The sequence below is a fragment of the Cellulosimicrobium sp. SL-1 genome (assembly GCF_011033075.1).
GTDB lineage: Bacteria > Actinomycetota > Actinomycetes > Actinomycetales > Cellulomonadaceae > Cellulosimicrobium > Cellulosimicrobium funkei.
In genome coordinates, this window is the sequence record NZ_JAACJC010000009.1 from 1 (window position 1) to 57237 (window position 57237).

At 73.4% G+C, this 57237-nt stretch carries 54 protein-coding genes and 1 tRNA gene (1 of these 55 only partly in view); 8 read left to right on the forward strand and 47 right to left on the reverse strand.

The features are described from left to right. Positions 1–94: 94 nt before the first annotated feature. From GWJ10_RS14350 to GWJ10_RS14360, 3 genes are read right to left on the reverse strand one after another with little or no spacing between them, the layout of a single operon-like run. Positions 95–1045 carry a tetratricopeptide repeat protein gene (locus GWJ10_RS14350; protein ID WP_034653561.1) on the reverse strand — a complete coding sequence of 317 codons (951 nt, stop codon included), beginning with the start codon at positions 1043–1045 and terminating at the stop codon, positions 95–97. A gap of 20 nt (positions 1046–1065) precedes the next feature. Beyond that, positions 1066–2103, reverse strand: a complete 1038-nt coding sequence (locus GWJ10_RS14355) for a hypothetical protein (protein ID WP_061268791.1) — start codon at positions 2101–2103, stop codon at positions 1066–1068. Continuing rightward, positions 2100–3248: a hypothetical protein gene (locus GWJ10_RS14360; RefSeq protein ID WP_163188232.1), complete on the reverse strand. Its 1149-nt coding sequence runs from the start codon at positions 3246–3248 to the stop codon at positions 2100–2102. Before GWJ10_RS14360 ends, GWJ10_RS14355 begins: the two co-directional genes overlap by 4 nt. 364 nt (positions 3249–3612) lie before the next feature. Here GWJ10_RS14360 and GWJ10_RS14365 point away from each other — a divergent pair, with 364 nt between their 5' ends. Both GWJ10_RS14365 and GWJ10_RS14370 read left to right on the forward strand, forming a co-directional pair. Beyond that, positions 3613–5106, forward strand: a complete 1494-nt coding sequence (locus GWJ10_RS14365; protein ID WP_241005829.1) for a hypothetical protein — start codon at positions 3613–3615, stop codon at positions 5104–5106. 4 nt (positions 5107–5110) lie between these two features. Next, complete coding sequence (locus GWJ10_RS14370) at positions 5111–5560, forward strand: hypothetical protein (protein ID WP_061268789.1); 450 nt, start codon at positions 5111–5113, stop codon at positions 5558–5560. Positions 5561–5575: 15 nt separating this feature from the next. Here GWJ10_RS14370 and GWJ10_RS14375 read toward each other — a convergent pair whose 3' ends face one another. From GWJ10_RS14375 to GWJ10_RS14385, 3 genes are read right to left on the reverse strand one after another with little or no spacing between them, the layout of a single operon-like run. After that, on the reverse strand, positions 5576–6364 hold the full coding sequence (locus GWJ10_RS14375; RefSeq protein ID WP_163188234.1) for an alpha/beta fold hydrolase: 789 nt from the start codon (positions 6362–6364) through the stop codon (positions 5576–5578). Between the two features lie 52 nt (positions 6365–6416). Then, positions 6417–7268 carry an alpha/beta hydrolase gene (locus GWJ10_RS14380; protein ID WP_061268787.1) on the reverse strand — a complete coding sequence of 284 codons (852 nt, stop codon included), beginning with the start codon at positions 7266–7268 and terminating at the stop codon, positions 6417–6419. 19 nt (positions 7269–7287) lie between these two features. After that, positions 7288–7593 carry a hypothetical protein gene (locus GWJ10_RS14385; protein ID WP_061268786.1) on the reverse strand — a complete coding sequence of 102 codons (306 nt, stop codon included), beginning with the start codon at positions 7591–7593 and terminating at the stop codon, positions 7288–7290. A gap of 195 nt (positions 7594–7788) precedes the next feature. Here GWJ10_RS14385 and GWJ10_RS14390 point away from each other — a divergent pair, with 195 nt between their 5' ends. After that, the gene (locus GWJ10_RS14390; protein WP_163188236.1) at positions 7789–8766 is read left to right on the forward strand and encodes an FKBP-type peptidyl-prolyl cis-trans isomerase; all 978 of its coding nucleotides are present in this window, start codon (positions 7789–7791) and stop codon (positions 8764–8766) included. A 101-nt stretch (positions 8767–8867) separates the two neighbouring features. After that, positions 8868–9428, forward strand: coding sequence for a phosphoribosyltransferase (locus GWJ10_RS14395; RefSeq protein WP_163188238.1), 561 nt, complete (start codon positions 8868–8870; stop codon positions 9426–9428). Positions 9429–9446: 18 nt separating this feature from the next. On the opposite strand, the gene GWJ10_RS14400 is transcribed toward GWJ10_RS14395, so the two are convergent. The 37 genes from GWJ10_RS14400 to argS all read right to left on the reverse strand — a co-directional run bounded on the left by GWJ10_RS14400 (position 9447) and on the right by argS (position 50305). Next, on the reverse strand, positions 9447–10316 hold the full coding sequence (locus GWJ10_RS14400) for a fructosamine kinase family protein (protein WP_076406011.1): 870 nt from the start codon (positions 10314–10316) through the stop codon (positions 9447–9449). A gap of 81 nt (positions 10317–10397) precedes the next feature. Beyond that, positions 10398–11378, reverse strand: a complete 981-nt coding sequence (gene nrdF, locus GWJ10_RS14405) for a class 1b ribonucleoside-diphosphate reductase subunit beta (protein WP_021480852.1) — start codon at positions 11376–11378, stop codon at positions 10398–10400. Positions 11379–11516: 138 nt separating this feature from the next. After that, the gene (gene nrdE, locus GWJ10_RS14410; RefSeq protein WP_198163219.1) at positions 11517–13670 is read right to left on the reverse strand and encodes a class 1b ribonucleoside-diphosphate reductase subunit alpha; all 2154 of its coding nucleotides are present in this window, start codon (positions 13668–13670) and stop codon (positions 11517–11519) included. A 2-nt stretch (positions 13671–13672) separates the two neighbouring features. Next, on the reverse strand, positions 13673–14104 hold the full coding sequence (gene nrdI, locus GWJ10_RS14415; protein ID WP_163188240.1) for a class Ib ribonucleoside-diphosphate reductase assembly flavoprotein NrdI: 432 nt from the start codon (positions 14102–14104) through the stop codon (positions 13673–13675). An 81-nt stretch (positions 14105–14185) separates the two neighbouring features. Further along, positions 14186–14431, reverse strand: a complete 246-nt coding sequence (gene nrdH, locus GWJ10_RS14420) for a glutaredoxin-like protein NrdH (protein ID WP_021480849.1) — start codon at positions 14429–14431, stop codon at positions 14186–14188. Positions 14432–15073: 642 nt separating this feature from the next. Beyond that, on the reverse strand, positions 15074–16564 hold the full coding sequence (locus GWJ10_RS14425) for a GH1 family beta-glucosidase (RefSeq protein ID WP_277394957.1): 1491 nt from the start codon (positions 16562–16564) through the stop codon (positions 15074–15076). Positions 16565–16693: 129 nt separating this feature from the next. Further along, on the reverse strand, positions 16694–18991 hold the full coding sequence (yicI, locus tag GWJ10_RS14430; RefSeq protein WP_163188244.1) for an alpha-xylosidase: 2298 nt from the start codon (positions 18989–18991) through the stop codon (positions 16694–16696). A gap of 57 nt (positions 18992–19048) precedes the next feature. Next, positions 19049–19972, reverse strand: a complete 924-nt coding sequence (locus GWJ10_RS14435) for a carbohydrate ABC transporter permease (protein ID WP_082774709.1) — start codon at positions 19970–19972, stop codon at positions 19049–19051. Further along, complete coding sequence (locus GWJ10_RS14440; protein WP_081599874.1) at positions 19972–20961, reverse strand: sugar ABC transporter permease; 990 nt, start codon at positions 20959–20961, stop codon at positions 19972–19974. The genes GWJ10_RS14435 and GWJ10_RS14440 overlap by 1 nt, the downstream gene beginning before the upstream one ends. Before the next feature lie 97 nt (positions 20962–21058). Next, positions 21059–22360, reverse strand: coding sequence for an extracellular solute-binding protein (locus GWJ10_RS14445; RefSeq protein WP_076406003.1), 1302 nt, complete (start codon positions 22358–22360; stop codon positions 21059–21061). 71 nt (positions 22361–22431) lie between these two features. Next, positions 22432–23475: a LacI family DNA-binding transcriptional regulator gene (locus tag GWJ10_RS14450; protein ID WP_198285596.1), complete on the reverse strand. Its 1044-nt coding sequence runs from the start codon at positions 23473–23475 to the stop codon at positions 22432–22434. 254 nt (positions 23476–23729) lie between these two features. Further along, entirely contained in the window at positions 23730–25010 is a 1281-nt protein-coding gene (locus GWJ10_RS14455; RefSeq protein WP_163188246.1) for an amidohydrolase family protein, read from the reverse strand. Positions 25011–25058: 48 nt separating this feature from the next. Beyond that, positions 25059–25580, reverse strand: coding sequence for a DUF1990 domain-containing protein (locus tag GWJ10_RS14460; RefSeq protein ID WP_163188248.1), 522 nt, complete (start codon positions 25578–25580; stop codon positions 25059–25061). After that, complete coding sequence (locus tag GWJ10_RS14465; protein WP_163188250.1) at positions 25577–26563, reverse strand: YndJ family transporter; 987 nt, start codon at positions 26561–26563, stop codon at positions 25577–25579. Before GWJ10_RS14465 ends, GWJ10_RS14460 begins: the two co-directional genes overlap by 4 nt. Then, positions 26560–27249: a TetR family transcriptional regulator gene (locus GWJ10_RS14470; RefSeq protein WP_163188252.1), complete on the reverse strand. Its 690-nt coding sequence runs from the start codon at positions 27247–27249 to the stop codon at positions 26560–26562. Before GWJ10_RS14470 ends, GWJ10_RS14465 begins: the two co-directional genes overlap by 4 nt. 218 nt (positions 27250–27467) lie before the next feature. Beyond that, complete coding sequence (gene nucS, locus GWJ10_RS14475) at positions 27468–28163, reverse strand: endonuclease NucS (protein WP_021480889.1); 696 nt, start codon at positions 28161–28163, stop codon at positions 27468–27470. Between the two features lie 63 nt (positions 28164–28226). Then, a complete protein-coding gene (locus GWJ10_RS14480) occupies positions 28227–28643 on the reverse strand; it encodes a DUF2550 domain-containing protein (protein WP_034653511.1) in 417 nt (138 codons plus the stop codon). A 13-nt stretch (positions 28644–28656) separates the two neighbouring features. Next, positions 28657–28923: a F0F1 ATP synthase subunit epsilon gene (locus GWJ10_RS14485; protein WP_021480887.1), complete on the reverse strand. Its 267-nt coding sequence runs from the start codon at positions 28921–28923 to the stop codon at positions 28657–28659. A 133-nt stretch (positions 28924–29056) separates the two neighbouring features. Beyond that, positions 29057–30538 carry a F0F1 ATP synthase subunit beta gene (atpD, locus tag GWJ10_RS14490; RefSeq protein ID WP_021480886.1) on the reverse strand — a complete coding sequence of 494 codons (1482 nt, stop codon included), beginning with the start codon at positions 30536–30538 and terminating at the stop codon, positions 29057–29059. A gap of 91 nt (positions 30539–30629) precedes the next feature. Further along, entirely contained in the window at positions 30630–31526 is an 897-nt protein-coding gene (locus GWJ10_RS14495; protein ID WP_021480884.1) for a F0F1 ATP synthase subunit gamma, read from the reverse strand. Positions 31527–31528: 2 nt separating this feature from the next. Next, complete coding sequence (atpA, locus tag GWJ10_RS14500) at positions 31529–33160, reverse strand: F0F1 ATP synthase subunit alpha (protein WP_034653508.1); 1632 nt, start codon at positions 33158–33160, stop codon at positions 31529–31531. Positions 33161–33269: 109 nt separating this feature from the next. Next, the gene (locus GWJ10_RS14505) at positions 33270–34085 is read right to left on the reverse strand and encodes a F0F1 ATP synthase subunit delta (RefSeq protein WP_043655661.1); all 816 of its coding nucleotides are present in this window, start codon (positions 34083–34085) and stop codon (positions 33270–33272) included. Continuing rightward, the gene (locus GWJ10_RS14510) at positions 34085–34693 is read right to left on the reverse strand and encodes a F0F1 ATP synthase subunit B (protein WP_061268775.1); all 609 of its coding nucleotides are present in this window, start codon (positions 34691–34693) and stop codon (positions 34085–34087) included. Before GWJ10_RS14510 ends, GWJ10_RS14505 begins: the two co-directional genes overlap by 1 nt. Next, entirely contained in the window at positions 34693–34923 is a 231-nt protein-coding gene (locus GWJ10_RS14515; RefSeq protein WP_021482769.1) for an ATP synthase F0 subunit C, read from the reverse strand. The genes GWJ10_RS14510 and GWJ10_RS14515 overlap by 1 nt, the downstream gene beginning before the upstream one ends. 104 nt (positions 34924–35027) lie before the next feature. Continuing rightward, the gene (gene atpB / locus GWJ10_RS14520; RefSeq protein ID WP_021482770.1) at positions 35028–35822 is read right to left on the reverse strand and encodes a F0F1 ATP synthase subunit A; all 795 of its coding nucleotides are present in this window, start codon (positions 35820–35822) and stop codon (positions 35028–35030) included. A 238-nt stretch (positions 35823–36060) separates the two neighbouring features. Next, positions 36061–36600, reverse strand: coding sequence for a hypothetical protein (locus GWJ10_RS14525; RefSeq protein ID WP_241005830.1), 540 nt, complete (start codon positions 36598–36600; stop codon positions 36061–36063). Next, a complete protein-coding gene (locus tag GWJ10_RS14530) occupies positions 36597–37853 on the reverse strand; it encodes an MraY family glycosyltransferase (RefSeq protein WP_082774708.1) in 1257 nt (418 codons plus the stop codon). Before GWJ10_RS14530 ends, GWJ10_RS14525 begins: the two co-directional genes overlap by 4 nt. Further along, entirely contained in the window at positions 37850–38620 is a 771-nt protein-coding gene (locus GWJ10_RS14535) for an L-threonylcarbamoyladenylate synthase (RefSeq protein WP_163188253.1), read from the reverse strand. The genes GWJ10_RS14530 and GWJ10_RS14535 overlap by 4 nt, the downstream gene beginning before the upstream one ends. Next, positions 38617–39645, reverse strand: a complete 1029-nt coding sequence (gene prmC / locus GWJ10_RS14540; RefSeq protein ID WP_163188255.1) for a peptide chain release factor N(5)-glutamine methyltransferase — start codon at positions 39643–39645, stop codon at positions 38617–38619. The genes GWJ10_RS14535 and prmC overlap by 4 nt, the downstream gene beginning before the upstream one ends. Position 39646: 1 nt before the next feature. Beyond that, positions 39647–40750: a peptide chain release factor 1 gene (gene prfA / locus GWJ10_RS14545; RefSeq protein WP_061268773.1), complete on the reverse strand. Its 1104-nt coding sequence runs from the start codon at positions 40748–40750 to the stop codon at positions 39647–39649. Between the two features lie 202 nt (positions 40751–40952). Then, positions 40953–41171 (reverse strand): 50S ribosomal protein L31, encoded by a 219-nt coding sequence (gene rpmE, locus GWJ10_RS14550; RefSeq protein WP_021483241.1) that lies wholly within the window; start codon positions 41169–41171, stop codon positions 40953–40955. A 164-nt stretch (positions 41172–41335) separates the two neighbouring features. Beyond that, entirely contained in the window at positions 41336–43456 is a 2121-nt protein-coding gene (gene rho / locus GWJ10_RS14555) for a transcription termination factor Rho (RefSeq protein WP_061268772.1), read from the reverse strand. Positions 43457–43705: 249 nt separating this feature from the next. Then, the gene (thrB, locus tag GWJ10_RS14560; RefSeq protein WP_163188257.1) at positions 43706–44635 is read right to left on the reverse strand and encodes a homoserine kinase; all 930 of its coding nucleotides are present in this window, start codon (positions 44633–44635) and stop codon (positions 43706–43708) included. Continuing rightward, positions 44635–45738, reverse strand: coding sequence for a threonine synthase (gene thrC / locus GWJ10_RS14565; protein WP_076405984.1), 1104 nt, complete (start codon positions 45736–45738; stop codon positions 44635–44637). Before thrC ends, thrB begins: the two co-directional genes overlap by 1 nt. Next, positions 45738–47075, reverse strand: a complete 1338-nt coding sequence (locus GWJ10_RS14570; protein WP_076405982.1) for a homoserine dehydrogenase — start codon at positions 47073–47075, stop codon at positions 45738–45740. The genes thrC and GWJ10_RS14570 overlap by 1 nt, the downstream gene beginning before the upstream one ends. A gap of 159 nt (positions 47076–47234) precedes the next feature. Next, positions 47235–48623 carry a diaminopimelate decarboxylase gene (gene lysA / locus GWJ10_RS14575; protein ID WP_163188259.1) on the reverse strand — a complete coding sequence of 463 codons (1389 nt, stop codon included), beginning with the start codon at positions 48621–48623 and terminating at the stop codon, positions 47235–47237. Then, the gene (argS, locus tag GWJ10_RS14580) at positions 48620–50305 is read right to left on the reverse strand and encodes an arginine--tRNA ligase (RefSeq protein ID WP_163188261.1); all 1686 of its coding nucleotides are present in this window, start codon (positions 50303–50305) and stop codon (positions 48620–48622) included. Before argS ends, lysA begins: the two co-directional genes overlap by 4 nt. 227 nt (positions 50306–50532) lie before the next feature. Here argS and GWJ10_RS14585 point away from each other — a divergent pair. Continuing rightward, positions 50533–50605 (forward strand) — tRNA-Arg (locus tag GWJ10_RS14585). A 111-nt stretch (positions 50606–50716) separates the two neighbouring features. Further along, on the forward strand, positions 50717–51349 hold the full coding sequence (locus tag GWJ10_RS14590; RefSeq protein ID WP_034655122.1) for a CYTH domain-containing protein: 633 nt from the start codon (positions 50717–50719) through the stop codon (positions 51347–51349). Positions 51350–51387: 38 nt separating this feature from the next. Here GWJ10_RS14590 and GWJ10_RS14595 read toward each other — a convergent pair whose 3' ends face one another. The 4 genes from GWJ10_RS14595 to GWJ10_RS14610 form a co-directional block, all read right to left on the reverse strand. Next, positions 51388–51951 (reverse strand): hypothetical protein, encoded by a 564-nt coding sequence (locus tag GWJ10_RS14595; protein ID WP_076405976.1) that lies wholly within the window; start codon positions 51949–51951, stop codon positions 51388–51390. Positions 51952–52006: 55 nt separating this feature from the next. Beyond that, the gene (locus GWJ10_RS14600; RefSeq protein WP_034655110.1) at positions 52007–52813 is read right to left on the reverse strand and encodes a M15 family metallopeptidase; all 807 of its coding nucleotides are present in this window, start codon (positions 52811–52813) and stop codon (positions 52007–52009) included. A 154-nt stretch (positions 52814–52967) separates the two neighbouring features. Then, complete coding sequence (locus GWJ10_RS14605) at positions 52968–54011, reverse strand: hemolysin family protein (protein WP_034655108.1); 1044 nt, start codon at positions 54009–54011, stop codon at positions 52968–52970. After that, entirely contained in the window at positions 54008–55384 is a 1377-nt protein-coding gene (locus GWJ10_RS14610; RefSeq protein ID WP_076406106.1) for a hemolysin family protein, read from the reverse strand. The genes GWJ10_RS14605 and GWJ10_RS14610 overlap by 4 nt, the downstream gene beginning before the upstream one ends. Positions 55385–55570: 186 nt before the next feature. Here GWJ10_RS14610 and GWJ10_RS14615 point away from each other — a divergent pair, with 186 nt between their 5' ends. Further along, on the forward strand, positions 55571–56377 hold the full coding sequence (locus tag GWJ10_RS14615; RefSeq protein WP_228075110.1) for a response regulator transcription factor: 807 nt from the start codon (positions 55571–55573) through the stop codon (positions 56375–56377). After that, positions 56374–57237 carry the 5' portion of a HAMP domain-containing sensor histidine kinase gene (locus tag GWJ10_RS14620; protein ID WP_163188263.1) on the forward strand. Its footprint extends 333 nt past the window's final position, so the window shows 864 of its 1197 coding nt (coding positions 1–864); it begins with the start codon at positions 56374–56376; its stop codon lies beyond the right edge, outside the window. The genes GWJ10_RS14615 and GWJ10_RS14620 overlap by 4 nt, the downstream gene beginning before the upstream one ends.

Consider the following 57237-nt stretch of genomic DNA (forward strand, 5'->3'; position numbering starts at 1 on the left):
TCAGGCGGGGGTCATGAACGACGGCGGCCGGTCACCTCACGGTGACCGGCCGCCGTCGTTCGTGGCGCGGGTGCGTCGGTAGAGCGCGGGTGCGTCAGTACAGGCTGATCGCGAGGCGCTGGCGGGCCTTGCCGACGCGGGGGTCGGTGGGGCCCACGACCTCGAAGTAGTCGAGGAGGCGCACGCGGAGCTTCTCCTTGCCGTCCGCGTCGGCGCCGGGCAGCAGGTCGAGGAGCCGGTCGAGGGCGTCGTCCACGTGCCCGCCGAGCAGGTCGAGGTCGGCGATGGCGAGCTGGGCGTCGACGTCCTGCGGTGCGGCGGCCGCCGCGGCGCGGACCGTCGCGAGGTCGGCGTCGCGGGTGCGCTGGAGGAGGCGGACCTGCGCGAGCCCCGCGACGGCGAGCGCGTCGCGCGGATCCTGCTTGATCGCCTTCTCGTAGGCCGCGACCGCGGCGTCGAGGTCGTCGCGCTCGATCGCGTCGTACGCCTCCTGGTGCAGCGGCGGGAGCTCCGGCTCCGGCTCCGCGGCGGGCTCCGCGGGGCGCTCGGGCTCGCCGTCGGCGCCCTGCGCGGGCGCACGACCGGTCACGCCGTTCGCCTCGGCCGCCTGGAGCACCTGGTCGAGCACGGCGCGCACCTGCTCGACGGGCGCGGCACCCTGGAACAGCGGCACGGGCTGACCCTGCAGGATCGCGACGACGGTCGGCACGCCCTGGACCTGGAACGCGGCCGTGATCTGCGGGTACGCCTGGGCGTCGACGCGGGCCAGGAGGAAGCGGCCGGCGTACTCGTCGGCCAGCGCGCCGAGGTCGGTGCCGAGCTGCGCGTTCGCCTGGTCCGTCGGGATCCACAGGAGCACGACGACGGGGTACTGCGCCGAGTCCTGGACGAGCTGGCCGAACGTCTCGTCCGTGACGTCGACGACGTACCCGCCCGCGGCGGGCGCGCCGCCCTCCTCGCCGGGCGGGGGTGACTGCGGCCTGGTCAGCGCGGACAGGTCGACCGCGCCGCGCACGTCGAACGTGGGCTGGGTGGGTTCGCTCATGGTCGCAATCCTACGGAGCGTCAGGAGTTCGCGACCGACGTCGCGACGTGCTCGTTGCCCACCACGCGGATCTTCTCCTCCGAGCCCGCGGGCGGCACGTAGAGCGCGACGACGTCGACGTAGCCGACCTTGAGCACGTTCGTCGGGGCCGCGCCCCCGTACAGCGCCTTGATCGACTCCGTGTCCGGCGGCACCTGCGCGCCCTCCTCGGCCGTCATCGACTCCTGCGAGGTCATCGCACCGACCACGAGCGCGCCGCCGTCCGCGGTGCGGACCGCGCGCACGGGCTCGTCCGGGTTGGGCGTGAAGGTCAGCGAGTAGGCGCCCGCGGCGGGCTGGAGCGCCGTCGTCCAGTCCTGCGCGCGCTTCGCGAGCAGGGTGCGGAACGAGTCCTCCTCGAAGGACCCCGCGAACCCGGAGCCCGTGCCGAGGTTGAGCACGTCGGCGTACTGCGCGACGGCGTCCGTCGGCGTGACGAGCAGGCTCGAGTCGTCGGGCGCGACGTCCTCGCTGCCGATGCTCGGGTCCGCGAAGCTCGGCATGGTGACGCCCGGGAGGAGGCGGACCCAGGCCCACAGCTGGTAGTCGCCGCGCGCGGTGTCCTGCTCCAGCACGGAGAGGCGCGGCGTCTGCAGGTTCTCGGGCTGCACGCTCACGGCGAACGACGTGCGCGGCCAGGTCTGCGTCGTCGGGATGACGACCTGCTGCGCCTCCGTCGGGAGCTCGGTCACGAGGTCGGCGCTGCCGCGCGCGGCGGCGACGGCGAGCTGGCTCGTGCGGATCGCGAGCGCCGGGCCCGTGACACGGCCCTCGAGCTGGGCCGCGTCGTTGGTCTCGCTCGCCGCCGCGAGCGCGGCGGCGACCGCGTCGAGCACGGCGGTCTCCTGCGCCTCGGTGAGGACGGGCGCGGGCGGGTCCTGCGTGGGGTCGGGCTCGGGCGTCGGGAGGGGTGCGGAGCAGGCGGCGAGCAGGAGCGCGCCGACCAGTCCCCCGGCCACCCCGCCGAGGTGACGACGGGCGCGGCGGGCGCGGGCCGTGTCGCGGGCGGTGCTGGTCATCGGGTGCTGTCCTTCGTCTCGTCCGGGTCGCTCTCGGGTGCGGGCGCCGGGGCGCTCTCGTCGCTGCCGGGCGTGAAGCCCCACGCCCGGCGCCAGGCGTCGGCGCGCGTGCTCGCGCTGTCCTCCGTGGTCGGGTGCGCGCTCGCGTCGACGGTCGGCTGGGCCGCGGTCCGCGGGCGGCGCTCGCCGCGCGCGACGATCGGGATCTGGCCGGTGAGCCACGCGCGGCGCGGCTTCTGGGCGCGAGCCTGCTGCTGCGCGAGGCGGTCGGCCTCCTCGCGCTCGCGCAGCTCACGTCGCGTGAGCATGCGCACCTGGGCCGTGTCGGTCGGCACCTCGCCGTCGCGCGCGTCGCCGTCGTCGTCCGACGACGTGCCCCCCGTCGTGCCGGCCGGCGCGACCGCCGGGGTCGCGGAGGTCGCGGTGCCGCCCGAGGGCCCGCGGCGGCGCGGGCGCAGGCTCGCCGCCCCGATGCCGAGACCGAGGAGGATGAGCACGCCACCGCCGATGACGCCGGGCCACAGGAACGGCGTCTCGACCTGGCGCGGCCACGAGAGCTCGACGGTCGGGGCGACGGCGTCCTCGCCCACGCCGGCGGCGAGGAGCTGCCAGCGGCCGGGCTGGTCGGACCAGCGCAGGCTCGCCGAGCCAGCGCCCGTCGCCTCCTCCAGCCACATGTCGGAGCCCGCGGGGTCGACGCCGGCCACGGGCGTCTCCGCGGTCGCGTCGCCCTCGGCGGGCGTCTCTCCCTCGGCCGGGCTCTCGCCGTCGGCGGGCGCGTCGCCCTCCGCGGGCTCGTCCTCCGCGGCCGGCGCGTCGACGGCGCGCGTCGCGAGCGCGTCCCAGTCGGACAGGCCGGTGACCACGCCGTGCGGGTCCTCGCCGACCCACCCGGTCACGTCGGCCTCGCGGCCGATCGCGAGGGTGACCTGCTGCTCACCGGGTGCTGTCGCGCGGATCGTCACGTCCTCGGCGACGAGGTCGAGGACCCCGGGCGCGGTGACGAGCACCGTGCCGTCGCCGGTGTACGCCGTGGTCGCCACGACCGTGTCGCTGTCCCGCCAGACCGTGGCGGTCGCGACACCGAGGCCGGCGGCGACCAGCCCTCCCACGAGCAGGAGGGCGGCGATGATTCGTTGCAGCACCGAGGTTCCCTTCGTCGATCGACGTTCAAGGATAGGTGCGAAACCCCTCGTGGATCGACCGAGACGCCTCGCCTGTGGATCCTCACGAACCGTTCACGTGCCCCTCCCGGGACGGTCTCACCGCTCCCAGGGAACGTCGTGCCCGGCGGCCGAGAGGGCCGCCGTTCCCACGAGGGACGACCGCGCGCGCAGCACTGCGACCATCGTCTCACCCCCACCAATCCGGGTATTCAGGACAGCGTGATCCCCGTATCCTGGTCGGAGCACGGCGGGGCCGTGGCACGACCGCCGCGCCCTCCCTCCCCGGGAGGGGACGCCGACCGGCGGCGGAAGCCGCGACGACTCAGCACCGGAGGTCATCGACGTGTCCGACGAGCGCACGCTCTTCCCCATCACGATGCGCGGGTACGACCGCGTCCAGGTCGAGGCCCAGCTCGCGAGGCTGGAGAAGGCCGTGGAGGACGCGCGGGCGCGCGTCGAGGCGGCGGACGCCCGCGCCATGCAGCTCACGAGCGAGCTCAACGACGCGCAGCGCCAGCTCCGCGAGGCGGACCGGCCGTCGTACGCGGGGCTCGGGTCCCGCATCGAGCAGCTCCTGCGCTCGGCGGAGGAGCAGTCGGCGGACATCCTGTCGCAGGCCAACGCCCAGGCGGCCGACATCATGGCCCGCGCGAAGCTCTCGGCGGGCCAGGTCCGGTCCCGCGCCGAGAACGAGGTCGCCGAGCTGCTCAACAGCGCACGCCTGGAGTCGGAGGAGATCCGCTCCACGAGCGCGTCCGAGGCCGAGGGCACCCTGCTCAGCGCCCAGCGCCGCGCGGAGGAGCTGGTCGGCTCCGCGGAGCGCGAGGCCGCGCGCATCCACAGCGCGCTCGCCACGGAGGAGAGCGAGCGCCGCGCGTCGCTCGAGCGCGAGCTCGGCACGCTGCGCGCGACGGCGGAGCGTGAGACCACGGAGCTGCGCGTCACGACGGAGCGCGAGGCCGCGGAGCTCCGCGCGCGCGTCGCGGCGGAGACGGCGGCGCAGCGCGAGGCCGCCGAGCGCGAGTCGGCCGAGCTGCTGGAGAACGCGCGTCGCGAGGCGCAGCGCCAGGTGGACGAGGCGCAGCGCAAGGCGACCGAGGCGGCGAACGCCGTCACGTCCGAGATGGAGACGCTGCGCGACCAGGCCCGCACCGCCCTCGCGGACGCCGAGCTCGAGGTCGTGCGCCGCCGCGAGGAGGCGGAGCGCGAGAACGCCGAGCGTCACGCCGCCGCCAAGGCGGAGACGGAGAAGCTCGTCACGACGGCCGAGGAGCACGCCGCGGAGGCGGAGAAGCGTGTCGCCCACGCGCTCCAGCAGGCGGAGAAGGTCCGCAGCGAGTCCGACGCGTACGTGAAGGACCTCCTGTCGACGGCGCGCCGGAACGCCGACCAGGTCGTCGCCGAGGCCCGGGCGTTCGCCGACCAGACGGTGAGCGACGCGAAGGCCGAGGCCGAGCAGCAGCGCAACGTCGCCCAGCGCCAGCTCGAGGACCTCACGCGTCAGCACGACTCGATCAACACCTACCTCGACGAGCTGCGCGGGCTGCTCGGCAGCGAGAACGACGCCGCGAAGGCTCCCGCGAAGAAGGCCGTGCCCTCCGGGACCCCCGCCCAGCAGGCGCGCGCCGCGACGCTCATGACGGCCGAGTTCCCGGTCGTCCCGGACGAGTCCGGGCAGCGGGTCGGGACGGTCGAGGCGCCGGCGAAGGGTGGCTCCGCGGCGTCCGCCGACGCGCGGCCGAGCGACACGAAGACGGCCGACACCAAGCAGGCCGGCCCGAAGTCGAGCGGCACGAAGACGGCCGACGCGAAGCCCGACGCCCCCGCCTCGGCCTGACGCCGTGCCGGCCACCGCGGGCCCGTCGGGTCCCTCGGGGTCCGCTGCCGACGACTGGCGTCGGCAGCGGACCGAGGCCGCCGCGCACCAGCAGCGCGAGCTCGACCGGCAGCGCGCCCGTGAGAGCGACGCGGCCCGGGTCCTGCTCGCCGACTTCGTCGCGCGGGCACGCGACCGGGGCCTCGCTCCCGAGCCGCTCCGCGCCCGCGCGTTCGACGGCACCGCGACGTTCCGCACCCCGCTCCGCGGGTGGTACCTGCGCCGCAACCACAGCGTCGCCGTCGGCGAGGACGGCGAGTTCTACGTGCTCTCGGTGCCCGGCGGCGTGCGCGCGCGCCTGCGGGGCGTCGCGGTCGAACCGTCCGACCCGCCGCTCGTGCTGGGCAAGGGCGGCCGGGACGGCGAGTCCATCGACCTCGCCGACGCGCTCGCGCTCGTGCTCGACGGGCGCTGACGCGCGGTCGTCGGCTCAGACGGTCGCCCGCGCCAGGAGGTCCGCGAGCGCGTCGGCCACCGCGGCGGGGTCCTCGACCGCGCTCATGTGGCCCGCGCCCGTCACCTGCACCAGCTGCGCGGTCGGCGCCGCGGCGACCATGTGCTCCGCCTCCGCCACCGGCGTGACCTGGTCCTCCTCGCCCACGACCACCGCGACCGGCCCGGCGAAGCCTACGAGGACGGACGTGCGGTCGGGGCGGGCCGCCATCGCCCGCTGCGACCACGCGACGCCGTCGGGCCGCTGCGCGCGGATCCACTCCTCGAGCCGCGCGGTCAGGTGCGGGCGGGCAGCCTTGCTCGTCTCGCCGAGGAGCACCCCCGGCATGCCGAGGACCGGCTCGACGGTCTGCGTGCTCTCCGCCTCGTCGGCGATGCGCAGGCGGTTCGCGCGCGCGTCGTCGGAGTCCGCGGTGGACTTGGTGTCGACCAGTCCGAGCCCCGCGACCAGCTCCGGCCGGCGCTCCGCGAGCGCGAGGGCCACGTAGCCGCCCATCGACAGGCCCGCGACGACCGCGCGCGTGATCCCCGCCGCGGCGAGCGCGTCCGCGGTCGCGTCGGCCGCCGCCTCGATCGACGGCGGCTCGTCCCCGAGCGGGCTCGCGCCCAGGCCGGGGAGGTCGACCGCGACGACGGTGGGCTCGCCCGGCAGGGCCTCCGCGACGTCCGCCCACATCCGGTGGTCGAGCGGGAAGCCGTGCAGCAGCACGAGCGGTGTCCCGTACCCCTCGCGCAGCGTGAAGGTCTCGAGCGGTGCCGTCGTCACGTGGTCCTCCTGGGGTCGGTCGGGTGCATGGGCGCCTCGCAGCGCAACGGGGTCAGTCGACGACGCCGTCGGACCGGCTCGCGTCGTAGCTCGCCTGGTCCGAGTCGGCCGTGTCGCGGTCGGCCGTGCCGCTCGCGTCGCCGTCCCACGTGGTCGGCAGCGGGAGCGGGAAGCCGGGACGCACGTGCCCCACGATCTCGTCGAGCACGCGCCGCACCGACGACTCCCCCACCCACAGGTGCTTCGCGCCCTCGACGCCGATCACCTCGGCGTTCCGCACGCGCGCGAAGCGTCGTCGCGCCTCGTCGGGGCGCAGGTAGTCGTCGAGCTCGGGCACGAGGACCACGAGCGGCTTGCCGAACGCGTCCCAGCGGTCGAGGTCGGCGTCCGTCGCGCGGTGCAGCGGGGGCGAGAGGAGGATCGCGCCCTCCACCGCCGGGTCCGTGCCGTGCTTGAGCGCGAGCTCCGTGCCGAACGACCACCCCACGAGCCACCGGTTCGGCAGGTCGTGGAACTCGGCGAACTCGATCGCCGCCGCGACGTCGAAGCGCTCGGCCTCGCCGCCGTCGAACGCGCCCTCGCTCGTCCCGCGCGGGGACGACGTGCCGCGCGTGTTGAACCGCAGCACGGCGAGGTCCGCGAGCGCCGGCAGACGCCACGCCGCCTTCCGGTAGACGTGCGAGTCCATGTACCCGCCGTGCGTCGGCAGGGGGTGCAGCGTGACGAGGGTCGCGACGGGGTCGCGGTCCGCGGGGAGCGCCAGCTCGCCGACGAGCGTGAGGCCGTCCGCGGTGTGCAGCTCGACGTCCTCGCGCCGCGCGGGCAGGACGCTGAGCGACCGGATGGGGGTCGGCTCCGTCGAGGCTCGGGCGGGATCGGGCGCGGTCTCGGGTGCGGTGCTCATCGTCCCGAGCCTAGTGCGTCTACCGCGGCCGACGGCGGTCGCGCGCCTCCCAGCACGACCTGTGCCAGTGGCGACGGTGGTCGAGCGCCGTCTCGGCCCCGAAGAAGGAGTCCTCCTGCCACGCCACGACGTGCCCGGTGCCGGGCGGAATCTCCTGCTGGCAGCCCGGGCAGAGGTAGGTCTTCGCGCCGCCGCGCACCGTGCGGACCTGCCACTCGCCGTCGGCTCCCGACTCCCGGCGCGCACCGCCGAGGGCGCGGTCCAGGTCGAGGGGCGCGGGCTCCGCGCCCCAGGGTCGCTTGCGGGACGGTCGACGGGACGGCATGGGCCCATTCTCCCCCGCGGCCCGCCGGGGACCTCCCAGCGGGCGTCCAGTCTCGACCGCTAGAGTGTCCGCGCCGGTGCTGCACCCGGCGTCCGACCGCGAGGTGACCCGACCCCGGGCGCCGACGACCGCCGTCGTGCGGGTGCGGCCCAGACCCGACGGCCCCGCCGTCCCCCCGACCGAAGGACCCTCCTCGTGAAGCACCGCACCCTGCGCGGCGTCGCCGCGCTCACCCTGGGCGCCGCCCTCGTCCTCTCCGGCTGCTCGTCGGAGGGCGGCGGTTCCGACGACGAGACGTCGGCGAGCCCGTCCGCCTCCGACGGCGCGACGTCGTCGCCCGAGGACGTCGCGGCGCTCGAGGCCGTGACGGTCACGGGCGACCCCGGCAGCGAGCCGACCGTCGAGTTCGAGGCCCCGCTCGAGGTCTCGGGCCCGGTCGCGCTCTCGCTCGGGGACGGCGACGGCGACGAGATCGCGAAGGGCCAGGAGGTGACGCTGCACCAGGCCGCGTACTCCGGCACGGACGCGTCCAAGCTCGGCTCCACGTGGGAGGACGACTCGGCGCAGCAGATCGTCCTCGACGACCAGGTGTACCCCCAGCTGCTCGAGGCGCTGGTCGGCAAGAAGGTCGGCACACGCTTCCTGTTCGCCGCCCCGGGGCAGGACGGCAGCGCCGTCCTCACCGTCGCCGAGGTCACCGAGGTCCGGGACGCCCCGGTCGCGCCGGACCCCGCCGACGTGCCGGACCGCGCCGAGGGCGAGGCCGTGACCCCGGCCGAGGGGCTGCCCGTCGTCACGCTCGACGACACGGGCAAGCCGTCGATCGAGATCCCCGAGGGCTACACCGCGCCGACCGAGCTCGTCGTGCAGCCGCTCATCAAGGGCAGCGGCCCCGAGGTCACCGAGGACCAGACGGTCATCGCGCACTACACGGGCTGGAAGCTCGACGGCGAGCAGTTCGACTCGTCGTGGGACCGCGGCGAGCCCTCCACCTTCCCGCTGAGCGGCGTCGTCGCCGGCTGGACCCAGGGCCTGTCCGGCCAGACGGTCGGCAGCCAGGTGCTCCTCGTCATCCCGCCGGCCCTCGGCTACGGCGAGAAGAGCGACACGAACACGCACGAGCTCGCGGGCGAGACGCTCGTCTTCGTCGTGGACATCCTCGCGGCCTACTGAGCCGACTCCACGCCACTGAGGGCCGCACCCCGCTCGGGGTGCGGCCCTCCGTGCGTCCGGGTCGCGTCGGGCGGGGCGTGGGCGGGTCGTAGGCTCGACGCATGACGGACGCCTCCACGACCTCGGTCCCACCCGTGCCCGACGACGCCCCCGCGACCCCTTCGGCCGCCCCGCCCGAGCGCGAGGTCCTCACGTGGGAGACCTTCGGCGTCGCCGCGCGCGAGCTCGCCGAGCAGGTCGTCGCGAGCGGGTTCCGCCCCGAGGTCGTCGTCGCGGTCGCCCGCGGCGGTCTCCTGCCCGGCGGCGCGGTCGCGTACGCGCTCGGGACCAAGGGCGTCGGGACGCTCAACGTCGAGTTCTACACCGACATCGGCCAGACCCTCACCGACCCGCGCGTGCTCCCGCCCCTCATGGACACGTCCGACCTGCCGGGCGCGCACGTGCTCGTGGTCGACGACGTCGCCGACTCCGGCCGGACGCTCGCCCTCGTCATGGACATGCTCAGCACCCACGGGGCCGAGGCGCGGTCCGCGGTGCTCTACACGAAGCCGCGCACGATCATCCAGCCGGACTACTCGTGGAAGGACACCGACCTCTGGATCACGTTCCCGTGGTCGGCCGACCCGCCCGTCGAGGGCGCACAGTCCCGGCCGAACGACTGAGCGGGAGGCCGTCGTCGGTCAGCGGGTCCGGAAGGGCGCGAGCGTCGCGCGGACGGCGTCCGCCGCACCCCAGTCGGGGTCGAACTGCGCGACGACGGCCAGGTGCTGCCGGAGCTGGACGACGGGCAGGCGCTCCCGCCAGTCGTCGTCGAGGCCGGTGAGCTCCGCGTAGAGCCCGAAGAAGGCACCGGCCTCGGGCGGGGGCGCGGTCGTCCACACGTGGGCCAGGTCGACCTCCGGCCACGTGTAGGAGACGGCCGGGTCGATCAAGGCCGGGCGTCCGTCGGCGGTCGCCATGACATTCGACGCCCACAGGTCGCCGTGCGTCAGGCAGGCCGGACCTCCCGGCAGCACCTCCGGGAGCCGCGCGCACAGACGCTCGAGCGCGGCGCGGTCCGCGGCGTCGAGCGCGGCGTGGACCCGCGGCTCGTCGAGCCAGCGCAGCAGGCGGTGCTGCGCGAAGAAGTCGAACCCGTCCTCCGTCCAGGTGTTCACCTGCCGACGGCGGCCGAGCCAGCCGTCCCGGTGCCAGCCGAAGCGCTCGCTGCGGGTCGTGGTGTGCACGTGCGCCAGCGAACGGGCGAGGTCTTCCCAGAAGGCCGACGTCGAGGGCCGCGGGGCGAGCGCGGACAGCACGAGCAGGTCCGGGCCTGCGTGGACGACGTCCGGGGTCTCCAGCCCGGCGGCGCGGAGCGCAGCCAGACCCTCGGCCTCGACCGTGAAGACGTCGTCGCCCGGTGCGTCCGTGTCGAACGCCTTGACGAACAGCGGCACGCCGTCGACGCGCCGGGCCAGCCCGGCCGTCGCGGCGAGCCCGCCGCTCACCGGCTCGACCGAGGTCACGTCGTCGAGCCCTGCGGCGCGCAGCCGCTCCCTGAGCATGCCCATGGCGGGACTATGCCAGACGCCGAGGGCCCGGACCCGCGGCTCTGCGCGGACCCGGGCCCTCGGCGCGAAGGCGGACGAGGGTCAGAAGTCCCAGTCGTCGTCCTCGGTGTTCACGGCCTTGCCGATGACGTACGACGAGCCGGACCCGGAGAAGAAGTCGTGGTTCTCGTCGGCGTTCGGCGAGAGCGCCGAGAGGATCGCCGGGTTGACGTCGGTCTCGTCCTTGGGGAAGAGCGCCTCGTAGCCGAGGTTCATGAGCGCCTTGTTGGCGTTGTACCGCAGGAACTTCTTGACGTCCTCGGTCAGCCCGACGCCGTCGTAGAGGTCCTCCGTGTACTGCACCTCGTTCTCGTACAGCTCGAAGAGCAGCTCGAACGTGTACGCCTTGAGCTCGTCGCGCTCCTCCGGGGAGAGCTTCTCGAGACCCTTCTGGAACTTGTAGCCGATGTAGTACCCGTGCACGGCCTCGTCGCGGATGATGAGGCGGATGAGGTCGGCCGTGTTCGTCAGCTTGGCGCGCGACGACCAGTACATCGGCAGGTAGAAGCCGGAGTAGAAGAGGAACGACTCGAGCAGCGTGCTCGCGACCTTGCGCTTGAGCGGCGAGTCGCCCTTGTAGTACTCCATGACGATCTCGGCCTTGCGCTGGAGGTTCGGGTTCTCCTCCGACCAGCGGAACGCGTCGTCGATCTCACGCGTGGAGCACAGCGTCGAGAAGATCGACGAGTAGCTCTTGGCGTGCACCGACTCCATGAACGCGATGTTGGTGTACACCGCCTCCTCGTGCGGCGTGATCGCGTCGGGGATGAGCGAGACCGCGCCGACCGTGCCCTGGATCGTGTCCAGCAGCGTCAGGCCGGTGAACACGCGCATCGTGAGCTCCTGCTCCTGCGCGGTGAGCGTGTTCCACGACTGGATGTCGTTCGACACCGGCACCTTCTCGGGCAGCCAGAAGTTCCCGACGAGGCGGTCCCACACCTCGAGGTCCTTCTCGTCCTCGAGACGGTTCCAGTTGATCGCGCTCACGCGATCGATGAGCTTGAGCTTCCCCGTGGGCGACATCTGCCTTCTTCTCTCCTGCTGACCCCGGACCGACCGGGACGACTTCGTGGGACCGGACCCCGCGCCGTCGGCCACGCCTCTCCGAGAGGGTGGCCGACGGCACCGGGCATCGAGGCAACCGGTGGCTGCCTCAGGCGACTACAGCATGCAGCTGACGCAACCCTCGACCTCCGTGCCCTCCAGGGCCATCTGACGGAGGCGGATGTAGTAGAGCGTCTTGATGCCCTTGCGCCACGCGTAGATCTGCGCGCGGTTGACGTCGCGCGTCGTGACCGTGTCCTTGAAGAACAGCGTAAGGCTCAGACCCTGGTCGACGTGCTGCGTCGCGGCGGCGTACGTGTCGATGATCTTCTCGTAGCCGATCTCGTACGCGTCCTCGTAGTACTCGAGGTTGTCGTTCGTCAGGTAGGGCGCCGGGTAGTAGACGCGCCCGATCTTGCCCTCCTTGCGGATCTCGATCTTCGACGGCACCGGGTGGATCGAGGACGTCGAGTTGTTGATGTAGGAGATCGAGCCCGTCGGCGGGACGGCCTGGAGGTTCTGGTTGTAGATCCCGTGCTCCATGACCGAGGCCTTGAGGGCCGCCCAGTCGTCCTGGGTCGGGATGTGCACGCCGGCGTCGGCGAAGAGCCGGCGCACACGCTCGGTCGCGGGCTCCCACACGCGGTCGGTGTACTTGTCGAAGTACTCCCCCGTCGCGTACTTCGAGTCCTCGAAGCCGCCGAACGCACGCCCGCGCTCGATCGCGAGGCGGTTCGACGCCGCGATCGCGTGGTAGGCGACCGTGTAGAAGTAGATGTTCGTGAAGTCGATGCCCTCCTCGGACCCGTAGTGGATCCGCTCGCGCGCGAGGTAGCCGTGGAGGTTCATCTGGCCGAGACCGATCGCGTGGCCGGACTCGTTGGCCCGCTTGACCGAGGGCACCGACTCGATGCTCGTCTGGTCGGAGACCGCGGTGAGCGCGCGGATCGCGGTGTCGATCGTCTTCGCGAAGTCGGGCGAGTCCATCGTCTTGGCGATGTTCAGCGAGCCGAGGTTGCAGGAGATGTCGCGGCCGACGTGGTCGTACGAGAGGTCCTCGTTGAACGTCGACGGCGTCGAGACCTGGAGGATCTCCGAGCACAGGTTCGAGTGGGTGATGCGGCCCTTGATCGGGTTCGCCTTGTTCACCGTGTCCTCGAACATGATGTACGGGTAGCCGGACTCGAACTGGAGCTCGGCGATCGTCTGGAAGAAGTCGCGCGCCTTGATCTTCGTCTTGCGGATCCGCGAGTCGTCGACCATCTCGTCGTACTTCTCGGTGATCGAGATGTCGGCGAACGGCTTGCCGTAGACGCGCTCGACGTCGTACGGCGAGAAGAGGTACATGTCCTCGTTCTTCTTCGCGAGCTCGAACGTGATGTCCGGGATCACGACGCCGAGCGACAGCGTCTTGATGCGGATCTTCTCGTCCGCGTTCTCGCGCTTGGTGTCGAGGAACCGCATGATGTCGGGGTGGTGCGCGTGCAGGTACACGGCACCAGCGCCCTGGCGCGCGCCGAGCTGGTTCGCGTAGGAGAACGAGTCCTCGAGCAGCTTCATCACGGGGATGACGCCGGACGACTGGTTCTCGATGTGCTTGATGGGCGCGCCGTGCTCGCGGATGTTCGACAGGAGCAGCGCGACGCCGCCGCCGCGCTTGGAGAGCTGCAGCGCGGAGTTGATGCCGCGCGCGATGGACTCCATGTTGTCCTCGATGCGCAGCAGGAAGCAGGACACAGGCTCGCCGCGCTGCGCCTTGCCGACGTTGAGGAACGTGGGGGTCGCGGGCTGGAAGCGGCCCGAGATGACCTCCTCGACGATGTCCAGCGCGGCCTGCTCGTTGCCGTCGGCGAGGCCGAGCGCGACCATGCAGACGCGGTCCTCGAAGCGCTCGAGGTAGCGCTTCCCGTCGAACGTCTTGAGCGTGTACGACGTGTAGTACTTGAAGGCGCCGAGGAACGTCTCGAAGCGGAACTTCTTCGCGTAGGCGAACTCGAACAGCGACTTCACGAACTCGCGGTCGTACTTCGCGAGGACGGCCGGGTCGTAGTACTTGTTCTCGACGAGGTAGTCCAGCTTCTCCGCGAGGTCGTGGAAGAAGACGGTGTTCTGGTTGACGTGCTGCAGGAAGTACTGCCGCGCGGCCTCACGGTCCTTGTCGAACTGGATCTCGCCGTTCGGGCCGTAGAGGTTGAGCATCGCGTTGAGCGCGTGGAAGTCGAGCTGGGTGCTCGCGAGCGGCACCTCGGTGACCGTGCCACCACCTGCCACGCTCACGCCGGAATCCGTGACTGTCGTTGCCAAAATCGTCCCAATCCGTCGCGGACGCGCGCGGCGTCCTCGACTGTTCCCAGGAGTTCGAAGGCGTACAGGTAGGGCACCTGGCACTTCGCGGAGATGATGTCGCCGGCGATGCAGTACGCCTCGCCGAAGTTGGTGTTGCCGGCGGCGATGACGCCGCGGATCAACGACCGGTTGTGCACGTCGTTGAGGAACTTCACGACCTGGCGCGGGACGGCACCGCCCTCGTTGCCGCCCCCGTAGGTCGGGACCATGAGCACGTACGGTTCCTCGACGCGCAGGAAGCCCTCGGTCGGACGCAGCGGGATGCGCTGGACGTCCATGCCGAGGGCCGGCAGGTCGAGCCGCTGGACGAACCGGTGCGTGTTCTCGCTGACGCTGGAGAAGTACACGAGCGACCCCACGGGGACGCACCTCCGTCCTGCCCTGCTCCGCCTGCTTCCGTACGGGTTTCCGGGCGCCTCGCGACGCTCCGGGGAGGCCGGTCAGGCGACGACCGGCGAGACCTTCTGCGCGAGGGCGGTGATCTGGTCGGGGCGGAACCCGGACCAGTGCTCGTCCCCCGCGACGACCACGGGAGCCTGCAGGTAGCCGAGCCCGCGCACGAGCTCGAGCGCCTCGGCGTCCTGGGTGATGTCCACGACGGAGTACTCGATGCCCTTCTTGTCGAGAGCGCGGTACGTCGCGTCGCACTGGACGCAGGCCGGCTTGCTGTAGACCGTGACGCTCATGGGGGTGGCTCCTCGTCTCGCGCTCTCGTCCGGGACGGTCCTCGGGGAGGGAGAAACATCTCTGACCTCGAAGGACACCGGTGGAACTACGTCTGTGTGATTCGCCAGGAGGCCTCCGGCCCCCTGGGTGTGCAACCACTATACCTAGTGGTCGAGACCGTGCCACTGCACTAGATGTCGTGGTGGAACTTCACCCTGGCGGGTGTGCTAGGCGCCATGGATCCATGGTCCCAGCCCCCTCTGACACTCCCCCGGAGCGCTCGTCCACAGCCCGTCGTCCACCGATCCGACCGGCCCGGAACGGCGTCTTCCCGCGGACGGCGAGACGCCGTCCACAGGGTGGGGACGACGTCGGTCCACACCCTGTGCGGAGCCGTCGAGGCCCTTCCCGCGGCCTGCACCCGCCCTCCTGAGGACGCGCCACCACCCGCGCGAATCAGCCCAATCCGGACACGACGGTCGGTGAACTCGTCGGCGTGTCGTGCTTCTTCGGCGTGTCGCACCGCGCGCCGCGCCCGTGCGACAAAGGTCACCCCTCGGTGACGGCCCGCCCGACGACCGCGCTCGACCGGAGCCGTGGTCGCGGACGAGCGCACGAAGGCCCGCCCGGCGGACCGGGCGGGCCTGTGGGGGCGAGACGGCTCAGGCGGTCTCGTCGACCGTGGGGAGCGCGTTCGACGTCGCGAGCCGGCGGTACCAGTGCGCGGAGTCCTTCCACGTGCGCTCGAGAGTGTCGTAGTCGACGCGGATGATCCCGAAGCGGCGCTCGTACCCGTAGCCCCACTCGAAGTTGTCGAGCAGGGACCACGCGAAGTACCCGCGCACGTCGGCGCCCGCGTCGATCGCGGCACCTACGGCGTCGACGTGGTCGTGCAGGTAGGCGACGCGGCGGTCGTCGTGCACGCGGGGGGTCCCGTCGGCGTCGACCGTGACCTCGTCGGCGAACGCGGCGCCGTTCTCGGTGACCATCATCGGCTGGTGCGGGTACGTCGTCGCCACGGACACGAGCAGCTCGGTCATGCCGGCAGGTTCGATGTTCCAGCCCATCGCGGTGTACGGGCCGGGCTGCTGGACGAACTCCACGTCGTCGACGCCGATCCACGGGCTGTGGCTCGACGCGCCGTGGCCGTCGTTCTCGGACCGCTCGCCCTCGCCGGAGAAGTGGCGCACGCGCACGGTCGAGTAGTAGTTGACGCCGAGGATCGACAGCGGCTGGCGCACCGTCTCGAGGTCGCCCTCCCGCACGAACGACCAGTCGCTCACGTGCGCGGTGTCGGCGAGCAGGTCGGCGGGGTACTCGCCGTCGAGCATGGGCGCGAGGAACGCGCGGTTGGCGAGCGCGTCGATCTTGCGCACCGCGTCGAGGTCCGCGGCCGACGACGGGTCGTCGGGCCGGATGACGTGCAGGTTGAGCGTGACGGATGTCTTCGCGTCCTCGCCGAGCTCGTCGCGGATCGCCTGGACGGCGAGGCCGTGCGCGAGGTTGAGGTGGTGCACGCCCGCGAGCGCCGCGGCGGGCTCGGTGCGGCCGGGCGCGTGCACGCCGGAGCCGTAGCCGAGGTAGGCGGAGCACCACGGCTCGTTGAGGGTCGTCCAGGTGTCGATCCGGTCCCCGAGCTCGCGCGCCATGTGGCGGGCGTACTCGGCGAACGCGTACGCGGTGTCGCGGTTCGCCCAGCCCCCGGCGTCCTCCAGCTCCTGCGGGAGGTCCCAGTGGTAGAGCGTGACGACGGGCTTGACGCCCTTCTCGAGCAGCGCGTCGACGAGGCGCGAGTAGAACGCGACGCCCTCGGGGTTGAGCGGGCCGGTGCCGCCCGGCTGCACGCGCGACCACGAGATGGAGAACCGGTAGGCGCCGAGGCCGAGGTCGGCGATGTGCTGTACGTCCTCCTGCCACCGGTGGTAGTGGTCGTCCGCGACGTCGCCCGTGTCGCCGTTGAGCGTGCGGCCCGGGGTGTGGGAGTACGTGTCCCAGATGGACGGCGTGCGGCCGCCCTCGGCGGCGGCGCCCTCGATCTGGTAGGCGGCGGTGGCGGAGCCCCAGAGGAAGTCGGTCGGGAACGTGCGGCGGCCCGACGACGCGGGCGCGGCCTGCGCGTCGACGGCGACGGGGGCGGTGGTGTCGGTGGTCACGAGGGTCCTCGCTGGTCGGTCGTCGGACGACGTGGTCCGCGACGGTGGTCGGGTCGGTGGCCGGCGCGACGACGCCGGGCGGACGCGCCATGGGAGCGCTTCCATGGTGCGTCCGCCCAGGATACGTCCTCAGCCGAGGTCGAGAGTCACGCTCGTCGCGCCGTGCGCCTCGGCCGTCGCCGCACCGGCCCGCACGGACCAGGCCGCGGGGGCGTCGTCGGACGAGACCGTGAGGGTCGCGCCCGACCGGCGCACGCGGAACGTGGCCCCGGCCGCGCCGTCCGACGGCGGGACGACCACGAGCTCGTCGTACCCGTCGGGCAGCTCGAACGCGTGCAGCGTGACGCCGTCGGCCCAGGCGTAGTCCGGCCGGTCGGTGCGGGCGCCGACCGGCAGGACGGTGCCCGGGCGCACGAGCACCGGGAGCGAGTCGAACCCGTGGGTCTCGGTGACCCAGCGCGGGCCGGTCACGGTCTCGCTCAGGGCGGGTCCGTCGTCGGGCTGGACGAGACGCGTCCACGTGCCCTCCGGCACGTAGTACTCCACGCGGCCGTCCGCGCGGAACACCGGCGCGACGAGGAGCGCGTCGCCCAGCAGGTACTGCGTGTCCGCGGTGTACCCGGCGCGGTCGTGCGGGAGCTCGAGGACGAGCGGCCGCATCATCGGCACGCCGTCGGTGTGCGCCTCCTCGGCCACCCGCCCCAGGTACGGCATGAGCGAGAGCTTGAGGTGCGTGAACTTGCGCGTCACGTCGACGGCCTCGTCGTCGAACGCCCACGGGACCCGGACCGAGCCCGAGCCGTGCAGGCGCGAGTGCGACGACAGCAGGCCGAACGCCGTCCAGCGCTTGAACACGCCCGGGTCCGGCGTGCCCTCGAAGCCGCCCATGTCGTGGCTCCAGTAGCCGAAGCCCGACATCGACATCGACAGGCCGCCGCGCAGCGACTCGGCCATCGACGCGTACGTCGAGTCGCAGTCGCCGCCCCAGTGCACGGGGAACTGCTGGCCGCCCGCCGTCGCGGACCGCGCGAACAGGACCGCCTCGCCCGCGCCGCGCTTGCGCTCGAGCAGCCGGAAGACCGCCTCGTTGTAGAGCTGGGCGTAGTAGTTGTGCATCTTGCGCGGGTCGGAGCCGTCGTGCCACGCGATGCCGTCGACGGGGATCCGCTCGCCGAAGTCGGTCTTGAAGCAGTCGACGCCCTGGTCGAGCAGGCCCTCGAGCTTGCCGACGTACCACGCGGTCGCGTCGGGGTTGGTGAAGTCCACCAGCCCCATGCCCGCCTGCCACAGGTCCCACTGCCACACGGACCCGTCCTCGCGCTGCACGAGGAAGCCCTGCTCCGCGGCCTCCGCGAAGAGGGGCGAGCGCTGCGCGACGTACGGGTTGATCCAGACGCACACCTTGAGCCCGCGGTCGTGCAGGCGCCGGAGCATGCCCTCGGGGTCGGGGAACGTGCGCGGGTCCCACTCGAAGTCGACCCACTGGTACTCGCGCATCCAGAAGCAGTCGAAGTGGAACACCGACAGCGGCAGGTCGCGCGCGGCCATGCCGTCGATGAAGCCGTTCACGGTCTGCTCGTCGTAGCTCGTCGTGAACGACGTCGTGAGCCACAGGCCGAACGACCACGCCGGCACGCGCGCGGGGCGGCCCGTCAGCGCCGTGTACCGGCGCAGCACGTCCTTGGGCGTCGGGCCCTGGATGACCAGGTACTCCAGCGACTGCCCCTCGACGGAGAACTGGACGCGCGTGTTCACCTCGGAGGCGACCTCGAACGAGACCTTCTCCGGGTGCTCGACGAACACCCCGTAGCCCTTGGTCGTGAGGTAGAGCGGCACGGACTTGTACGCCTGCTCGCTCGACGTCCCGCCGTCCTCGTTCCAGATGTCCACGACCTGGCCGTTCTTGACGAACGGGCCGAACCGCTCCCCCAGGCCGTAGACGAGCTCGCCCGGCTCGAGCGCGAGCTGCTCGTGCGTCCACGTGCCGCCGTCGTCCGACGTGACGTGCCCGACCGACTTCGGCAGCGAGGAGGTCAGCACCTCGCCGTCCGCCTCGAAGTCCACGCGCCAGCGGTCGCCCCGGTGCACGCGCACGGCGAGGTCCTTCGACCGCAGGACGGCGACGTCGTCGTGCACCTCGACCTCGGGCCGGAACCCCGGCTCGCCGGTCACCTGGAACGCCGGGCCCCGGCGCACCGCGCCCTGGTGGTGCTCGACGCGCACGCGGATCACACCTGGTGCGGGCGAGGAGTACGTCGTCGTGAGCATCGGGCGGTTGAGCGTGTCGCCCCGGCCGCGGATCTTCGCCGTCGGCGCGTACACGGCGAGCGTGCCGGCCGCCTCGTCCGCGCGGACGTCGTCGACCTCGACCGCGTACAGCGGGTGCATGCCGGGTCGGACCTGCCAGTACCCGTCGGTGAACTTCATGGGTGGTGCTTCCTTCGTCGGTGCGTATCGGTGTCTCGGGGCGTCAGGCCGGGGGCCTCACTTGACGGCGCCGGCCGTCACGCCGCGGGTGAGGGTGCGCTGGAAGATGAGGAAGAAGATCAGCGCGGGGATCAGCGAGACGAGCGCGCCCGCGTTGGTCGTCGGGGCGTCCATCATCCGGTCGCCCTGGAGCGACGCGAGCGCGATGGGGATCGTCTGGGTGTCGTTGGTCGTCAGCATGACCAGCGGGATGAAGAACTCGTTCCACGTCCAGATGAAGAAGAAGATCATGAGGACGCCGAGCGTCGGCCGGACGATCGGGTACACGACCTGCCACAGGATGCGCCAGCGGCCGGCGCCGTCGAGCTGCGCCGCCTCGAGGAGCGCGGGCGGGAACGTCCCGAGCACGGACGAGAGCAGGTAGGTGCCGAACGCCGCCTGGACGACCGTGAAGATGATGATGATCGACCACTGCGAGTTCGACAGGCCGACCTTCTGCGCCATGTCGAACAGCGGGTAGATGAGCGCCTCCTGCGGCAGCATGTTCGCCACGAGGAACAGCGTCACGATCCACAGCCGGCCCTTGATGCGGCCGACGCCGATCGCGTACGCGCTGAGGAGCGACAGGAGCGTGCCGAACACGGCGACGAGCGCCGAGATGAAGACGGAGTTCCAGAGCTTCTGCGGGAAGTTCGTGCGCGTCCAGAAGTTCTGCACGCCGTCGAGGTAGAGCTCGCTCGGGAGGCTCAGCGGCCCGTCCTGGGAGTACTCGGCCGGGGACTTGAACGCGTTGAGCACCATGATGACGAACGGCGACAGCATGAGGAGCGCGACGAGCACCGCCGCGGCGAGCACGAACCAGCGGCCGATCCCGCGGCGGTAGCGCTCGTCCTGCCGCGTGGCGCGCAGGGCGCGGCGGGGGCGGGACGCGCCGGCGCCCGGCGCCACGGCGTCCGCGGGGGTGGTGGTGACGGTGGACATCAGCGGCCCTCCTGCTCACGACGCTCGGCGCGGCTCTGCAGCGCGAGGATCACGACGGCGACGACGATGATGACGAGGGTGAGCACGGTCGCCACCGCGGCGCCGTAGCCGACCTTCGACTTGTCGAAGAAGTTCAGGTACGAGTAGTAGCTCGGGACGAGCGTGGAGCTCTCGGGGCCGCCGCGCGTGAGCACGTAGATGGGCCCGAAGACCTTGAGCGCCGCGACGGTGCAGGTGAGCGTGACGACGAACGTCTCGGGACGGATCTGCGGGATCGTGATGGCCCCGAAGCGCCGCCACCAGCCGGCGCCGTCGAGCTCGGCGGCCTCGTAGAGCTCGGGGTCCACGCGCTGGAGCGCGGACATGAAGATGACCACGGGGTAGCCGATCTGCACCCAGATGAGCACGAGCATGACGCTCGGCAGCGCGGTCGAGGTGTCGCCCAGCCAGTTCGGCGGGTTCTCGACCCCGATCCCGCGCAGCATGACGTTGAGCGCGCCGGTCTGGGCGTTGAGGATCCAGTTCCACAGCACGCCGGCTACGGCGACGGGGAGGATCTGCGGCAGGTAGTACGTCGCGCGCAGGAACGCCGCGACGCGGGGCCCGAACCGGCGGCCGAGGTAGTCGAACAGCACGGCGGCGAGCACGAGTCCGACGAGGGTCGGCACGACGACCATCGCGAGGATCATCGCGATGGAGTTCTGGAACGAGGTCCAGAACGCCGAGTCGTGCATCAGGTCGGCGTAGTTCCCCAGCCCGTACCAGCGCATCGGCGCCATGCCGCCGCGCCACTTGAACAGGCTGTAGTAGACGTTCATCGCGAACGGGTAGCCGATCACGACGACGAACGCCACCGCGCCGGGCAGGAGGTAGGGCAGGTACGGGAGCCAGGCGGGCCGGCGACGACGGCGGCGTGCCGCGGTCGCGCGCGACGCCTCGCGCGCGGGTCCGGGCCCGGCCTCGGGCACGGTGTCGGTGCGGGTGGTCATGACGGTCTCTTTCGCGGGAGGTCCTCGGGTGGTGCTCGGGTGGTGCCCGGGCGGCCGGCCGACGCAGGTGCCGGCCGCCCGGGACGGGCGGTTCCGCTCAGCTGTCGAGCAGGTCCGCCTTGCCGTCCACGTAGGCGGACTCGAGGCCGTCGAGCACCTCGGTCGGCGACTTCGACTGGTTGATGAGGGACTGGAGCTCGCTGACGATCACGTCGTAGTAGCCGGGCACGGGCCAGTCGGGGTAGAACGCGAGGCCGTCGTCGTCGAGGATCGCCTGGAAGTTCTCGGTGAGCTGCTGCGTGCGCTCGTCCGTGATGACGGACGCGTCACCGGCGACGGGCAGACCACCCTTCTCCGCGAGGATGTCCTGCACCTCGGGGCGCAGCGTGACGTCGATGAACTCCTCGGCGAGGTCGGGCGAGTCCGCGTTCGCGGGGACGACCCACAGGTTGCCGGACGAGCCGACCTGGAGCGTGTTGCCGGGGAAGTTGAACTGGCCCCAGTCGGCGTCCATCTCCTCGACGATGCGGCCGAACCACCACGAGCCGGAGACCATCATCGGGTAGGTGCCGTTGATGAACGAGACGCCCATGTCCTCGGCGGTGAGCGCCGCGGAGTCGGACGCGACGTAGCCGTCCTTGATCCAGGAGTCGAGCTTCTCGGTCGCCTGCGTCATCTCGGGACCGTGGAAGTCGGGGTCGCCGTCGAAGAGCTGGTACTGGTCGATGAAGTCGCGATCGGAGTTCGCGAGCACGAGCTCGTACCAGAGCTGGCCCATCGGGTACTCGGCGCCGGCCTCGGCGAGCGGCGTGACGCCCTGGGCCTTGAACGCCTGCATGACGGTCTCGAGCTCCTCGAGCGTCGTCGGCACCTCGAGCCCGTACTGGGCGAACATGTCCTTGTTGTAGTAGACCTGCACGAACTCGCCGTAGTTCGGGACGCCGTACCACTCGCCCGAGCCCATGAGGCCCTGGTCGTCGTAGGTCGCGGTCGTCTGGAGCGAGCCGCTGAGCTTCTCGTCCCAGCCGCGCTCGGTCGCCGCGTCGGTGAGCGGGGTCAGCAGGCCCTGCGCGGCGAGCTGGCCGGCGGTCGCGTTGCCCTTGTTGTACTCCATGACGTCCGGCACGTCGTCGCCGGTGAGGACGATCTTGGCGTTCTTCTGGATCTGCTCGAACGTCTGCTTCTCGACGACGACGTCGACGTCCGGGTTCTCCTCCTCGAAGATCTCGATCGCCTTGGCCCAGGCCTGGCCCATGGCCGAGTCCTCGTTCTCGTAGTGCCAGATCGTCAGGGTCTGGTCGTCGGACCCGCCGCTGCCGCCGGAGCTCCCGCACGCCCCGAGGGCGAGTGGGAGCGCTGCCACGGCAGCGACGAGCGAGATCTTCCGGGATCGCAGCATGTGCGTGTCCTCCTCATCGAGTTCCGGCGAGGGCCGGAGGGCGGCCGGGCGTCGCCCGGCCGGTCGGTGTTTCAGCGAGCCGCGGGCTCGGGGTCGTCGTCCGGTGCCCGGCCGGCCGCGGGGGCGACGCTGCTGCCGGGCTCGAGGACGCACGGGATGAGCACGTTCGGTGTGCTCGGACGGGAGCCGTCCACGAGGGACAGCAGCTTCTGCACGCCCAGGCGGCCGAGCTCGGCCCCGGGGGCGTGCATGGTGGTGAGCGGCGGGTTGCTCATCTCCCCGACGCCGGGCGACGTGACGATCGACAGGATCGACATGTCGCCGGGGATCGCGACGCCGCGCTGCTGGAGCTCGGCCACGACGCCGAACGTCGCGATCTCGTTCATGGTCACGAACGCCGTGAGGCGGGGCTCGCGCGCGAGCAGCGTCGCGACGGCGTCGCGGCCGGCGCTCGGCGACTCGTCGACGCGCAGCGCGACCGGCTCGAGCCCGCGACGGCGCATCGCCGCCTCGAAGCCCTCCTCGGCACGGAACGTCGGCGCGTAGCCGTCGTCCGCCGTCGCCTGCGAGTGGTTGACGAGCGCCACGTGCCGGTGCCCGAGGTCGACGAGGTGCTGGACCGCGTCGTCCGTCGTGCGCTCGAAGTCGATGTCGACCGACGGCCGGTCGGACACGTCGCGCGTCCGGCCGATCATCGTGTACGGGACCCCGGCCTCGTGCAGCACGTCGACCCGCGCGTCGTCGAGCGCGACCTCCATGAGCAGGACGCCGTCCGCCATCCCCTGGCGCACGAGGTCGCGGACCTCGGGCGCCTGGGTCGTGCGGAAGGGCCACAGGACCAGGTGGTAACCGTTCTCGCGCGCGGTCTCCGCCGCCGACGAGACGAACTCCGCGACCGTGCCGCCGAGACCCTTCTCCATCGCGGGGTAGATGAGGGCCAGCACGTGGCTGCGGCGGGACGCGAGGCCGCGGGCCATCGCGTTGGGCTGGTAGCCGAGCTCGGCCATGGCGTCCTCGATGCGCCGGCGCGTGGCGTCGGAGACCGGGCGCGTGCCGGACAGCGCGTACGAGACCGTGCTCAGCGAGACCTGCGCGCGTCGCGCCACGTCCTGCATCGTCGCCATCCTCACCACTCCCCTGTGGTCCGGTCCCGCACCTCGGCCGTCGAAGCGCTTCGTCGAAACGCGTCGTCGAAGCGCTTCGATGTTACGAGTATTGGTTGAACAAATGGGTGGAGTCAAGTCCGTCGTGCGAGAGCACGCTCTCTCGTTTCCGCGGGCGCCCCGACCTGCGAGGACGTCCGGACGCGATCGAGCCGCCAGGCGGCAGCACCGCCCGGCGGCTCGATCGGTCCCCGGCGGGCCCGAGGTCAGGCGGAGAGGTCGACGCTCTCCCCGCCGCGCAGCACCTCGCGCACGCGCAGGTCGCCGTCCGTCACGACGACGTCGGCACGCAGCCCCGCGACCAGCCCGCCGCGGTCGTCGAGGCCGAGCACCCCGGCCGGCGTCCACGACGCCGCGCGGACCGCGTCGACGAGCGGCACGCCCGCCTCGACCGTCTCGCGCACGACGTCGAGCAGGTGGTACGTGCCGCCGGCGATGGAGCCGCCCTCGGTGAGTCGCGCGACGCCGTCCGCGACGGTGACGCGCATCGGGCCGAGCTCGTACGCGCCGTCGGCCATGCCCGCCGCGGCCATCGCGTCCGTGACGAGCGCGACGGCGTCGGGCCCGGCGACCGCGCCGTCCGCCCCCACGTGCGGGCCGACGAGCTCGACGACGCTGCGGATGGTGCCGTGCGCGAGGTGGGTGCCGTCGGCGACGAGCTCGACGACCATCTCGCCGCGCGCGGCCGCCGCGAGGCACGCGGCCACGGGCCCCGGCTCGCGGTGGTGCAGCGGGCGCATCCCGTTGAACAGGTGCGTCGCGGTCAGCCGCGCGCCCGGCCGTCCCGCCGCGGCGAAGGCCGCGACGCCCGCGGCGATCGCCGCCTCGGTCTGCTCGGTGGTCGCGTCCGTGTGCCCGATCGACGGCACGGCGCCGACCTCGACGAGCGTCTCGATCACTCCCCCGGGCCCGACGACGCCCGGCACCTCGGGCGCGACCGTCATGGTGCGCAGGTGCCCGCGCGCCGCGGCGGCGATCTCCCGGACGAGCCCCGGGTCGCCGTCGAGCATGTCGTGCGGGTTCTGGGCGCCGCACCGCACCTCCGAGAGGAACGGGCCCTCGAGGTGGATGCCGACAATCTCGCCCGCCTCCGCGAGGTCGGCGAGCGTCGCCGCGCGGGCGAGCAGGACGTCACGCGGCGCGGTCACGAGCGACGCGACGAGGCTCGTGGTGCCGTGCCGCAGGTGCTCGCGCGCCCCGCCGAGCGCCTCGGCCGCGCTCGTCGCGTCGGGGAAGCTCGACCCGCCGCCGCCGTGGTCGTGCACGTCCACCAGGCCCGGGAGCAGGGTCGCCCCGTCCCCGGCGGGCGCGTCGGGGAACCCTGCGGCCGCCGCCTCCGCGCGCGGGCCGACCCACGCGACCCGTCCGTCGCGGACGGCCACGACGCCGTCGTCGAGCACCCCGTCCGGGGTGACGACGCGGCCCGCGAGGACGCGCGTGGTGCCAGGCTTCTGGTCGGGACGGGGGCTGCGGACGGCGTCGGTCATGGGGCCATTCTGGCGCACTTCGTACACCCGGCGTGCAAACCTCTCGGGTCAGCCGTCGGACGCCTCGAGGAGCCGTCGCGCGCCCCGTCCGAGGTGCAGCGCGAACAGCCGCTGGAACGTCGGCACGGCGAACGAGAACGGCCGCACCCACCACAGCACGGGGCGACTGAAGACGTCGATGCGCCACCACAGGTCCCCGGCGTCGTCGCGCTCGACGGCGAACCGCTCCTCCCCCACGAAAGCGTGGCCCGGGAGCGTCCCGTAGGCGAAGCCCACGCGTCGCTCGGTGCGCTCGACCCACACGACCTCGCACGGCTCGTGCAGCCGCAGGCGCCCGACGCCCAGCAGGGTCGTGACCCGCACGCCCGGGGCGGCGACCGGGGCGTCCGTCTCGAGCCGCACGCGCGCCGCGGCGTGCACCTGCCACCTGAGGAGCTGCTCGCCCAGCCGGGCGAGGTCCTCGGGCGGCCGGGCTCGGTCGGTGAGGCGGCGCCGCACGTGCAGGTGCCGGTACCCGCTGGGCCAGCGGTCCGTGCGCGTCGCCCCGACCTCGAGGTAGGTGAACGTCATGCCGTGCTCCTCTCGGCCCCCGGGCGGGGGCTCGTCGGGTCCGGATCCCCTGCCGGGGACGGGGTCGCGCCGTCGCGCGCGAGCAGCCGGACGCCGAGCAGCGCGCACAGCACGAAGCCGAGCGCGTTCCCGACCCCGTGCGTCGCGGCCATGACGTCGAGGCTCGGGTGGGCGAACCCGAAGGCCTCGCCCCCCGCCCACCACAGCGCGAGCACCATCGACGCGCTCACGACGACGGCCGCCGTGCCGAGCAGCGCGCGGGCCGCGGCCGGTCGCCCGCCGGGGCGCGCGAGCCACCGCACGACGGCGGCCGCCGTCGCCCACAGCGCGAGCGTGAGGACGACCGCCCCGACGAGCTCGGCGACGTCGTCCACGAAGTACCCGACGAGGACGAGCGCCGTCCCGGCCGGGACGCCCCACGCGCCCGCCGTCGCGAGCCGGTCGCCCGGGGCGAGCCGCGCGACCGCGCCGGCGACGAGCGCCGCTCCGAAGCCCGCGTAGAGCATGTGCGGCACCGTGAGGGCGAGGTACGTGCCCGAGAACCCGAGCAGACCCCACCCCGCGCGCTCGGCGACGAGCGCGCTCGCCCCGACCGCAGGCAGCACGAGGGCGGTCACGGTCGCGAGCCGGCTCGCGAGGTCGACGCGCGGCGCCACGTCGCCCAGGTCGGCACCGGGCCCGACGGCGTGCGCGCGCCCCGGGCGGGCGGGAATCGTAACGTCGCGCAGCGTGCGCACGGCGAGGCGGACGCCCGCCCCGAGCAGGACGGCGGACGCGAGGACGAAGGGCAGCGTCAGCACGACGGCCAGCCGGCTGTGCGGCAGCAGGAGGCTCACGACGGCGGCGGCGCCGGCGAGCGGCCACGCGGCGCTGCGCGGCGCCGGGACGACCTGCGGCCCGAGGAGCCGGAGGCCGAGCGGGAGCACGACCACCGCGCCGAGCGCCACGAGCAGCTCGACGACCGCCTCCCCCGCCGGGCTCACGACGACGCCTCGCGGCTCGGGGCCGGCGCCGAGACGTCCTGGACGAGGCGCAGGGCGTCGTCGACCACGCCGCGGGCGACCGGGAGGCGTGCCAGCCGGACGAGGTTGCCGACGAGCGCCGCACCGCCGTCGACGAGGCGGCGCGTGCGCGCGAACCCCGGCGAGGAGTCGTAGACCCAGAAGAGCGTGATGCCGAGCTGCGCCAGCCAGAGCAGCTCCGGCAGGCGCGCCCGGAGGTGCGCCGGGACGCGCGACGACGTCCCCGCCACGACCTCCTCGAAGAGACCGCGCGAGAGGTCGCGCGCGTCGGTCGACGCGGCCGAGAACGGGCTCGCGTCGGAGCCCGGACGGATCGCGACCGAGACGAACTCCGCGCCGAACGCGTGGAAGGGGGCGAACGCGTCGATCGCCGCGCCCCACACGCCGCGCAGCCGGTCGGCGAGCGACCCGCCCGCCGCGAGGACCGGGGCGGCGAGCGCGGCGTGCTCGCGCTGCACGTCGAGGTAGAGCTCCTGGACGAGCGCGCCCTTGGACGGGAAGTGGTAGTACGCGTTCCCCGTGCTCACGCCCGCCTCCGCCGCGACGGCGCGCATCGTCGTGCGCTCGTAGCCGACGTCGCGCAGCATCCGGATCGCGACGTCGCGCAGGTGCGCGCGGGTCCGCTCGGACTTCGGCGTCGCGCTCATGCGTCAGGGCTCTTTTTGAACATGTTCAAAAACTACCACGGCACGATCCCGTCCTGTGCGGTGCAGGACCGGGCCGCGGTGCGCTGACGGCGCGCTCCGAGAGGCCAGCTGCTGCTGTCAGCCGCCGAGCAGGCCGTCCTGGCGGGACGAACAGGCGGTGGTGGCTCGTCCGGGGGTCGGGACGGACCACGACCGCCTGCTCGGCGGTGGGACGGGCGTCAGAAGAGACGCGAGTCGACGTCGTCGACGCCGCGCATCGCGTCGTAGTCGAGCACGAGGCAGCCGATGCCGCGGTCCGTCGCGAGCACGCGCGCCTGCGGCTTGATCTCCTGCGCGGCGAACACGCCGCGCACGGGCGCGAGCAACGGGTCGCGGTTGAGCAGCTCGAGGTAGCGCGTGAGCTGCTCGACGCCGTCGATGTCGCCCCGGCGCTTGATCTCGACCGCGACCGTCGCGCCGAGCGGGTCCTTGGCGAGGATGTCGACGGGACCGATCGCCGTCGGGTACTCGCGGCGCACGAGGGTGTGGCCCGAGCCGAGCAGCTCGATCTGCGCGGCCAGCATCTCCTGGAGGTGCGCCTCGACGCCGTCCTTGACGAGCCCCGGGTCGACGCCGAGCTCGTGCGAGCTGTCGTGCTGCACCTCGTGCAGCTCGATCTCCAGCCGGTCGTCGCTCTTCGCGTGCTGGACGGCCCAGACCTCCGTGACGCCGCGCTCGCGCGCCTCGTCGGAGGGCGCGCGCACCGCGAGCGAGCACGGCGGGCTCATCCAGTTCAGCGGCTTGTACGACCCGCCGTCCGAGTGCAGCAGCACGCTCCCGTCGGCCTTGACGATGAGCACGCGCGTCGCGAGCGGCAGGTGGGCGGACAGGCGGCCCGTGTAGCGGGCGGAGCAGCGGGCGACGACGAGGCGCATGTGGCGGGTCCTCCGGGTCGGTGGTGGGCGGTCCGGTCACGGCGTCTGCCCCCGGGCGACGCCTCAGACGACGACGTCGCGCCGCCCCGGAGGCGCGGCCTCCAGCCAGGAGGCGAGGCCCTCGTAGGCGGCCCGCGACATCGTGAGCTCGAAGTCCTGGCCGCGGTAGCGGCAGCGGACGAGGTAGGTGTCGGACGCCTCGCCGGCGAGCGGCTCACGGCCCGCGATGACGAGGTCGTAGCGGGACCAGGTACGGGCGGGCCGCAGCGACACGGACCACAGCCGCCACCAGTCGATGCGGCCGACGCCGTAGTGCGCGATGCCCGCGACCCAGGGGGCCCCGGGGGCGCCCGCGCGCCGCGCGCCGCACTCGAACGAGCCGACGCGGTGCGACAGGGCGCGCAGACGCCACACCCCCAGCCCGATCGCGACAAGGACGAGGACGAGCAGTCCGAGCGCGATCCAGGCCAGGGGCGTCATGGTCGGGCGGAGGTCAGCGGGCCGGTACGGACTCGACGGAGTCCGCCACGATCGTGACCTGGTTCGAGTCGACGGAGAGGAACCCGCCGGAGACGCGGACCTCGAGGGACTCCCCCTCGCCCGCGATGCGTACCGAGCCCTCCTGCAGCACGGAGAGCAGCGGCGAGTGGTCCGCGAGGATGCCGATCTCGCCGTCCGCCGCGGGGGCCGTGACCCGCTGCGCGCGGCCCGACCAGATCTTGCGGTCCGCCGCCACGAGGTCGACGTTCAGCTGTGCCACGGGAACTCCTTCATGGGCGGTTCATGCCCGGTGTGCTGTCCGGGACGACGCCCGGTCCGCGTACGGCGGACCGGGTCGGGAGCGACGCCCACGGGGCCGGACCCGTACGGCCCGGCCCCGTGCGAGCGTCGGGTCAGGCGCCGTACTCCTTCTGGATGCGGGCCCAGTTGCGCTCGAGGTCCTCGAGGCCACCGATGTTGTAGAAGGCCTGCTCGGAGATGTGGTCGAACTCGCCGTCGGCGATCTTCTTGAACGCCTCGATGGTCTCGCTCAGCGGGACCGTCGAGCCCACGACGCCGGTGAACTTCTCGGCCATGTAGGTGTTCTGGGAGAGGAACTGCTGGATGCGGCGCGCACGCGCGACGACCGTCTTGTCCTCCTCCGAGAGCTCGTCCACACCGAGGATCGCGATGATGTCCTGGAGCTCCTTGTTGCGCTGCAGGATCGACTTCACGCGCGTCGCGACGTCGTAGTGCTCCTGGCCCACGTAGCGCGGGTCGAGGATGCGGCTCGTCGAGGCGAGCGGGTCCACCGCGGGGTACAGACCGCGCGAGGCGATCTCGCGGGAGAGCTCGGTCGTCGCGTCGAGGTGCGCGAACGTCGTCGCCGGCGCCGGGTCGGTGTAGTCGTCCGCCGGGACGTAGATCGCCTGGAGCGACGTGATCGAGTGACCACGCGTCGAGGTGATGCGCTCCTGGAGCAGACCCATCTCGTCGGCGAGGTTCGGCTGGTAGCCGACCGCGGACGGCATGCGCCCGAGCAGCGTCGACACCTCGGAACCCGCCTGCGTGAAGCGGAAGATGTTGTCGATGAACAGGAGGACGTCCTGCTTCTTCACGTCGCGGAAGTACTCCGCCATGGTCAGCGCGGAGAGCGCGACGCGAAGACGCGTGCCCGGGGGCTCGTCCATCTGGCCGAAGACGAGGGCGGTCTTGTCGAAGACGCCCGCGTCCTCCATCTCGTGGATGAGGTCGTTGCCCTCACGCGTGCGCTCACCGACGCCGGCGAACACCGAGACACCGCCGTGGTCCTGCGCGACGCGCTGGATCATCTCCTGGATGAGGACCGTCTTGCCGACGCCCGCACCACCGAAGAGGCCGATCTTCCCGCCCTGCACGTACGGGGTGAGGAGGTCGATGACCTTGATGCCCGTCTCGAACATCGTGGTCTTCGACTCGAGCTGGTCGAACGCCGGGGGCTTGCGGTGGATCGGCCAGCGCTCGGTGATCTCGATCGTCTCGCCGGGCTCGGCGTTGAGGACGTCGCCCGTGACGTTGAAGACCTTGCCCTTGGTGACGTCGCCGACGGGGACGCTGATCGGGGCGCCCGTGTCGGTGACCTGCGCGCCGCGGACGAGGCCGTCCGTCGGCTTGAGGGCGATCGCACGGATGAGCGAGTCGCCCAGGTGCTGGGCGACCTCGAGCGTGAGCGTGAACGACTTCTCGCCCTCGCCCTGCGACGACAGGTCGATGTCGACGGTCAGCGCGTTGTAGATGTCGGGGATGGCGTCCGCCGGGAACTCGATGTCCACGACGGGGCCGATCACACGAGCGACTCGGCCCACGCCGGGACCGCTGGAGTGCTCGACCTGTGCTTCCACGGTGGTGGCGGTCATTGCTGGCCTCGCTTCGCAGTGCCGGAGTGGTCCCCGGCGGGTTCGGTCAGGATGTCGGTGATGGTGCTGGCCGCGCGGGCCGCGCGGCCCGTCATGACGCCGCCAGGGCGTCGGCACCCGAGACGATCTCGCTGATCTCCTGGGTGATGTCCGCCTGGCGCGCCTGGTTCGCGAGCCGCGTGTAGTTGCGGATGAGGTCCTCCGCGTTGTCCGTCGCGGTGTGCATCGCCCGCTGCCGCGCCGCGAGCTCGGACGCCGCCGCCTCGAGGAGGCAGCTGAAGATCCGGCTGCGGACGTAGCGCGGGAGCAGCGCGTCGAGCACCGCCTCCGGCGAGGGCTCGAAGTCGTACAGCGGGAGCACGTCGTGCTTGCCGGCGGGGGCGACGCCCTCGACGACCTCGAGCGGGAGCATCCGCACGACGCGGGGGCGCTGCGTGACCATGTTGACGAACTGCGTGTAGACGATGTGCAGCTCGCTCACGCCGCCCTCGGCGGCCGGCGCGAGGAACGCACCGAGCAGGGTCTCGGCGATCTCGCCCGCGACCTCCGCGTTCGGGGCGTCCGACCCGTACGACCACGTGCCCGCGAGCTCGCGCCCGCGGAACGTGTAGTACTGGATCGCCCGACGGCCGGCCGCGTAGAGCGCGACCTCCTTGCCCTCGGCGGCGAGCCGCTCCACGAGGCGCTCCGTCTCGCGGATGATCGACGCCGAGTAGGCGCCGGCCATGCCGCGGTCGGACGCGACGACGAGCACCGCGACACGGTTGGTGTCCGTGCGCTCGCTCGTCAGCGGGTGCTGCGTCGTCGTGTGCGTCGCGACGGCCGACACCGCCCGGGTGATCGCCCGGGCGTACGGCGCCGCGGCCGCGGTGCGGTCGCGGGCCTTGCCGATGCGCGACGCGGCGATGAGCTCCTGCGCGCGGAACATCTTCTTGAGCGACTGCGTCGACTTGATCCGCTGCTTGTAGACGCGCTGGGATCCGGCCATGCTCAGGCCCTCTTCTGCCGGACGATCTGCTCCTGCTCGATCTCCGTCTCGGTCTCGTCCTCGGTGTCGCCGCCGACGAGCGGCGTGCCGTCACCCTTGAGGAAGCCGGCACGGAAGGCGTCGACCGCCTCCGAGAGCTGCGCCTCGGTCGCGTCCTCGAGCTTGCCCGTCTCGACGATCGTCGAGAAGACGTCCGTGTTGCGGCGCAGGTGGTCGAGCATCTCGGACTCGAAGCGGCGCACGTCCTCGACGGGGACGTCGTCGAGCTTGCCCTTGGTGCCGGCCCAGATCGACGCGACCTGCTCCTCGACCGGGAACGGCGAGTACTGGCCCTGCTTGAGCAGCTCCATGAGGACCGCACCCCGCTGGAGCTGGCCGCGCGACGCCGCGTCGAGGTCGGACGCGAACATCGCGAACGCCTCGAGCGAGCGGTACTGCGCGAGCTCGAGCTTCAGCGTGCCCGAGACCTTCTTCATCGCCTTGACCTGGGCGTCACCACCGACGCGGGACACCGAGATGCCGACGTCGACGGCCGGACGCTGGTCCGCGTTGAAGAGGTCGGACTGGAGGAAGATCTGCCCGTCCGTGATGGAGATGACGTTCGTCGGGATGTACGCCGAGACGTCGTTCGCCTTCGTCTCGATGACCGGCAGACCCGTCATCGAGCCCGCGCCCAGCTCGTCCGAGAGCTTCGCGCAACGCTCGAGGAGGCGGGAGTGCAGGTAGAAGACGTCACCGGGGTACGCCTCGCGGCCCGGCGGGCGGCGCAGCAGCAGCGACACGGCGCGGTACGCCTCGGCCTGCTTCGACAGGTCGTCGAACACGATGAGGACGTGCTTGCCGCCGTACATCCAGTGCTGGCCGATGGCCGAGCCGGTGTAGGGGGCGAGGTACTTGAAGCCCGCCGGGTCGGACGCCGGGGCCGCGACGATCGTCGTGTACTCGAGCGCGCCGGCCTCCTCGAGGGCACCGCGGACCGACGCGATCGTCGAGCCCTTCTGGCCGATGGCGACGTAGATGCAGCGGACCTGCTTGGTCGGGTCGCCCGACTCCCAGTTCGCCTTCTGGTTGATGATCGTGTCGATCGCGATCGCCGTCTTGCCCGTCTGGCGGTCGCCGATGATCAGCTGACGCTGACCGCGGCCGATCGGGATCATCGAGTCGATCGCCTTGAGGCCCGTCTGGAGGGGCTCGTGGACCGACTTGCGCGCCATGACGCCGGGCGCCTGGAGCTCGAGGGCGCGGCGGCCCTCCGTCGCGACCTCGCCGAGACCGTCGATCGGGTTGCCCAGCGGGTCGACGACGCGACCGAGGTAGCCGTCACCGACCGGGACGGAGAGGACCTCGCCCGTGCGACGGACCTCCTGCCCCTCCTCGATGCCGGTGAACTCGCCGAGCACGACGACACCGATCTCGCGGACGTCGAGGTTGAGGGCGAGACCGAGGGTCCCGTCCTCGAAGCGCAGCAGCTCGTTGGCCATCGCGCCCGGGAGACCCTCGACCTGGGCGATGCCGTCGGCGGCCAGGGTGACCCGGCCCACCTCCTCGGACACGGCGCCCTCGGGCTCGTAGGACTTCACGAAGCTGTCCAGAGCGGCCCGGATCTCCTCCGGCCGGATCGTCAGCTCAGCCATTGCTCTTCTCCTGTCGTGGCCGCACCTCGTGGTTCGGGTGCGGTCGAACGTTTGTCGGTTGTGCGGCCGGTGGCCGGCAGGACGGTCGTCGGTCGGAAGGGTGGGCCGGTCAGCTCACGAGACGTCGGCGCGCGTCGGCCAGCCGGGCCAGCACCGTGGAGTCCACGACGTCGGCACCGACCTGGACGCGCATCCCGCCGAGGACGGCGGGGTCGACCGTGACGTTGAGCTGCACGGCACGCCCGTAGGCCCGCTCGAGCAGCGCCGAGAGGCGGTCGAGCTGTGCCTGCGTGAGCACCGTCGCCGACGTCACGGAGGCGACGAGCCGCTGCCGACGCTCGGCCGCGACCTCACCGATCCAGCCCAGCGTCGGGACGAACCGGCGCCCGCGCAGCGCGCGCGTCGCGTGGACCGCGAGCACCTCGGTCGCACGGTCGGCCTTCCCGCCGAGCAGCGCGTGCACGAAGGCGGCGCGACGCTCGGGGTCGATCGTGTCGTCGGAGAGGATCTGCCGTGCCTCGCGCTGCCCGACGAGCGCGCGCGACGTCCGGAAGAGCTCGTCCTCGACCTGCTCGAGCGCACCACGGGACTGGGCGGACGCGAGGACCGCCTCCAGGCCGAGGCGCTCGGTCGCGTCCGCGAGGTCGCTCTCGCGCGACCATCGCGACCGGACGAGGCCGGCCATGAGGTCGACGACGCGCTCGTCGAAGCCCGACGCGAGGACGGCCGTGACCAGCGCCGCCTTGTCCGCACCGGAGCGGGACGGGTCCGCGAGCGAGCGCCGCAGCGGCGCCGACTCGTCGAGCGCCGCCGTGACCGCGAAGAGCTGCTCGCCGAGCGCGAGCGCGCTCTCGCCCGCCGAGCGCAGGACCGGCTCGAACCGGTCCCGCGCCTGCGTCAGGGACTCGCCGCTCGTTCCGCGCATCAGCGCTCCTCGGTGCCGGGACCGGTGCCCGCCGCGCTCGCCGCCGCGGGACCCGCGGCCTCGAGCTCGTCGAGGAAGCGGTCGACGACACGGCTCTGGCGTGCCGAGTCGGCGAGCGACTCGCCCACGATCTTGGAGGCGAGCTCCGTCGCGAGCAGACCGACGTCGTTGCGCAGCGAGACCGCGGCCTGCTGGCGCTCGGCCTCGATCTGGCGGTGCGCCGTCTCGACGATGCGCGCGGCGTCGTCGGACGCCTTGGCCCGCAGGTCGGAGACGATCGCCGAGCCCTCGGCGCGCGCCTCCTCACGGATCTTCGCCGCCTCGGTGCGTGCCTCCTGGAGCTGCTGGTGGTACTCCGCCAGCGCCGCCGCGGCCTCGGCCTGGGCGGACTCCGCCTTGGCCAGACCGCCCTCGATCTTCGCGGTGCGCTCGTCCAGTACCGCCTGGAACTTCGGCAGGACCGCCTTGTAGAAGACGACCGCGATGATGACGAGGACGACGGCCGACCACAGGATGTCGTAGCCGGCGGGGAGGAACAGGTCGATGCCTGCCGGCTCCTCGCCGGACTCCGCCGCGAGGGTCAGCGCGGCGTCAGCCAGCGCCGTCATCACTGGAAGAGGAAGCCGGCGACGAGCCCGAGCAGCGCGAGCAGCTCGACGAACGCGACACCGAGGAACATGGTGGCGCGGAGCTGGCCGGCGACCTCAGGCTGGCGGGCCATGCCCTCGACGGTCTTGCCGATGAGGATGCCGAGGCCGATGCCCGGGCCGATCGCGGCGATGCCGTAGCCGATCGTGTTGATGCTGCCGGAGACCTCGGCGAGGGTGGTGACGTCCACGTGTGCTCGTTCCTTCCGTTGGGCGCCCGACCGGTCGGCCGGGCGTCACATTGAGTGGTGCGTGGTGGGAGAGGGTCGGTCGGGGCGCGCGGTGCGGCCTCGGGTCAGTGCTCCTCTTCGAGCGCGATGTTCAGGTACACCGACGCGAGGAGCGCGAAGATGTAGGCCTGCAGGGCCGCGACGAGGAGCTCGAAGAGCGTGAAGATCAGCCCGCCGGCGAGCGTCAGGACGCCGAAGGCCTTCATCGCGGGGACCGCCTCGAAGACGAAGTACTGCGTCGCGGCGAAGCACAGGACCAGCATGATGTGGCCGGCGACCATGTTCGCGACGAGACGGATCGCGAGCGAGGCCGGCCGGATGATGAGGATCTGGAGCAGCTCGATCGGGGTGACGATCAGGTAGATCGGCGCCGGGATCCCCGGGGGGAAGAGGCTGTTCTTGAGGTAGCCGCCGAGGCCGTGCGCCTTGATGCCCACGGCCCAGTAGGTGACGAGCACCCACAGCGCGAGCAGGAAGGGCAGGCCCATGCGGGCGGTACCGGCCATGTTGAGGCCGGGGATGATGCCCGTGAGGTTGAAGGCGAGGACCGCGAAGAAGATCGTCGTGATCATCGGCACGAAGCGCTTGGCGTGCTCCTTGCCCATGATCTCCTCGACGATCTGGACCCGGACGAAGTCCAGCATCATCTCGATCGCGTTCTGGAAGCGCCCGGGGACCAGGCGCGCCCGACGCGCGGCGACGACGAAGATCGCGAGAAGGACGATCGTGGCCACGATCCGGACGATCCAGATCCGGTCGATCTGGAAGATGGTGCCCTCGAAGAGGATCGCCGGCGGGAAGAAGTCGGCGATGGACGGCGCGTGGAAGCCACCTTCGCTCTCGGATGCAGCGAGGAGCACGGGGGTCGCAAGCGTGGACAGGGTGGACTCCCAATGGTCGTGTGGTCCGGGCAGCCGTCACCCGTGGGTGGGCACGCCGTCGGACCTGGCCGTCATGGATTCGCCAGTAGCCTAACGTATGGATCCGCGTGCTCTCGCCGTTCCCGGCCGCTTGTGACATTTTGCTCATGCTGCGGGACGAGGGTCCCTCCCCCCGCGCGGCGGCCCCGTGGTACGTCGGCGGCGCGCCGGTGGTACGTCAGCGCGCCGCGGGGTCGACGTACGGGATCCGTCCCCTGCTCACGGCCCGGTAGTCGAGCGCGGCGGAGCCGATCACGCCGACGAGCAGCACCCCGGCGAACACCCACCGGTCGTAGAAGTCCATGCCACGCAGCACGACGAGGACGGCGATGAGCACCACCATCTTGCCGAGCCAGCTCGCCATGACGACCGCGGCCGTCGTCGTCGGGCTGGAGTCGACGGTGCGCAGCATCGTCCAGACCGTGGTCGCGGAGAAGATCAGGGCGACGCCCACGCCCAGGAGCGCGCCCCAGACGCCCGGCAGCCCCGCGACGAGCGCACCGACGGCGACGCCGAGCACGGTCAGCGCGCCGAGCAGCACCAGCACGTCGCGCAGGGCGGTGCGGAACACCGCACGCACGGCGCGGCCGTGCGCGCCGATCGTCTGCTCGACGGCGCCCTCGGTCGCCGCGCTGCCCGACCTGTCTTCCGTCGCGCCCTCCGGCCTGGCGTCCGGTCCGTGGTCCGGGCGGGCGGGCTCGGGCTGGCTCGTCGTCATCTCAGGGCTTCCTTCGGCGGGGTGGGGACGGCGGACGACGCGGCCGGGTCGCTGGACCCGGGCGCGGAGGAGGTGGGGGGCGCGAGCACCGGCGGGACGTCGACCGCCGCGGCGGCGTCGTCGTCGAGGAAGCGCCCGCGCGTGCGCAGCGGTCCGAGCGTGAGGAGCGCCGCGGCGACGACGGCCGCCGTGAGCCCTGCGGCGACGCCGTGCCAGTGCCACTGGACCAGCGCGACGGCGGCAAACGCGAACACGGCCGTCCACACGTAGAGGATGAGCACGGCGCGCCGGTGCGAGTGCCCGATCGCGAGCATCCGGTGGTGCAGGTGCATGCGGTCCGGGTGGAACGGGGACTTGCCGCGCGCGACGCGGCGCACGACCGCCATGGCCATGTCGAGCAGCGGCAGGAGGATCACCGCGAGCGGCAGGAGGAGCGGGATGAACGCCGGGATCTGCTGCGCCCCGGAGAGGGTGGTCGTGTCGACCCGGCCCGTCACGACGATGGCCGCGGCGGAGAACACGAGGCCGAGGACCATCGAGCCCGAGTCCCCCATGAAGATCCTGGCTGGATGGAAGTTGTGCGGCAAGAACCCGACGCAGATGCCGACGAGGGCGGCGATGACGAGGGTCGCGAGGCTCGAGTAGTCGTCGGCGCTCGCCTTCTGGGTGAGCACGTACGAGTACAGGAAGAACGCGGCGCCGCCGATCGCGACGAGGCCGGCCGCGAGGCCGTCGAGGCCGTCCACGAAGTTCACGGCGTTCATGGCCACCACGACCACGAGGATCGTGGCGACGAGCTGGAGGCGCGAGGACCAGATGAGCTGCTGCTCTCCGATGGGGATGGGCAGCGTGAACAGCACGACGCCCTGGCTCGCCATGAGGCCCGCCGCGAGCACCTGGCCCGCGAGCTTGGTCATCCAGTCGAGGTCCCAGATGTCGTCGGCGATGCCGAGCAGGCAGACGATCGCCGCGGCACCGACGATCCCCCAGATCCGGGCGTCGGCGACCATCCGTCCCGCGACCTCGCCGACGAACACGCTCTCGAGGAAGGGCATCTGCGACGCGAACACGACCGCCACGACCAGCCCGAGCAGCATCGCGAGACCGCCGAGCCGGGGGGTGGGGATGGTGTGGACGTCGCGGTCGCGCACCGCCGTGATGGCGCCCGTGCGCAGCGCGACCCAGCGCGCGAAGGGTGTCGCGAGGAACGTCACCGCGGCGGCGACGAGCATCACGAGCAGGTAGACCCTCACCCGCCGTTCGCCTCCGGCTCCCCGGCGTCGCCGGAGCCTCGGGTCGCGGCGGGCGCTGTGGAGCTCGCCGCCTCGGCGGGCGCCGTCTCCGGCGCCTCCGGGGCGGCTTCCGGCGCGGGCTCGTCGTCGGGGCCGAGGACGGGCGCGACCTCGCGCAGCTGCTCGAGCGTCACGGCCCCCTGCCGCACGACGCGCAGCGCGCCGGACGTCGCGTCGACGATCGTGGACGCCACTTCCCCGGGCGCCGTCCCGCCGTCGAGGTAGACGCCGACGGCGCTGCCGAGCTGCTCGCGCGCGTCGTCGACGTGCAGCGCCGCGGGGCGGCCCGTCGCGTTCGCGGACGACACGGCGAGGGGCCCGGTGCGGCGCAGGAGCGCGAGCGCGGCCGGGTGGTCGGGCATGCGCAGCGCGACCGTGCCGTGCGTCTCGCCGAGGTCCCACGCGAGCGACGGCTGGGCCTGCAGGATGATCGTGAACCCGCCGGGCCAGAACGCCTCGACGAGACGGCGGGCGTCGTCGGGCACGTCGGTGGCGAGGCCGTCGAGCGTGCGCGCGTCGGGGACGAGGACCGGGGGCGGCATGTGCCGGCCGCGGCCCTTCGCGGCGAGCAGCGCGGACACCGCCTCGGCGTCGAACGCGTCGGCGCCGATGCCGTAGACGGTGTCGGTGGGCAGCACGACGAGGCCACCGCGAGCGATCGCGTTGACCGCCTCGTCGATGCCGGCGCCCCAGGTGTTCGGGTCGGTCACGGGGTGGACGGAGCTCACGGGTCCATCCTTCCACGCCCGTGCGGCGACCCCGGGTCACCGGCCGCACCGGCTCGTCGTGCCACGACCATGCGGTCGCGGCCCGTGAGGTCCGTCAGGGTGCGCACCTCGACGAACGCGTCCGCGGCGCGGGCGGCCGCGCGCACGTCGGCGGCCTGCACCTCCGCGTGCTCCATGACGAACAGGCCGCCGGGCCGCAGCAGGCGCACGGCGGCGCGCACGACGGCGCGCGGCACTTCCAGCCCGTCGGCGCCGCGCCCGTAGAGCGCGAGGTCGGGGTCGTGGTCGCGGACCTCGGGGTCGACCGGCACCGCGTCCGGCGGGATGTACGGCGGGTTCGACACGACGACGTCGACCGTCCCGTCGAGCTCCGCGAGCAGGGCCGGGTCGCCCACGTCGCCGACGAGCGTCCGCTGGGTGCCGGACCCTACGCGCGCGGCGTTCGCCGTCGTCGCGCGGACGGCGTCGGGCGAGAGGTCGACCGCGACGACCCGCGAGCCCGGCACCTCGACGTCGACGCTGATGCCGATGACGCCCGACCCGCAGCACAGGTCCACGACGAGCGGCGGCCGGTCCGCGAGCCCCGGGTCGCCGAGGAGCCGTGCCGCCTCGTCGATCGCGACCTGCGCGACCGTCTCCGTCTCCGGGCGGGGTACGAAGACGTCGTCGAGCACCTCGACCGTGACGTGCCGGAACACCGTGTGCCCGACGATGCGCTGGAGCGGCTCGCGGCCCCGTCGGCGCTCCACCGCGTCCGCGTAGTCGGCGAGGAAGCCGTCGGTCGCGCCCGCCGGCAGCGCGGGGGCGAGCGGGGCGTCGCCCGCGGGGAGCCGGTACCACTCGAGGCGCGGCAGGCCGAGGCTCCAGGCCGCGAGGGCCTCCGCGTCGTGGCGCGCGGACGGGACGCCGGCCTCGGCGAGGATCCTCTCGGCGGCCCGCACGGCGCGCCGCAGGTCGTCCACGGTGAGCGCGGCGGGGACCCCCGCCGCGGCGGCCACGGACGGCTCGGTGCGCGCGTCGCCCATCTCAGGCCTCGCCCGCGGCGGCGAGCCGGGCCGCCTCGTCCGCCTCCACCGCCGAGCGCACGACGGGGTCGAGGTCGCCGTCGAGCACCTGGTCGAGGTTGTACGCCTTGTACCCGGTGCGGTGGTCCGCGATGCGGTTCTCCGGGAAGTTGTACGTGCGGATGCGCTCGGAGCGGTCGACCGTCCGCACCTGGGAGCGGCGCAGGTCCGCCGCCTCCGCGGCGGCCGCCTCCTGCTGCGCGGCGAGCAGGCGCGCGCGCAGCACGCGCATCGCCTGCTCCCGGTTCTGGAGCTGCGACTTCTCGTTCTGCATCGACACGACGATCCCCGTCGGCAGGTGCGTGATCCGCACCGCCGAGTCGGTCGTGTTGACCGACTGCCCGCCCGGGCCCGACGAGCGGTAGACGTCGATGCGCAGGTCGTTCGGGTCGATCTCGACCTCGCCCGCGTCCTCGACCTCGGGGAACACGAGGACCCCGGCGGCAGACGTGTGGATGCGGCCCTGCGACTCCGTCACGGGCACGCGCTGGACGCGGTGCACGCCGCCCTCGTACTTGAGGTTGGCCCAGACGCCCTCGGCCGGGTCGGACGGCGTGCTGCGCGCCTTCACCGCGACCTGGACGTCCTTGTAGCCGCCGAGGTCGGACTCGGTCGACTCGAGGACCTCCGTCTTCCAGCCGCGGCGCTCGGCGTACCGCAGGTACATGCGCAGCAGGTCGCCCGCGAACAGCGCCGACTCCTCGCCGCCCTCGCCCGCCTTGATCTCGAGGATGACGTCGCGGCCGTCGTCGGGGTCGCGCGGGACGAGCACGCGGCGCAGGCGCTCGCGCGCCTCCTCCTCGGTGGCGCGCAGGCCCGGGAGCTCGGCGGCGAACGCGTCGCCGTCGTCGCCGCCCAGCGCGGCGAGCTCGGCCGCGGCCTCGGCGTCGTCGCTCGCCTCGCGCCACGCGCGGTACGCGCCCACGACCTGGTTCAGCTCGGCGTAGCGCCGCCCGAGCGTGCGGGCGCGGCCCGCGTCGGCGTGGACGGCCGGGTCGGCGAGCTGCGCCTCGATCTCGGCGTGCTCGGCCAGCAACGGCACGACGGCGGCGAACGACTCGGTCACGGACGGCTCCTCGGGCGGTACGGCGGTGCGGGACGGCGGTCGCGGCGCGGCGCGCGGGCGCCGGGCGTGCGGTCGGACGCGGGCGCGTCACCGGGTCCGGCGCTCCGGCCGACCCCCGACAACGCGACAGCGCCGGTGGTCCGAGCGCACCGACTGCCCCTGGAGAGGTTGTCGGGCTCGGACCACCGGCGCTGCGGTGCTGCTACTTGTCGGCGTCCTTCTTGCCGTAGCGCGCCTGGAAGCGGGCCACGCGGCCACCGGTGTCGAGGATCTTCTGCTTGCCCGTGTAGAACGGGTGGCAGGCGCTGCAGACGTCGGAGCTGATCTTGCCCGACGCCTCGGTGCTGCGCGTCACGAACGTGTTCCCGCAGGTGCACGTCACCTCGGTGACGACGTACTCGGGGTGGATACCAGACTTCACGGTTTTCTCCTTGGGGTGACGTCTCCGGGTCAGGTGCGGCTACCGCACCTGTGAACCGGCGACAGGCGGCCTGACGAGCGCAGGCCGACGAACCATTGTGCCAGAACGCGCGGGGGCCCCGAGAACTTCCCGGGGCCACCCGCCGTCGGCGACCGGGCGACGCGTCAGATCGTGCGGCCGACGTTGTCGTCGTCGGCCAGCCCGCCGGGCGTCGTCTTCTGGACGTGCAGCAGGAACTCGACGTTCGTCTGCGTCTTCTTGAGCTGGCCGAGCAGCAGCTCGATCGCCTGCTGCTGGTCGAGGGCGCCCATGACGCGGCGGAGCTTGTAGATGATCTTCAGCTCGTCCTGCGACATGAGGATCTCCTCGCGGCGCGTGCCGGACGCGTTGACGTCCACGGCCGGGAAGATGCGCTTGTCCGCGAGGTTGCGGGACAGGCGGAGCTCCATGTTCCCCGTGCCCTTGAACTCCTCGAAGATGACCTCGTCCATCTTCGAGCCCGTCTCCACGAGCGCCGAGGCGAGGATCGTCAGGGAGCCGCCGTTCTCGATGTTGCGCGCCGCGCCGAAGAACCGCTTCGGCGGGTAGAGCGCGGACGCGTCCACACCACCGGACAGGATGCGGCCCGAGGCCGGCGCCGCGAGGTTGTACGCGCGCGACAGGCGGGTGAGCGAGTCGAGGAGCACCACGACGTCCTGACCGAGCTCGACCAGGCGCTTCGCGCGCTCGATCGCGAGCTCGGCGACGATCGTGTGGTCCGACGCAGGGCGGTCGAACGTCGAGGCGATGACCTCGCCGCGGACCGTCCGCTCCATGTCGGTCACCTCTTCGGGCCGCTCGTCCACGAGCACCACCATGAGGTGGACCTCGGGGTTGTTCGCGGCGATCGCGTTGGCGATCTGCTGCATGATGATCGTCTTGCCGGCCTTGGGCGGCGCGACGATGAGACCGCGCTGGCCCTTGCCGATCGGCGCGACGATGTCGATGACGCGCGGCGTGAGGCGCGTGGCCTCGGAGTTCTCGAGGCGCAGGCGCTCCTGCGGGTACAGCGGCGTGAGCCGGTTGAACTCCGGACGCTCGCGCGCCTCCTCGGGCGACATGCCGTTGACCGTGTCCAGGCGGACGAGCGCGTTGAACTTCTGGCGCGCGGTGTTGCCCTGGTTCTCGCCCTCGCGCGGCTGGCGTACGGCGCCCGTCACGGCGTCGCCGCGGCGCAGCCCGGCCTTCTTCACCTGGCCGAGCGACACGTAGACGTCGTTGTTGCCCGGCAGGTAGCCGCTGGTGCGGACGAACGCGTAGTTGTCGAGGATGTCAAGGATGCCCGCGACGGGGAGCAGGACGTCGTCCTCGTTGACCTCGATGTCGTCGAGGCCCGAGAGGTCCGGTCCCTGGCGGTTGCGGCCACGCTTGCGGTCGCGGTCGCGACCACGGTCGCGGCCCCGACGGCGGCGCCCGCCGCGCTCGTCGTCCAGGAGCTGGCGGTCGTCACGGCGGTCGCCCTGACGCTCGCCCCGGCCCTGTTGGCCGGACTGCTGGCCGGACTGCTTCTCCGGCTGCTGCTCGCGCTGGCGCTCGCCGCCCTGCCCGTCGCGCTGGCGGTCGGCGCGCGGCGCGTCGCCGTCGCCCTCGCCCGTGCGCGGGGCACCGGCACCGCGGCCCGCACGACGCGAGCCGCGCTCGCCCGTGACCAGGCCGACGGCGGCCGCGGCGCGCGCAGCACGCTCGTCGGGCGACTCGTTCGAGGTGTCGCGCGTGCGCACGCCCTCGCCGAGGGCCTCGGCGACCGCGGCCGCCGCCTCCGAGCGCGCGTCGCGGCGGCCGTCGCGGCGCTCGCCGCGCTGCTCCGTGCGCTGCTCGTCGGCGCGCACCGGGAGGTCGAGCACGGGAGCGGCGGTGCGCTCCTCGCGGCTCGCGGCCGACGGCGCGTCCTGACGCGTCGCCGGGGAGTCGGTGCCGGCCGCGGGGCTCGCCGCGGGCCGCTCGGCGCGACGGCTGCGGCCGCGCCCCGAGGCGACGGGCGCCTCGGTCGTCTCACGCGACGCGGCGGGCGCCGCGTCCGTGTCGCGCCGCGACGCGGCGGGGCGCTCGGAGGCGCCCTGCTCGCCCGTGCGGGCGCGGATGACGTCCACGAGATCGCCCTTGCGCATCTTGGACGTGCCCTTGACCCCGAGCTGCGAGGCGAGCGCCTGCAGCTCCGGGAGGCGCAGGGTGGAGAGCGCGCCGTTCCGGGCGGTACCGCCGGCAGCGGTCGCGCTGCTCGTGGCGGTGTCGATGGTGTCTGTCACGAAGGACCCTTCCCCCTCGTTTGCGTCCGTCTCTCAGAGGGCGGACCGCGGGTGGTCGACGCCCGGCCGTGACGGCCGGTGCGCAGGTGTCACCACGCGTCAGTGGTACGACGACGTCATCTGACGCGGGCTGGATTGCCTTCTCTCGGACGGGCTCTGTCGCGGCACTTCCGCGCTGGAGAACGCTCGACTGCTGATGCGAGAGCGTGACCGAAGGCTGAAACCATCCTAGCACCGGCAGGACAGCGGTCAGAGCCGTTCGGCGACGACCCCGCGCGTGTCGACGTCGAGGCGGCGTACCGACCAGTCCGCGCTCCCCCCGACGAGCTCCTCCGCGACGCCCGCGACCTCGTCGAGGTGCTCCGCCGCAGCCAGGACGAGGACCGTGGGGCCGGCACCCGACACCGTCGCCGCGAGCCCCCGTGCCCGCAGCGCGCGGACGAGCTCGGACGTCGTCGGCATGACGCCGGCACGGTACCCCTGGTGGAGCCGGTCGTCGGTCGCGTCGAGGAGCAGGTCGGGGCGTCGCGTGAGCGCCTCGACCAGCAGGGCGGACCGACCCGCGTTGAACGCCGCGTCGGCGTGCGGCACGTGCGCCGGGAGCACCCCGCGCGCGCGGCTCGTCGCGAGCCGCGCCGAGGGGACCAGCACCGTCGCCCGCAGGTCGGGATGCACGTCGAGCCGGACGGCACGCGCCCCGGCCCCGGGCGTCCCGCTCTCCCACGCGACGGTCGCGCCGCCGAGCAGCGCGGGCGCCGCGTTGTCCGGGTGGCCCTCGATCGCGGTCGCGAGGCCGAGCGCGACGTCGTCGTCGAGGACCGACGGGTCGGCGACGAGCGCGCGCGCCGCCACGATGCCCGCGACGACGGCCGCGGCGGACGAGCCGAGGCCCCGCCCGTGCGGGACGCGGTTGACGCACGTCAGGTGCAGGCCCGTCTGCGGCGCACCCGCCACGTCGAGCGCGGCCCGCAGGGCCCGCACCACCAGGTGGGACTCGTCGCCGGGCACCTCTCCGGCGCCCTCGCCCTCGACGTCGACCACGACGTCGTCGCTCGCGAGCGCGCGCACCTCGAGCACGTCGTGCAGCGCGAGCGCGAGGCCCAGCGCGTCGAAGCCGGGGCCGAGGTTCGCGCTCGTCGCGGGGACGCGCACCCGTACGTGGTCCGCGCCGAGCTGCATCAGTCGAGCCCGAGGGCGTCGGCGATGGACACGACGTCGGCGGTCACGCGCGTCGGCTCGACCTCGGTGCCGTCGAGCGTGCGCAGCGCCCACTGCGGGTCCTTGAGCCCGTGACCGGTGACCGTGACGACGATCCGCGCGCCCGCGGGCACGAGCCCGCGCTCGGCGCGCGCGAGGATCCCGGCGACGCCGGCGGCCGACGCGGGCTCGACGAACACGCCGACCTCGCTCGACAGCACGCGGTGCGCCGCAAGGATCTGCTCGTCGGAGACGGCCTCGATGACGCCGCCCGACTCGTCGCGCGCGGCCTCGGCGAGCTCCCACGACGCGGGGTTGCCGATGCGGATGGCGGTCGCGACGGTCTCGGGCTCCGTGATCGGGTGGCCCGCGACGATCGGCGCGGCGCCCGCCGCCTGGAAGCCCCACATCTGCGGCGTGCGCGTCGCGACGGCCGGCAGGCCCTCCCCCGCGTGCCCGGCAGCGCCCTGGCCCGCGTACTCGCGGAAGCCCTTCCAGTACGCGGTGATGTTCCCCGCGTTGCCGACGGGCAGCGCGTGGATGTCCGGGGCGTCGCCGAGCGCGTCGACGATCTCGAACGCGCCCGTCTTCTGGCCCTCGATGCGGTCGGGGTTGACCGAGTTCACGAGCTCGACCGGGTACGCCTCGGCGAGCTTGCGCGCCGCGACGAGGCAGTCGTCGAAGTTGCCGTCGACCTGGAGCAGCCGCGCGCCGTGCGCGATCGCCTGGCTCAGCTTGCCCATCGCGATCTTGCCGTCCGGGACGAGCACCGCGCACGTCATCCCCGCGCGCACCGCGTAGGCGGCCGCCGACGCCGACGTGTTGCCCGTGGACGCGCACACGACCGCCTGCGCGCCGCGCCCCGCGGCCGCCGAGATCGCCGTCGTCATACCGCGGTCCTTGAACGACCCCGTGGGGTTCATGCCCTCGACCTTGACGAACACCTGCGCGCCCGTGCGCGCGGAGAGCGCCGGCGCCTCGACGAGCGGCGTGCCGCCCTCGCCGAGCGTGACGATCCGCTCGGCGACGTGCGCCGGCAGCCGGTCGCGGTACTCGGAGATGATGCCTCTCCACTGGTGGGCCATCAGGCTCCCTCGACTCTCAGGACGGACGTGATCGTGCGGACGGGCTCGAGCTCGGCGACCGCCGCGACGGTGGCCGACAGCGCCGACTCGGGCGCCGCGTGCGTGGTGATGAGGAGCTCCGCGACGCCGGGCTCGGCGACGTCGGCAGCGCCGCGCGCCGTCGGCTGGCGGACCGCCTCGATGGACACGCCGTGCTCGGCGAGCGCGTGCGCGACCTGCGCGAGCACGCCGGGGCGGTCCTCGACGTCGAGCCGCACCTGGTAGCGCGTGACCGCGGCGCTCGCCGGGAGGATCGGGAGCTCGGCGTACGTGGACTCCTGCGGCCCCTTGCCCCCGAGCACGCGGTGGCGGGCGGCGGAGACGACGTCGCCCAGGACGGCGGACGCCGTCGGGGCGCCGCCCGCGCCGCGCCCGTAGAACATGAGCTCGCCCGCGGACTCGGCCTCGACGAACACGGCGTTGAACGAGCCGCGCACGTTCGCGAGCGGGTGCGAGGTCGGCACGAGCGCCGGGTGCACGCGCACGGACACGCCCGCCTCCCCGGTCGCGCCGCCGTCGCGCCGCTCGGCGATGGCGAGCAGCTTGATGACGTGGCCCGTCTGCGCGGCCCACGCGACGTCGTCTGCCGTGACGGCGAGGATGCCCTCGCGCGCGACGTCGTCGAGCGACACGCGCGTGTGGAACGCGAGGCTCGCGAGGATCGCCGCCTTCGCCGCGGCGTCGTACCCCTCGACGTCGGCCGTCGGGTCGGCCTCCGCGTAGCCGAGGACCTGGGCCTCCCGGACGGCCTCGTCGAGGCCCCGGCCCGTCGTGGCCATCTGGTCGAGCACGTAGTTGGTCGTCCCGTTGACGATGCCGAGCACGCGGCGCACGCGGTCGCCCGCGAGCGACTCGCGCACCGGGCGCACGATGGGGATGGCGCCCGCGACGGCGGCCTCGAAGTAGATGTCCACCCCGGCGGCGTCGGCCGCCTTGTAGAGCGTGGGGCCGTCCTCGGCGAGGAGGGCCTTGTTCGCCGTCACGACGGCGGCGCCCGCCTCGATCGCGCGCAGCAGCAGCGACCTCGCGGGCTCGGTGCCGCCCATCACCTCGACGACGATGTCCGCGCGCTCGACGAGGCTCGCCGCGTCCTCCGTGAGCAGCGACCGGTCCACCGCGGCGTCGCGTGGGGCGGACGCGTCGCGAACCGCGATCCCGACGAGCTCCAGGGGCGCACCGACCCGGGACGCGAGGTCGTCGGCCTGCTCCGTGAGCAGCCGCGCGACCTGGGTGCCGACGACGCCGCACCCCAGCAGGGCGACGCGCAGGGGCGGGTGGGACTCGGCGGCAGACGGCACGACGGACCTTCCTCGGGTGGTCAGGACGGGTGCGGCGCCGGGCGCGGCCCGGGTCGTGCCCGGGTGGCTCGGGAGCCGCAGGCACAGGATACGGCGACGCGCGCGCCCGCCCCGGGCGTGCCCACAGGTCGGATGCCGACCTGTGGACGCGCCGTCGGGTCAGCCCTCGTCGAGCGCCAGCAGGTCCTCGACGGTCTCGCGCCGCACGAGCACGCGGCTCGCGCCGTCGTGCACGGCGACCACGGGAGGACGCGTCAGCAGGTTGTAGTTCGACGCCATCGAGCGGCCGTAGGCCCCCGTGGCGGGCACCGCGAGCAGGTCGCCCGCGCGCACGTCCCCGGGGAGCTGCACCTCGTGGACGACGATGTCGCCGCTCTCGCAGTGCTTGCCCACGACGCGCGCGAGCACGGGCCCGGCCTCGGACGCCCGGCCGACGACCTCGGCGTGGTACTGCGCCGCGTAGAGCGCGGGACGGATGTTGTCGCTCATGCCGCCGTCCACCGACACGTACGTGCGCACGCGCCCGTCGTCGAGGGCCACGGGCTTCACCGTGCCGACCGTGTAGAGCGTGAGGCCGGCCGGCCCGACGATCGCGCGCCCCGGCTCGATCGAGAACCGCGGCAGCGGCGTGCCGAGCTCCGCGGCCACCGCCTCGACCGCGCGCGCGACGTCCTTCGCGACGCGCTCCGGGTCGAGCGCGACGTCGCCCGGGAGGTACGCGATGCCGTAGCCACCGCCGATGTCGACCTCGTCGACGAGGACGCCGGAGCGGGCCGCGAGCCGCGCCCGCAGCTCCAGCACGGCGCGCGCCGCGACCTCGAAGCCCGAGGGGTCGAGGATCTGGGACCCGATGTGCGAGTGGATCCCGAGCAGGTGCAGCTCGGGGCGGGCGACGACGTCGAGCAGCGCCGTCATCGCCGGGGAGTCGCCGGCCGCGCCGCCGTCCGCGGGGCGCGGCGCCGCGATCGACAGCCCGAACTTCTGGTCCTCGTGCGCGGTCGAGATGTACTCGTGCCCGCCCGCGTGGACGCCCGTCGTCACGCGGACCATGACGGGCGCGACCACGCCGCGCTCGCCCGCGAGCCGCGCGACGCGCTCGACCTCGACGAGCGAGTCGACGATGATCCGGCCCACGCCCTCGTCGAGCGCCCGGCCGATCTCGGCGTCGGACTTGTTGTTGCCGTGCAGGCCGATCTCCGCGCCGGGGACGCCGGCGCGCAGCGCGACGGCGAGCTCTCCCCCGCTCGCGGTGTCGACGCGCAGGCCCTCCTCGCGCGCCCAGCGCGCGACGGCCACGGTGAGCAGCGCCTTGCCCGCGTAGTACACGTCGACGTCCGACCCGACGGCGCGGAACGCCGTCTCGAACGCCGTCCGGTACGCGCGCGCCCGGGCGCGGAAGTCCGCCTCGTCGAGCACGTACGCGGGCGTCCCGTGCTCCGCCACGAGGTCGTGGACGTCGACGCCCGCGACCTCGACCACGCCGTCGTCCCGGCGCCGCACGCCGCGCGACCACGGCTCGCCGGGGTGTCCCGGCAGGCCCGTGCTCACATGCGCTCCGGCGCGCTCACGCCGAGCAGCCCCAGGCCGTTGGCGAGAACCTGGCGCACCGCGTCGTTGAGCCACAGGCGCGTGCGGTGCGTGTCCGTGACCTCCTCGTCCGGGTACGGCAGCACGCGCTGCGACTTCTGCTGGTACCACGTGTGGTAGTCGCCGGCCAGGGCCTCGAGGTAGCGCGCGACGCGGTGCGGCTCGCGCAGCTCGGCCGCCTGGGCGACGATGCGCGGGAACTCGGTGAGACGCCCGACGAGCGCCGCCTCGCTCGGGTGGTCGAGCAGCGCGGGCTCGAACCCGTCGGCCCGCGCGACGCCGCGGTCGGCCGCGTTGCGGTCCACCGCCGCGGTGCGCGAGTGCGCGTACTGCACGTAGTAGACGGGGTTCTCGTTCGTCGCCCGCGCGAGCAGGTCGAGGTCGAGGTCGATGTTCTGGTCCGCGGACGAGCGCGCGAGCGAGTAGCGCGCGGCGTCGACCCCGACGGCGTCCACCAGGTCCTCCAGCGTCACGACCGTCCCGGCGCGCTTCGACATGCGCACGGGCTGGCCGTCCTTGACGAGGTTGACCATCTGCCCGATGAGGAGCTGCAGGTTCTTCCCCGGGGTGTCGCCGAAGGCCGCGCAGACCGCCATCATGCGGCCGACGTACCCGTGGTGGTCGGCGCCGAGCATGATGATGACCTCGTCGAAGCCGCGCTCGCGCTTGTCGAGGTAGTAGGCGATGTCGCCCGCGATGTAGGCCGCCTCGCCGTCGGACTTGATGACGACGCGGTCCTTGTCGTCGCCGAAGTCGGTCGTGCGCAGCCAGGTCGCGCCGTCCTTCTCGAACATGTGGCCGGACGCGCGCAGGCGCTCGACGGCGCGCTCGACGGCGCCCGACTCGTGCAGCGAGTCCTCGTGGAAGTAGACGTCGAAGTCGACGCCGAAGTCGTGCAGCGACGCCTTGATCTCGCCGAACATGCGCTCGACGCCGCGCGCGCGGAAGACCTCCTGCGCCTCGGCGTCCGGGAGCGTGCGCGGGTCGGGGTCGCCCGCGGCGACGGCGTCGGCGACGACCGCGTCGGCGATCTCGGTGACGTACTCGCCGCCGTACCCGTCCTCCGGCGCCTCCAGGCCGCGCGAGCGCGCGAGCAGCGAGCGCGCGAAGCGGTCGATCTGGGCGCCGTGGTCGTTGAAGTAGTACTCCCGCGTCACGTCCGCGCCGCTCGCCTCGAGCACGCGCGCGAGCGAGTCGCCGACGGCGGCCCAGCGGACGCCGCCGATGTGGATGGGCCCGGTCGGGTTCGCGGAGACGAACTCGAGGTTGACCTTCTTGCCCGCCTCGGAGTCGCCGCGCCCGTACGCCGGGCCGGCCTCGACGATCGTGCGCGCGAGCTCGCCCGCGGCGGCCGCGTCGAGCGAGATGTTGAGGAAGCCGGGGCCGGCGACGTCCACGGCCCGGATGCCCAGGTGCGCGGCGAGGCGGCGCGCTAGGTCCTCGGCGAGCGCGCGCGGCGTCGTGCCCGCCTTCTTCGCGAGCTGCAGCGCGACGTTCGTGGCCCAGTCGCCGTGCTCGCGCTGGCGGGGTCGCTCCACGTGGACGCGCTCGGGGACCGCGGTCGGGTCCAGGGCGAGGGTGCCGTCGGCGACGGCGGCGGCCAGGGCAGCGCTCAGCGCTTCGGAGAGCTCGTCGGGGGTCACCGGGCGATTCTACCGAGGCGCGGGGGTCGTCCGTCGCGCCATTTCGCCGCCGCCCGCCCCGCCGCACCGGCGGCCGGGCCCGCTCCCCCGCGTCTCCGCGCCAAGCCGGAACGCCGGGGCAGTGCACCCGGTCGGCGCACCCGGTCGGCAGCCGGCCGCGCCGGGTCCGCGCACCCCCTGCGGGCTGGTAGTCTCGTGCATCGCGTCGGCGGTCACCGTCGGCGCTCGCCCTCGTAGCTCAGTGGATAGAGCGTCTGCCTCCGGAGCAGAAGGTCGTAGGTTCGAATCCTATCGAGGGCACCCGATCCGCTCCGACGAGCCCGGCCCGCCTCGCGCGGCCGGGCTCGCGCCGTCTCCGGGCCCGCTGCGCGAGGTCCGCCACGACCCGCGCGCTCCCGCTACGGTGGGGCCATGACCGACGGCGGCTACGGGGACTTCGAGTTCGAGCGCCGGTTCCTCGTGCGCGAGCTGCCCGAGGACCTGCGCGACGCGCCCGCGCTCATCGTGCAGAGCTACTACCTGGCCGACGAGGGCTACGCGCTGCGGCTGCGCGCCAAGGTGCCCACGGTCGACGCGACGATGGACGCCACGACCGACCCGGTCCGGCTCCTCGACCGCTACGCCCCCGCCGTCGACCTGTGCACGCTCACCGTCAAGGGTCCGATGGCCGGCGGCACGCGCTACGAGGCGGAGCGCGAGGTCGACGTGGCGGTGGGCGTCCAGATGATCCGCCGCGGCGGTGCGCGCGTCGTCAAGACCCGCTACTCCGTGTGGGTCGGGGCCGACGGCTGGGTCGTCGACGTGTTCGGCGGGGCGAACCACCCCCTCGTCGTCGCGGAGTGCGAGCGGACCGGTCCCGTCACGGACCTGCAGATCCCCGCGTTCTGCGTCACCGAGCTCACGGACGACCCCCGGTTCTCCAACGACGCGCTCGCGGGCCGCCCCTACGGCGCGTGGCGCGAGGAGTTCGAGGCCGAGCTCGCCGCGTCCGGCCCGCGGTTCCTCCAGGACTTCGGCCGCAACGAGCGGCTCTCCGGCCCGTAGGCACCGCGCGGGCACGCGCCCGGCCGCGGGCCCTCGGGTCAGCGCAGCGCGTCCGCCGCGGCGCACACCGCGGCGACGTCGAACCGGACCGTGCGCCCGTCGACCGGCACCCACCCGGGCTCGTGCCCGAACAAGACCGCCCACGGCAGCGCGCCGGGCGACACGTGCTCGCGCGCCCGGTCGTGCGCGCGCGCCTCCGCGACCTCGCGCTCGACGGCGTCCTCCAGCGCGACGAGGTCGGCCCGCACCGCGTCGCCCTTCTCCGTGAGCCGGCGCGACCGCCCCGCCTCCAGGTAGCCGTCGTGGCGGGCGCTGCGCACGACCTGGCGCGCGGCGTCGTGCACCCGGTGGCGCAGGGCGTCGTCGGCCGGGTCGAGCGCGACGCGCGCGCCCTCGCCCGCCGTCCCGCCGAAGAGGGTCGACAGCGCGAGGTGCTCGCGCTCGGAGGCACGCGACGCGTCGAGGAGGACGAGGACGGGAGGCTCGCCGGGCGCCGTCGGCTCCACGCGGACGAGGCCGCCCACGGCGAGGCTCAGCACCTGCGCGGCGAGCGCGTGCTCGGGACGGCGCAGGACGACCGCGGCGAGGAGCAGGTCGGCCACGGTCCGACGATACGGCGCGGGGCGGCCGCGCGCGGGGCGACCGGCCGGGGGCGCGTCAGGAGTTCTGGATCTCCTCGACGCCCTGGACGAACTCGAAGTGCCAGGGCTCGTAGGCGCCGCTGCCGCCGCGCTTGGCCCACGCCGGGTTCGCCCAGCCGTACGTGGCGCCGTTCTGGTTGATCCACGCGTAGACCTCGCGCGAGCCGGTCTCCACGGAGCAGAGGTCGATCGCGAGCCCCCACCCGTGCATGGACCAGCCGGGGGGCGCCGCGAAGGCGCCGCGGGAGGACTTGAGCGAGACCTGCGTCGAGAGCGTGCGGTACGACGACACGAGGCAGAGGTCCCGGCCGAAGGTGGCCCGGAAGGCCTCGTTCATCGCGGAGAGCGCGACGGCCGCGTCGGGTCGCAGGTGCTCGTCCGCCTGCCACAGCTCGCACAGGGCGTGCTCGTCGAGGTTGCCGTTCGTGCCCTCGGGCCGGACGGTCGGGTCGCAGCCCGGCAGCGGGTCGCGGGCGGCGGAGCGGGAGGCCGCCTCGCGGCGCACCTCGACGCGGGGCGCGGCGGCGACGCTCGGGGAGACGGCGGGTGCGGTCGCGGCGGCGGTCGCGAGGTCGAGCGCGCTCGGGCCGACGGGGCGGGTCTCCGGCTCGAAGGGCGACCCGCTGCCGAGCGCGTCGTCGGCGCCCGCGGAGAGCGGCATCGCGATGGTCGCGGCGGCGAGCGTCCCGAGGACGGCGACGCGCGGAACCCAGCGGTGCTGGCTGGAGACCTGTGCCTGGGGGCGGCGACGCCGGGAGCCCTGCTCCGCCTCGCGCCGGGCCCGTCGTGAGTCGAGGGCGGGTGCGCCGTGCTGCGACTCCACCCGCCACCTGCCTCTCACGTCGTCGGGGTGGCTCCGAGCCACCGATGACCGATCAATCACGGAACAGTAACGAAGGGCTCCGGCGATGCCAAGTCCCCTGCTCAGAGCCTCGGCGGAGCACCTTCGGGGACCTCGCGCCGACCGGGCCGCCGGCCTACGGCCGACGCTGCATCGCGTCGCGCACCTCGCCGACGAGCTCCTCGAGGATGTCCTCGAGGAAGACCACCCCGAGCGCGCCCCCGCCCTCGGGACCGTCGACGCGCGCCAGGTGCGCCCCCGAGCGCTGCATGGCGCGCAGCGCGTCCTCCACCTCGTCGTCGGGCGCGGCGGCCGCGAGCGCCCGCACGCGCCACGACGGGACCGGGGCCTCGCGCGTCGTCTCGTCCGCGTAGAGCACGTCCTTGACGTGCAGGTAGCCCACGAGGTCGCCCGTGACGTCCGCGACGGCGAACCGCGAGAAGCCGGTCTTGGCGACCAGGCGCTCGACCTCGTCGGGCGTGCAGCCCTCGGTCACGGTGACGAGGTCCGCGACCGGGACCATGACGTCCTGCGCGGTGCGCTCGGAGAACTCGATGGCCCCGGACAGCAGCCCCTGCTCGTCGCGCAGCACGCCCTCGGCCTGGGAGTGCTCGACGATGGACTGCACCTCCTCGGCGGTGAACGCCGACGCCACCTCGTCCTTCGGCTCGACGCCCGTGGCGCGCACCGCGTGGTTCGCGAGCCAGTTGAGCGCGACGATGACGGGGCGCAGCACGCGCCCGATCCACACGAGCGGCGGACCGAACCACATGACGGCCGTCTCCGGCCCGGAGACCGCGAGGTTCTTCGGGACCATCTCGCCCAGCACCACGTGCAGGTAGACGACGATCGCGAGCGCCACGACGAACGCGATCGGGTGCGCGAGCGCGGTGCTCACGCCGAGCGCGTGCAGCGGGTCCTCGATGAGGTGCGCGATGGCCGGCTCCGCGACGACGCCGAGACCCGTGGAGCAGACGGTCACGCCGAGCTGGGCGCACGCGAGCATGAGCGACACGTGCTCCATCGCCCACAGGACCGTCTGGGCGCGGCGGTTGCCCTGCGCGGCGAGCGGCTCGATCGCCGAGCGGCGCGCGGAGATCACCGCGAACTCGGCGCCGACGAAGAACGCGTTGCCGGCGAGCAGGAGGAGCGCGACGAGGAGCGCGGTGGTCGAGCTCATGCGTCCCCCTCCGTCGGTGTCGCGCGGACCGAGAGCCGCTCGACGCGCCGCCCCTCCATCGCCTCCACGCGCAGCACCACGCGGTACCGTCCCTCGCCCGCGGCGATCTCGTCGCCGGGCTCGGGGACGCGGCCGAGGCGGGCCATGACGAGGCCGCCGAGCGTCTCGTAGGCGCCGTCCTCGGGGACGCGCAGCCCCGTGACCTCCGTGAGCTCGTCGGGCCGCATGACGCCGGGCACGAGCCACGAGCCGTCCGCACGGCGGGCCGCGCCGGAGCGCCGGGGGTCGTGCTCGTCCGCGACGTCGCCCACGAGCTCCTCGACGACGTCCTCGAGCGTGACGACGCCCGAGGTGCCGCCGTACTCGTCGACCACGACCGCCATCTGGAGGCCGAAGCCGCGGAGCTCGACGAGGAGCGGGCCGAGCCGCACCGTCTCGGGCACGCGCGGGGCGTCGGCCATGAGGGCCGCCGCCGGCACCTCGTGGCGCCGCTCGTAGGGGACGGCGACGGCGCGGCGCAGGTGGACGAGGCCGACGACGTCGTCGCGGTCCTCGCCGATGACGGGGAACCGCGAGTGCCCCGTGCGCCGGGCGGCGTCGACGACGTCCGCGGCGGTCGCGTCCCGGTCCACGACGACCATGCGCATGCGGTCGGTCATGACGTCGACGGCGCTCAGCTCGTCGAGCTCGATCGAGTTGGTGAGGAGGGTCGCGACGGAGACGTCGAGCGTGCCCTCCTGCGCGGAGCGGCGCACGAGGGCGGCGAGCTCGGACGCCGATCGGGCGCCCGACAGCTCCTCGCGCGGCTCGACGCCGACGCGGCGCAGGATCGCGTTCGCCGAGCCGTTGAGCACGGCGATGACCGGCCGGAACAGCTTGGTGAACTGCCGCTGCACGGGCACGACCTGCCGCGCGGTCGCGTAGGGCGCGCTGAGCGCGAAGTTCTTGGGGATGAGCTCGCCGAAGAGCATCGAGACGAAGTTCACGACGAGCAGCGCGAGCACGCCCGCGAGGACCGCGGAGGCCGCGTGGCCGAGCGGCGTCGAGCTCAGGGCGTCCCCGAAGAGCGCGAGGAGCGCGGGCTGCGCGGTGTACCCGAGGAGGATGGTCGTGAGGGTGATGCCGACCTGCGCCGAGGAGAGCTCGGTCGACAGGTGCTTGAGCCCGGCCCGGACGCTGCGGTCGCGGCGGTCGGGGCCGCCCGTCCCGCCCGACGGCGGGGAGCCGCGTCTGTCGCCCTCCTGGTCGGCGTCGTCCCCGGCGGGGAGGACGGCGGGGTCGAGGGTGACCAGGGAGAACTCGCTGGCCACGAAGACGGCGGTACCTGCGGTGAGGAGCACCCCGAGCGCGACCATGACCCAGTCGCCTACCACGGAGTGCTCCACCGATATCGGGAGGTGCTCTTCATCGTGCCGACGATGTTAGCGCTCGCCCCTCGCCCGGCGCCCGGGAGGGACGGCTCGGCGGCGCCCAGGAGGGGCCGCCCCGCCGTGCGACCTGGTGGCCGGACGGCGACGAAATCCGGCCGACCTGGGCCGACGTGTGCCACGCTGTATCCCATGGCAGATCCGAGGGCAGCGAGCGCAGCACCGACCGGCGCGGGGGCCGGTCCCGTCCCCGGCCGCGGGCCCGTGCCCACGACCGCCCCGGTGGCCGGCGGCGGCACCCCGCAGCAGGCGGCCACGGTCCTCGTCGTCGAGGACGAGCCCGCGATCGCGACCGCCATCGCGCAGCGGCTGAGCGCGGAGGGCTGGCGCGTCGAGGTCGCGCGCGACGGCCTGTCCGCCGTCGACGCCGCGGCGCGCCTGCGCCCGGACGCGATCGTCCTCGACGTCATGCTCCCCGGCATCGACGGTCTCGAGGTCACGCGCCGCATCCAGGCGGAGCAGCCCGTCCCGATCCTCATGCTCACCGCGCGCGACGACGAGACCGACATGCTCATCGGGCTCGGCGTCGGCGCGGACGACTACATGACCAAGCCGTTCTCCATGCGCGAGCTCGTCGCGCGCATCAAGGCGCTGCTGCGGCGCGTCGACCGCGCCACGCAGGCCGCGAGCTCCGCCCCGAGCGACCCGCCCATGACGGTGGGCGACGTGACGATCGACAAGGCCCAGCGCCGCGTCTACCGCGCGGGCGAGGAGGTCCACCTCACGCCCACCGAGTTCGAGCTGCTCGTCATGCTCGCGAGCTCGCCGAAGACGGTCCTCACGCGCGAGCGACTGCTCGCCGAGGTGTGGGACTGGGCCGACGCCAGCGGGACGCGCACCGTCGACTCCCACATCAAGGCGCTGCGCCGCAAGCTCGGTGCGGACCTCATCCGCACGGTCCACGGCGTCGGTTACGCGTTCGAGCCGCCCGCCGGATGACCTCCTCCCCCGCCGACCCCGCCGGCGGCACGGACCCGGGACAGGCGCAGGCTCCCGGCCCGGCGCGGCCGGGACCGCACCGGGCCCACACGATCCGCCCGCACCTCCCGGACGTCCGGCCGCTCGACTCGTTCCGCTCGCTGAAGATCAAGCTCGGCGTGCTGGTCGCCGCGACGGTGACGCTCGCCGTCCTCATCACGTGGATCGGGCTGCAGAACCAGCTCGGGCCGTCGCGCACGTTCCCGCTCGCGATCGTGCTGTCGCTGCTGCTCACGCAGCTCCTCGCGCGCGGCATGACGTCGCCCCTGCGGGAGATGACCGCCGCCGCCCGGGCGATGGCCGACGGCGACTACACGCGGCGCGTGCGCGCCACGAGCCGCGACGAGGTGGGCCAGCTCGCGGTGGCGTTCAACGTCATGGCGGAGGACCTCGCGACGAGCGACCAGGTGCGCCGGGAGCTCATCGCGAACGTCTCGCACGAGCTGCGCACGCCGATCGCGGCGCTCCAGGCCCAGCTCGAGAACGTCGTGGACGGGGTGACGCCCCCGACGCCCGCGACGATGGAGATGTCGCTCGCGCAGACCGAGCGCCTCACGCGGCTCGTCGCGTACCTCCTGGACCTGTCGCGCATCGAGGCGGGCGCGGCGGCGCTCAACATCACCCAGATCGACGTCGGCGACTTCCTCGAGGAGAACGCCGAGGCCGTGTCGATGGTCGAGGCGGGCAAGCAGCTGCGCTACGTCGTGGACGTCACGCCCCCGGACCTCGTGCTCGAGGCGGACCGCGAGCGGCTGCACCAGGTCGTGACCAACCTCCTGCAGAACGCGATCCGGCACTCGCCGCAGGGCGGGGAGATCCGG

Bases quoted from the DNA above. Each gene is read 5' to 3' on its own strand.
- GWJ10_RS14350 (WP_034653561.1), bottom strand. From the start codon at position 1,045: ATGAGCGAACCCACCCAGCCCACGTTCGACGTGCGCGGCGCGGTCGAC.
- atpA (WP_034653508.1), bottom strand. From the start codon at position 33,160: ATGGCTGAGCTGACGATCCGGCCGGAGGAGATCCGGGCCGCTCTGGAC.
- thrB (WP_163188257.1), bottom strand. From the start codon at position 44,635: ATGCAGCTCGGCGCGGACCACGTACGGGTGCGCGTCCCCGCGACGAGC.
- atpD (WP_021480886.1), bottom strand. From the start codon at position 30,538: ATGACCGCCACCACCGTGGAAGCACAGGTCGAGCACTCCAGCGGTCCC.
- GWJ10_RS14480 (WP_034653511.1), bottom strand. From the start codon at position 28,643: ATGACGCCCCTGGCCTGGATCGCGCTCGGACTGCTCGTCCTCGTCCTT.
- GWJ10_RS14355 (WP_061268791.1), bottom strand. From the start codon at position 2,103: ATGACCAGCACCGCCCGCGACACGGCCCGCGCCCGCCGCGCCCGTCGT.
- thrC (WP_076405984.1), bottom strand. From the start codon at position 45,738: ATGGCCCACCAGTGGAGAGGCATCATCTCCGAGTACCGCGACCGGCTG.
- nrdH (WP_021480849.1), bottom strand. From the start codon at position 14,431: ATGAGCGTCACGGTCTACAGCAAGCCGGCCTGCGTCCAGTGCGACGCG.
- GWJ10_RS14450 (WP_198285596.1), bottom strand. From the start codon at position 23,475: ATGCAGGACGTGGCGCGACGCGCGCAGGTCTCGCTGAGCACGGTCTCG.
- GWJ10_RS14615 (WP_228075110.1), top strand. From the start codon at position 55,571: ATGGCAGATCCGAGGGCAGCGAGCGCAGCACCGACCGGCGCGGGGGCC.
- GWJ10_RS14435 (WP_082774709.1), bottom strand. From the start codon at position 19,972: ATGTCCACCGTCACCACCACCCCCGCGGACGCCGTGGCGCCGGGCGCC.
- GWJ10_RS14460 (WP_163188248.1), bottom strand. From the start codon at position 25,580: ATGACGTTCACCTACCTCGAGGTCGGGGCGACGCGCACGGACCGCTGG.
- GWJ10_RS14495 (WP_021480884.1), bottom strand. From the start codon at position 31,526: ATGGCCGGATCCCAGCGCGTCTACAAGCAGCGGATCAAGTCGACGCAG.
- GWJ10_RS14385 (WP_061268786.1), bottom strand. From the start codon at position 7,593: ATGCCGTCCCGTCGACCGTCCCGCAAGCGACCCTGGGGCGCGGAGCCC.
- nucS (WP_021480889.1), bottom strand. From the start codon at position 28,163: ATGCGCCTCGTCGTCGCCCGCTGCTCCGCCCGCTACACGGGCCGCCTG.
- GWJ10_RS14445 (WP_076406003.1), bottom strand. From the start codon at position 22,360: ATGCTGCGATCCCGGAAGATCTCGCTCGTCGCTGCCGTGGCAGCGCTC.
- GWJ10_RS14525 (WP_241005830.1), bottom strand. From the start codon at position 36,600: ATGACGACGAGCCAGCCCGAGCCCGCCCGCCCGGACCACGGACCGGAC.
- GWJ10_RS14440 (WP_081599874.1), bottom strand. From the start codon at position 20,961: ATGACCACCCGCACCGACACCGTGCCCGAGGCCGGGCCCGGACCCGCG.
- GWJ10_RS14400 (WP_076406011.1), bottom strand. From the start codon at position 10,316: ATGGGCATGCTCAGGGAGCGGCTGCGCGCCGCAGGGCTCGACGACGTG.
- GWJ10_RS14590 (WP_034655122.1), top strand. From the start codon at position 50,717: ATGACCGACGGCGGCTACGGGGACTTCGAGTTCGAGCGCCGGTTCCTC.
- nrdF (WP_021480852.1), bottom strand. From the start codon at position 11,378: ATGTCGCCCACGGGGAAGCTCAAGCTCATCGATCGCGTGAGCGCGATC.
- GWJ10_RS14395 (WP_163188238.1), top strand. From the start codon at position 8,868: ATGACGGACGCCTCCACGACCTCGGTCCCACCCGTGCCCGACGACGCC.
- GWJ10_RS14470 (WP_163188252.1), bottom strand. From the start codon at position 27,249: ATGAGCGCGACGCCGAAGTCCGAGCGGACCCGCGCGCACCTGCGCGAC.
- yicI (WP_163188244.1), bottom strand. From the start codon at position 18,991: ATGAAGTTCACCGACGGGTACTGGCAGGTCCGACCCGGCATGCACCCG.
- GWJ10_RS14505 (WP_043655661.1), bottom strand. From the start codon at position 34,085: ATGCGCGGAACGAGCGGCGAGTCCCTGACGCAGGCGCGGGACCGGTTC.
- GWJ10_RS14605 (WP_034655108.1), bottom strand. From the start codon at position 54,011: ATGAGCTCGACCACCGCGCTCCTCGTCGCGCTCCTCCTGCTCGCCGGC.
- GWJ10_RS14380 (WP_061268787.1), bottom strand. From the start codon at position 7,268: ATGAGCACCGCACCCGAGACCGCGCCCGATCCCGCCCGAGCCTCGACG.
- GWJ10_RS14510 (WP_061268775.1), bottom strand. From the start codon at position 34,693: ATGACGGCGCTGGCTGACGCCGCGCTGACCCTCGCGGCGGAGTCCGGC.
- prmC (WP_163188255.1), bottom strand. From the start codon at position 39,645: ATGGGCGACGCGCGCACCGAGCCGTCCGTGGCCGCCGCGGCGGGGGTC.
- GWJ10_RS14455 (WP_163188246.1), bottom strand. From the start codon at position 25,010: ATGACCGACGCCGTCCGCAGCCCCCGTCCCGACCAGAAGCCTGGCACC.